Annotated in this window: 58 protein-coding genes (1 of these 58 running past the window's edge); 27 read left to right on the forward strand and 31 right to left on the reverse strand. The window is 48.2% G+C overall.

The genetic code is table 11. From position 1 onward, the window contains the following. The 6 genes from ACN0R8_RS07005 to ACN0R8_RS07030 all read right to left on the reverse strand — a co-directional run. The coding region (locus ACN0R8_RS07005) for a transposase (RefSeq protein ID WP_417596375.1) at window positions 1-504 on the reverse strand (504 nt) is incomplete at its 3' end. Between the two features lie 8 nt (window positions 505-512). After that, window positions 513-707 (reverse strand): hypothetical protein, encoded by a 195-nt coding sequence (locus ACN0R8_RS07010; RefSeq protein WP_417596376.1) that lies wholly within the window; start codon window positions 705-707, stop codon window positions 513-515. Window positions 708-815: 108 nt separating this feature from the next. Next, on the reverse strand, window positions 816-1646 hold the full coding sequence (locus ACN0R8_RS07015; protein ID WP_417596377.1) for a DUF2971 domain-containing protein: 831 nt from the start codon (window positions 1644-1646) through the stop codon (window positions 816-818). 119 nt (window positions 1647-1765) lie between these two features. Beyond that, the gene (locus ACN0R8_RS07020; protein ID WP_417596378.1) at window positions 1766-2413 is read right to left on the reverse strand and encodes a hypothetical protein; all 648 of its coding nucleotides are present in this window, start codon (window positions 2411-2413) and stop codon (window positions 1766-1768) included. 30 nt (window positions 2414-2443) lie between these two features. Further along, entirely contained in the window at window positions 2444-5155 is a 2712-nt protein-coding gene (locus ACN0R8_RS07025; RefSeq protein WP_417596379.1) for a restriction endonuclease, read from the reverse strand. A gap of 421 nt (window positions 5156-5576) precedes the next feature. Further along, window positions 5577-6725, reverse strand: a complete 1149-nt coding sequence (locus ACN0R8_RS07030) for a CobW family GTP-binding protein (protein WP_417596380.1) — start codon at window positions 6723-6725, stop codon at window positions 5577-5579. 123 nt (window positions 6726-6848) lie between these two features. Here ACN0R8_RS07030 and ACN0R8_RS07035 point away from each other — a divergent pair, with 123 nt between their 5' ends. Next, window positions 6849-7088 (forward strand): hypothetical protein, encoded by a 240-nt coding sequence (locus ACN0R8_RS07035; protein WP_417596381.1) that lies wholly within the window; start codon window positions 6849-6851, stop codon window positions 7086-7088. Window positions 7089-7119: 31 nt separating this feature from the next. Here the strand turns inward: ACN0R8_RS07035 and pxpB are convergent, their stop codons facing one another. Next, complete coding sequence (gene pxpB, locus ACN0R8_RS07040; RefSeq protein WP_417596382.1) at window positions 7120-8859, reverse strand: 5-oxoprolinase subunit PxpB; 1740 nt, start codon at window positions 8857-8859, stop codon at window positions 7120-7122. A gap of 400 nt (window positions 8860-9259) precedes the next feature. Here pxpB and ACN0R8_RS07045 point away from each other — a divergent pair, with 400 nt between their 5' ends. From ACN0R8_RS07045 to ACN0R8_RS07065, 5 genes are all read left to right on the forward strand, one after another. Then, a complete protein-coding gene (locus ACN0R8_RS07045; RefSeq protein ID WP_417596383.1) occupies window positions 9260-10408 on the forward strand; it encodes an asparaginase in 1149 nt (382 codons plus the stop codon). Window positions 10409-10447: 39 nt separating this feature from the next. Continuing rightward, the gene (locus ACN0R8_RS07050; RefSeq protein WP_417596384.1) at window positions 10448-11770 is read left to right on the forward strand and encodes a DUF3095 domain-containing protein; all 1323 of its coding nucleotides are present in this window, start codon (window positions 10448-10450) and stop codon (window positions 11768-11770) included. Between the two features lie 155 nt (window positions 11771-11925). Further along, window positions 11926-12096, forward strand: a complete 171-nt coding sequence (locus tag ACN0R8_RS07055) for a hypothetical protein (protein ID WP_417596385.1) — start codon at window positions 11926-11928, stop codon at window positions 12094-12096. An 80-nt stretch (window positions 12097-12176) separates the two neighbouring features. Next, entirely contained in the window at window positions 12177-13442 is a 1266-nt protein-coding gene (locus tag ACN0R8_RS07060) for an NAD(P)/FAD-dependent oxidoreductase (protein ID WP_417596386.1), read from the forward strand. A 128-nt stretch (window positions 13443-13570) separates the two neighbouring features. After that, window positions 13571-14278, forward strand: a complete 708-nt coding sequence (locus ACN0R8_RS07065) for a cupin domain-containing protein (protein ID WP_417596387.1) — start codon at window positions 13571-13573, stop codon at window positions 14276-14278. Between the two features lie 23 nt (window positions 14279-14301). Here the strand turns inward: ACN0R8_RS07065 and ACN0R8_RS07070 are convergent, their stop codons facing one another. Continuing rightward, window positions 14302-16509 carry a diguanylate cyclase gene (locus ACN0R8_RS07070; RefSeq protein WP_417596388.1) on the reverse strand — a complete coding sequence of 736 codons (2208 nt, stop codon included), beginning with the start codon at window positions 16507-16509 and terminating at the stop codon, window positions 14302-14304. Window positions 16510-16950: 441 nt separating this feature from the next. On the opposite strand from ACN0R8_RS07070, the gene ACN0R8_RS07075 reads away from it, so the two are divergent. Beyond that, window positions 16951-17955 (forward strand): SapC family protein, encoded by a 1005-nt coding sequence (locus tag ACN0R8_RS07075; RefSeq protein ID WP_417596389.1) that lies wholly within the window; start codon window positions 16951-16953, stop codon window positions 17953-17955. A 180-nt stretch (window positions 17956-18135) separates the two neighbouring features. Here ACN0R8_RS07075 and ACN0R8_RS07080 read toward each other — a convergent pair whose 3' ends face one another. Beyond that, window positions 18136-18570 (reverse strand): acyl-CoA thioesterase, encoded by a 435-nt coding sequence (locus ACN0R8_RS07080; RefSeq protein WP_417596390.1) that lies wholly within the window; start codon window positions 18568-18570, stop codon window positions 18136-18138. 183 nt (window positions 18571-18753) lie between these two features. Here ACN0R8_RS07080 and ACN0R8_RS07085 point away from each other — a divergent pair, with 183 nt between their 5' ends. Both ACN0R8_RS07085 and ACN0R8_RS07090 read left to right on the forward strand, forming a co-directional pair. After that, window positions 18754-19668 (forward strand): LysR family transcriptional regulator, encoded by a 915-nt coding sequence (locus ACN0R8_RS07085; protein ID WP_417596391.1) that lies wholly within the window; start codon window positions 18754-18756, stop codon window positions 19666-19668. Window positions 19669-19754: 86 nt separating this feature from the next. Beyond that, entirely contained in the window at window positions 19755-21533 is a 1779-nt protein-coding gene (locus ACN0R8_RS07090) for a choice-of-anchor I family protein (protein WP_417596392.1), read from the forward strand. A gap of 340 nt (window positions 21534-21873) precedes the next feature. On the opposite strand, the gene ACN0R8_RS07095 is transcribed toward ACN0R8_RS07090, so the two are convergent. From ACN0R8_RS07095 to hpaE, 6 genes are all read right to left on the reverse strand, one after another. Then, a complete protein-coding gene (locus tag ACN0R8_RS07095) occupies window positions 21874-22347 on the reverse strand; it encodes a universal stress protein (RefSeq protein WP_417596393.1) in 474 nt (157 codons plus the stop codon). Window positions 22348-22438: 91 nt separating this feature from the next. Beyond that, window positions 22439-23767 carry a TRAP transporter large permease gene (locus tag ACN0R8_RS07100; RefSeq protein WP_417596394.1) on the reverse strand — a complete coding sequence of 443 codons (1329 nt, stop codon included), beginning with the start codon at window positions 23765-23767 and terminating at the stop codon, window positions 22439-22441. 120 nt (window positions 23768-23887) lie between these two features. Continuing rightward, window positions 23888-24412, reverse strand: a complete 525-nt coding sequence (locus ACN0R8_RS07105; RefSeq protein ID WP_417596395.1) for a TRAP transporter small permease — start codon at window positions 24410-24412, stop codon at window positions 23888-23890. A 12-nt stretch (window positions 24413-24424) separates the two neighbouring features. Continuing rightward, a complete protein-coding gene (locus ACN0R8_RS07110; RefSeq protein ID WP_417596845.1) occupies window positions 24425-25471 on the reverse strand; it encodes a TRAP transporter substrate-binding protein in 1047 nt (348 codons plus the stop codon). Between the two features lie 439 nt (window positions 25472-25910). Continuing rightward, window positions 25911-26297, reverse strand: coding sequence for a 5-carboxymethyl-2-hydroxymuconate Delta-isomerase (locus ACN0R8_RS07115; RefSeq protein WP_417596396.1), 387 nt, complete (start codon window positions 26295-26297; stop codon window positions 25911-25913). 90 nt (window positions 26298-26387) lie between these two features. Further along, window positions 26388-27851 (reverse strand): 5-carboxymethyl-2-hydroxymuconate semialdehyde dehydrogenase, encoded by a 1464-nt coding sequence (hpaE, locus tag ACN0R8_RS07120; protein ID WP_417596397.1) that lies wholly within the window; start codon window positions 27849-27851, stop codon window positions 26388-26390. A gap of 412 nt (window positions 27852-28263) precedes the next feature. On the opposite strand from hpaE, the gene ACN0R8_RS07125 reads away from it, so the two are divergent. From ACN0R8_RS07125 to ACN0R8_RS07150, 6 genes are all read left to right on the forward strand, one after another. Next, complete coding sequence (locus ACN0R8_RS07125; RefSeq protein WP_417596398.1) at window positions 28264-29031, forward strand: fumarylacetoacetate hydrolase family protein; 768 nt, start codon at window positions 28264-28266, stop codon at window positions 29029-29031. A gap of 13 nt (window positions 29032-29044) precedes the next feature. After that, a complete protein-coding gene (locus ACN0R8_RS07130) occupies window positions 29045-29809 on the forward strand; it encodes a fumarylacetoacetate hydrolase family protein (RefSeq protein WP_417596399.1) in 765 nt (254 codons plus the stop codon). Window positions 29810-29915: 106 nt separating this feature from the next. Beyond that, window positions 29916-30719, forward strand: a complete 804-nt coding sequence (gene hpaH, locus ACN0R8_RS07135; RefSeq protein ID WP_417596400.1) for a 2-oxo-hept-4-ene-1,7-dioate hydratase — start codon at window positions 29916-29918, stop codon at window positions 30717-30719. 127 nt (window positions 30720-30846) lie between these two features. Beyond that, on the forward strand, window positions 30847-31656 hold the full coding sequence (gene hpaI / locus ACN0R8_RS07140; protein WP_417596401.1) for a 4-hydroxy-2-oxoheptanedioate aldolase: 810 nt from the start codon (window positions 30847-30849) through the stop codon (window positions 31654-31656). Window positions 31657-31692: 36 nt separating this feature from the next. Then, window positions 31693-32610, forward strand: a complete 918-nt coding sequence (hpaA, locus tag ACN0R8_RS07145) for a 4-hydroxyphenylacetate catabolism regulatory protein HpaA (protein ID WP_417596402.1) — start codon at window positions 31693-31695, stop codon at window positions 32608-32610. Between the two features lie 32 nt (window positions 32611-32642). After that, on the forward strand, window positions 32643-32804 hold the full coding sequence (locus tag ACN0R8_RS07150) for a hypothetical protein (RefSeq protein WP_160054873.1): 162 nt from the start codon (window positions 32643-32645) through the stop codon (window positions 32802-32804). Here ACN0R8_RS07150 and ACN0R8_RS07155 read toward each other — a convergent pair. Further along, a complete protein-coding gene (locus tag ACN0R8_RS07155; RefSeq protein ID WP_417596403.1) occupies window positions 32801-33418 on the reverse strand; it encodes a Fic/DOC family protein in 618 nt (205 codons plus the stop codon). The two genes, ACN0R8_RS07150 and ACN0R8_RS07155, sit on opposite strands and share 4 nt — an antisense overlap. A gap of 325 nt (window positions 33419-33743) precedes the next feature. Here ACN0R8_RS07155 and hpaR point away from each other — a divergent pair, with 325 nt between their 5' ends. From hpaR to hpaD, 5 genes are all read left to right on the forward strand, one after another. Then, on the forward strand, window positions 33744-34265 hold the full coding sequence (hpaR, locus tag ACN0R8_RS07160) for a homoprotocatechuate degradation operon regulator HpaR (protein ID WP_417596404.1): 522 nt from the start codon (window positions 33744-33746) through the stop codon (window positions 34263-34265). A 227-nt stretch (window positions 34266-34492) separates the two neighbouring features. Next, complete coding sequence (locus ACN0R8_RS07165) at window positions 34493-35008, forward strand: GlcG/HbpS family heme-binding protein (protein WP_417596405.1); 516 nt, start codon at window positions 34493-34495, stop codon at window positions 35006-35008. Between the two features lie 145 nt (window positions 35009-35153). Continuing rightward, complete coding sequence (locus ACN0R8_RS07170) at window positions 35154-36587, forward strand: aldehyde dehydrogenase family protein (RefSeq protein WP_417596406.1); 1434 nt, start codon at window positions 35154-35156, stop codon at window positions 36585-36587. 41 nt (window positions 36588-36628) lie between these two features. Continuing rightward, the gene (locus tag ACN0R8_RS07175; RefSeq protein WP_417596407.1) at window positions 36629-37837 is read left to right on the forward strand and encodes a multidrug effflux MFS transporter; all 1209 of its coding nucleotides are present in this window, start codon (window positions 36629-36631) and stop codon (window positions 37835-37837) included. 115 nt (window positions 37838-37952) lie between these two features. Further along, window positions 37953-38879, forward strand: coding sequence for a 3,4-dihydroxyphenylacetate 2,3-dioxygenase (gene hpaD, locus ACN0R8_RS07180; protein ID WP_417596408.1), 927 nt, complete (start codon window positions 37953-37955; stop codon window positions 38877-38879). Window positions 38880-39050: 171 nt separating this feature from the next. On the opposite strand, the gene ACN0R8_RS07185 is transcribed toward hpaD, so the two are convergent. From ACN0R8_RS07185 to ACN0R8_RS07195, 3 genes are all read right to left on the reverse strand, one after another. Next, a complete protein-coding gene (locus ACN0R8_RS07185) occupies window positions 39051-39377 on the reverse strand; it encodes a type II toxin-antitoxin system RelE/ParE family toxin (protein WP_417596409.1) in 327 nt (108 codons plus the stop codon). Continuing rightward, window positions 39378-39647, reverse strand: a complete 270-nt coding sequence (locus tag ACN0R8_RS07190; protein ID WP_417596410.1) for a type II toxin-antitoxin system Phd/YefM family antitoxin — start codon at window positions 39645-39647, stop codon at window positions 39378-39380. 323 nt (window positions 39648-39970) lie between these two features. Next, a complete protein-coding gene (locus tag ACN0R8_RS07195) occupies window positions 39971-40885 on the reverse strand; it encodes a LysR family transcriptional regulator (protein ID WP_417596411.1) in 915 nt (304 codons plus the stop codon). A 173-nt stretch (window positions 40886-41058) separates the two neighbouring features. On the opposite strand from ACN0R8_RS07195, the gene ACN0R8_RS07200 reads away from it, so the two are divergent. Both ACN0R8_RS07200 and ACN0R8_RS07205 read left to right on the forward strand, forming a co-directional pair. Next, on the forward strand, window positions 41059-42072 hold the full coding sequence (locus tag ACN0R8_RS07200) for a zinc-binding alcohol dehydrogenase family protein (RefSeq protein WP_417596412.1): 1014 nt from the start codon (window positions 41059-41061) through the stop codon (window positions 42070-42072). Between the two features lie 27 nt (window positions 42073-42099). Further along, entirely contained in the window at window positions 42100-42723 is a 624-nt protein-coding gene (locus tag ACN0R8_RS07205; protein WP_417596413.1) for a putative quinol monooxygenase, read from the forward strand. Between the two features lie 393 nt (window positions 42724-43116). Here ACN0R8_RS07205 and ACN0R8_RS07210 read toward each other — a convergent pair whose 3' ends face one another. The 4 genes from ACN0R8_RS07210 to ACN0R8_RS07225 all read right to left on the reverse strand — a co-directional run bounded on the left by ACN0R8_RS07210 (window position 43117) and on the right by ACN0R8_RS07225 (window position 46051). Next, window positions 43117-43518 carry a hypothetical protein gene (locus tag ACN0R8_RS07210; RefSeq protein WP_417596414.1) on the reverse strand — a complete coding sequence of 134 codons (402 nt, stop codon included), beginning with the start codon at window positions 43516-43518 and terminating at the stop codon, window positions 43117-43119. Window positions 43519-43828: 310 nt separating this feature from the next. After that, a complete protein-coding gene (locus ACN0R8_RS07215; RefSeq protein ID WP_417596415.1) occupies window positions 43829-44263 on the reverse strand; it encodes a hypothetical protein in 435 nt (144 codons plus the stop codon). Next, window positions 44232-44648: a hypothetical protein gene (locus ACN0R8_RS07220; RefSeq protein ID WP_417596416.1), complete on the reverse strand. Its 417-nt coding sequence runs from the start codon at window positions 44646-44648 to the stop codon at window positions 44232-44234. The genes ACN0R8_RS07215 and ACN0R8_RS07220 overlap by 32 nt, the downstream gene beginning before the upstream one ends. Before the next feature lie 92 nt (window positions 44649-44740). Then, complete coding sequence (locus ACN0R8_RS07225; protein ID WP_417596417.1) at window positions 44741-46051, reverse strand: hypothetical protein; 1311 nt, start codon at window positions 46049-46051, stop codon at window positions 44741-44743. Window positions 46052-46416: 365 nt separating this feature from the next. Here ACN0R8_RS07225 and ACN0R8_RS07230 point away from each other — a divergent pair, with 365 nt between their 5' ends. The 3 genes from ACN0R8_RS07230 to ACN0R8_RS07240 all read left to right on the forward strand — a co-directional run bounded on the left by ACN0R8_RS07230 (window position 46417) and on the right by ACN0R8_RS07240 (window position 47543). Next, a complete protein-coding gene (locus ACN0R8_RS07230) occupies window positions 46417-46647 on the forward strand; it encodes a type II toxin-antitoxin system Phd/YefM family antitoxin (RefSeq protein ID WP_417596418.1) in 231 nt (76 codons plus the stop codon). Window positions 46648-46791: 144 nt separating this feature from the next. Then, window positions 46792-47223 (forward strand): HipA domain-containing protein, encoded by a 432-nt coding sequence (locus ACN0R8_RS07235; protein WP_417596419.1) that lies wholly within the window; start codon window positions 46792-46794, stop codon window positions 47221-47223. Further along, a complete protein-coding gene (locus tag ACN0R8_RS07240; protein ID WP_417596420.1) occupies window positions 47220-47543 on the forward strand; it encodes a helix-turn-helix domain-containing protein in 324 nt (107 codons plus the stop codon). The genes ACN0R8_RS07235 and ACN0R8_RS07240 overlap by 4 nt, the downstream gene beginning before the upstream one ends. 76 nt (window positions 47544-47619) lie before the next feature. On the opposite strand, the gene ACN0R8_RS07245 is transcribed toward ACN0R8_RS07240, so the two are convergent. The 3 genes from ACN0R8_RS07245 to ACN0R8_RS07255 all read right to left on the reverse strand — a co-directional run bounded on the left by ACN0R8_RS07245 (window position 47620) and on the right by ACN0R8_RS07255 (window position 51153). Continuing rightward, window positions 47620-48555, reverse strand: a complete 936-nt coding sequence (locus ACN0R8_RS07245) for a p-hydroxyphenylacetate 3-hydroxylase reductase component (protein ID WP_417596421.1) — start codon at window positions 48553-48555, stop codon at window positions 47620-47622. A 415-nt stretch (window positions 48556-48970) separates the two neighbouring features. Continuing rightward, window positions 48971-49894, reverse strand: a complete 924-nt coding sequence (locus tag ACN0R8_RS07250; protein WP_417596422.1) for a p-hydroxyphenylacetate 3-hydroxylase reductase component — start codon at window positions 49892-49894, stop codon at window positions 48971-48973. Window positions 49895-49986: 92 nt separating this feature from the next. Next, window positions 49987-51153 (reverse strand): p-hydroxyphenylacetate 3-hydroxylase oxygenase component, encoded by a 1167-nt coding sequence (locus ACN0R8_RS07255; RefSeq protein ID WP_417596423.1) that lies wholly within the window; start codon window positions 51151-51153, stop codon window positions 49987-49989. A gap of 271 nt (window positions 51154-51424) precedes the next feature. Between ACN0R8_RS07255 and ACN0R8_RS07260 the strand changes: the two genes are divergently transcribed. Next, on the forward strand, window positions 51425-52465 hold the full coding sequence (locus ACN0R8_RS07260) for an adenosine deaminase (protein WP_417596424.1): 1041 nt from the start codon (window positions 51425-51427) through the stop codon (window positions 52463-52465). A gap of 200 nt (window positions 52466-52665) precedes the next feature. Here ACN0R8_RS07260 and arfB read toward each other — a convergent pair whose 3' ends face one another. From arfB to ACN0R8_RS07280, 4 genes are all read right to left on the reverse strand, one after another. Then, complete coding sequence (gene arfB, locus ACN0R8_RS07265; protein ID WP_417596425.1) at window positions 52666-53076, reverse strand: alternative ribosome rescue aminoacyl-tRNA hydrolase ArfB; 411 nt, start codon at window positions 53074-53076, stop codon at window positions 52666-52668. Between the two features lie 117 nt (window positions 53077-53193). Further along, the gene (locus ACN0R8_RS07270) at window positions 53194-53838 is read right to left on the reverse strand and encodes a hypothetical protein (RefSeq protein ID WP_417596426.1); all 645 of its coding nucleotides are present in this window, start codon (window positions 53836-53838) and stop codon (window positions 53194-53196) included. 108 nt (window positions 53839-53946) lie between these two features. Beyond that, on the reverse strand, window positions 53947-56226 hold the full coding sequence (locus ACN0R8_RS07275) for a methyl-accepting chemotaxis protein (RefSeq protein ID WP_417596427.1): 2280 nt from the start codon (window positions 56224-56226) through the stop codon (window positions 53947-53949). A 259-nt stretch (window positions 56227-56485) separates the two neighbouring features. Then, window positions 56486-56719 (reverse strand): DUF3820 family protein, encoded by a 234-nt coding sequence (locus tag ACN0R8_RS07280; protein WP_417596428.1) that lies wholly within the window; start codon window positions 56717-56719, stop codon window positions 56486-56488. A 170-nt stretch (window positions 56720-56889) separates the two neighbouring features. On the opposite strand from ACN0R8_RS07280, the gene ACN0R8_RS07285 reads away from it, so the two are divergent. Further along, window positions 56890-57570: a haloacid dehalogenase type II gene (locus tag ACN0R8_RS07285; protein WP_417596429.1), complete on the forward strand. Its 681-nt coding sequence runs from the start codon at window positions 56890-56892 to the stop codon at window positions 57568-57570. Window positions 57571-57621: 51 nt separating this feature from the next. Here the strand turns inward: ACN0R8_RS07285 and ACN0R8_RS07290 are convergent, their stop codons facing one another. Continuing rightward, on the reverse strand, window positions 57622-57671 hold the 3' end of the coding sequence (locus ACN0R8_RS07290) for a TIGR03842 family LLM class F420-dependent oxidoreductase (RefSeq protein ID WP_417596430.1). Its footprint extends 973 nt past the window's final position; 50 of the gene's 1023 nt are visible here — the last part of the coding sequence; its start codon lies beyond the right edge, outside the window; it ends in the stop codon at window positions 57622-57624.

Below are 57671 nucleotides of genomic sequence, written 5' to 3' on the forward strand. Positions count from 1 at the left end.
GGTAATGTTACTCTTTACTTCCTTGCGACTCTTACCCTGCCCTATCCTAGGTTGGCTTTTCTGTAAGAAGTGATCCACCTTCTTGGCTGCTTTATCTAACGTGAGTATTGTTTTGGCTTTGCGGATATCCCGATCCAGTTCTTCTTCACTTTCCCAGCGGTCTTTGTCCTGATGTTCACTCAGGTGATGGCGGATCAGGCGTTTGAGTTTCTGGCGCTTCTGTTCCAGCTCTTTAAAGGTGCCTGACCATTCTTTGGCCGCATTGGAGCGCATTTTACAGCCATCAATGGCAAAGAGTTCATGGCCTAAAAGTCCCTGCTGATCACAGATCAACAGCACCTGTTCAAACAGATCTTCAATGGCTTGGGGCCGGCTGCTAACAAAATGAGCAAGGGTGCTAAAGTGCGGGACAGTATCGCAAGATAGGGCTTTAAAGATGATGTTGGTTTCGCAACACCACTGGATCTCACGGCTGGAGGTGATGCCTTTAGAATAAGCAAACAAGATGATTTTCAGCAAAATGGCTGGATCGTAGGCTGGGCGGCCTTCGCTATCATTCTTATAAGGCTGGTGAAACGCGGACAGATCCAGCTTTTCAGAAACGAGGTAATGCAGGGCATGCTAAAAGTACCGGGCTGCAACTGATCCAGGTAATTGATCACCACCATCGACGTTTGGTTGTAGTCGTAGTGCTTGAATCGAGCCATCACCGCCTCCTGCGTTTCAAAACCCGATCAGATCATAGTTCGGGAGGTTTTTCTACAGCCTGAACGCCTCAATAAGGGGCGCCGTAGGCGTCCCTCTTGATTGACTTGTTACATTTTCTTTCCGACTCTAATCCCATAGCTTTGGTCATCCAACTTTACCCGAAAAATTGGAGTGCTTGGAAAAGACTGCTGCATTATTTCAATGAGATCGATTTCATTTTGATCAGGTATTTTATCGCCAAAATATATGGCTTCTATGGATTTTTGCGAGATTTCTTTTAAGCCTGTAGTTGTGCATAATATTCTGCATTCACATTCATGCCCCCATTGATCATGCTTGCACTGTAATGCTTTTAGGTACTCAAAGTTACCTTTGTGTACTAGCGAAAACAGATCGATTTCATGAGGCCTTGTTACATAATTAACTTTTGTATATGAGAATGTATCTGCAGCGTTTAACTCTCTGAGTGATCTATAAAGCTCTTTGGCATTATATTTTATACAGAATCCTTTGAAACCATCCGCATATAGAGACCACATAATCATATTAGCTATATGAGAACGTTCATCATTTGGAATATCAGCAGACGTTGAATATATGCCCAAATTTCTTGTGTGCTCTATTGCTGATTTATGCTCTTTCTGAGCTTGCTCAACGACTGTTTCAAGGAAGGCCTCGGGATTTTCAAGGTATCTCTGAAGAACAATATCCTTAACATGGCTCTTTTCTAGATTTTTCTCATCACATAACATTTCTATCATGTAATTTACACATTTTGTGATGAGTGCTTCTCGATCACTTGGGTAGATGGTTTTTGTTACACCTTCAAATGGATCATTCAATGAGTCCTGCGTAGAAAGCCATATTTTTCTGTTGAGTAAGGCGTTTTTGGAATTATCAGTAACTGTATGAAACTTATATATGTAATCGAAGTTCACTCGATACTCCCTTAAAAATGTAACGCCCTAATAACAGGCAATAAAATAGTTGGCTAAAATCAGCGACGAAGGAGCAAAAGCCAACTGTTTTTTGTCCTTGTTTATTAGCTTGTTATTTTTCATTTGATTGCACGGGTTAGATTTGCCATTGCTAAACCCAACTCTCGAATTGCAATAAAAAGAATTTTTGTGAAAGGAGGCATCTCTTCAATTGCATCGTCTAGTGTTGGTTCTTTACGGCTTGCTGTATTTAGTATTTCTTTAAGTTGGCTTACATTTGGATCGGAGTCTATTTCTTCATTAAGAGCTTCTAGTTTTTGAGACACTTCCTTTAGTTTTTCAATATTTTCACTTAATTGAGCGTTAGTGGATATTTCTTCCATTATCTTTTTTTCGTGATGAGAATATTGCTCTTTAAGAAATAGAGCTAAGCTAGCCTTCTTAACTAATAGTTCCATTTCTTTCTTTTGAACGGCTAAATCACCTAGCTCTTCTTTAGTTTTTTCTCTAGTCTCTTCTAAATTACTTAGTTCCTCGGTTGTCTTAGCAATAGACCTAAGTGAATCCATTTCTATTTCTTGAAGATCAGTCTTGGTTAAAGCAGGCTTTGTAAAAGCAAACAACCCTACTACTGACGCCAAACCACCTACAATGCCTGCATATGAGAAATAAACTTCCTTATCAAAAATACCAAAATGGACAGCTATCCAGCCGCCAATAAAATATGCGATACATAATAATATTAATATTGCAGATAATCGTCTCACTCTGACTCCTTATGAAACATAACGCCGCATTCAGCGGCTTGTCCGCTGCAATGCTTTGTTATACGAGTCTAAAAACTCAAGATACTTTAGCAAGCCATTCAAATACCTTTTGCTGGATGTATCCTTCCAAGTTTTACCCAAAGCGTCCTTTAACCTAAGTGCCATCCCGCCCCTATCATCTGGCTTTGTTTCACTTATTTCACGAGCCAAGTTAACTGTGTCGGAGTTTAAAAGTGCTTGCGCTAAAATTTCATTTGCGCCTAAGGATAAATCAATGTTCTTAGTAAAAATCACGCTTGAGTCTTCTTGTCTTTTACAGATTCCCAAGGAAACAAGGTCCATCACAGAGTTCCTCATCTTTTTTTCATTTTGTTTTATAAGGCTCACTGAACCATTATCAATTAATAATGCAATCAGCTCTAAACTTTTAGAAGGCGACGTAGCAGCTAAGAATAAGTAGCTTTTCGTTCCTAGTACACCATAATCTGGTGAGAATTCTGAAATTGGGTAAACTGCCATTCCATTAGTGCTTTTACTTAATAGACCAGAAAAAAGAAGCCAATTTAAAAACTTTGAAGAATAGCCCTTTGGCGTATCACCTCTTTCATTTGAATACACAACATTCAAAGCTTGAGCATACTCCTCACTTGTAACAATTATTTTTCCTTTACCACCTGCACTGGAATGTAAATTCAAATATATTATATGACCGCTCAGATGAGCCCTTATAATGTCCTCAGGTTTTTCATTGCTATTAATAGGTGAAAAATTTCCGTCACTTTCCTTCTTTATTAATGAAAAAGATTGTAAATCCATGACAATATTAGTAAGAGTTCCCTTTTTATAATTAGTGATTTTTAGAAGCTGTTCAAAATTCAACTTCCTTTTATCAACAATAATCCTGTATATCGTAACTGCCATTTTCACGCTAGCTGCGGGCATATACGACCATGGGATAACCGGCGCTTCATCGGTAATCAAATAGTCTCTGAAAACATCCCAATATACAGATATCTTCTCTCCCGTTTTGATTACAAGCCTATCCGTAATTAAGTTGTAAACCGTTTGCTGGCCAAATTCCTTTGTTACTTGATAATGGTCAATTGGTGAATTATTGGCAACAAATCTCAAGCAGTCTACTTCCCTATCTGGCCTTTCCAAGTCCTCATCAAACAGGGATTTAATCTGTAACTGTGTAATTAACAACTCCTCTTGCGATACTTTGTTGTTAATTTTATTAAAGATATGCATACATAGTTTTTTTAGAAGCCAAGGAAAACCTTGTGACTGCTGCATTACCCTAGTTCGAAGCGATTTATTTAATTTAATACCGATGCTTTTTTCATAACTAGCTATCAATTTTGAAGAGTCTTTGATTGTAAATATGTCTAGCTTTTTATCGACCCTCCTATCCTTCAATTTACTCCACATTGAGTATGCTGGATTTTCCTCGCCAAGCGTAATCCCACTTCGCCAGGAAAACCCTACAACAAAATTCATTTTTTCTGATGAAACATCAATAGCGAATCTTTCAAATGCTCTAAAAAGACCAAAAAGCTCTTCCTTCATGAAAACTTCTTCAAATTGATCAAAGAAAAGAACCAGAACCTTTCCATTGTCTTTCAGGTAGTTCGTACATTGAGAAAAACTTACGCCAGATGTTATATCTTCAATATTCTCTACTTTAAAATCACCACTAAATTCGATGAAATCATCTGAAATTGCACTTTCAAAAGCTTTAACTATTGTCTCTGCAACAAATCTTGCTCCTCTTGCTGATCGAACATCAACAGGATATAGATAGTATTTATTTTTCCACTTTATATTTCTAAATCGTTCAGATAAGCATGCAACTAGAGATGATTTTCCGTTACCAGACGCCCCAATTATAGACATTAACCTTGTGTCAGTTTTCTGATTATTGACCGAGTCAAGAAAGTCCCAAATGTCTTTTTGAATAGCATCACGTCCTACAAAATCTGATGGCTTACATGGTTTTGGGTCCATAATATCATCGGCGACGATGATGCCGCTCACCACCTCTCTTTGAACTTGGACAACAGGTTTTTTATCTTTTTCTACATTCGTGGAAAATGGAAAAATAGGAATGTTTTCAAAAATATTTTGAGTGTCAAGAATCGTACGAATTTCTTTGCAATTAACAATATTATTGCCATTGAAGGCAAGAACTCTACTAGTAATACCTTCATTCATTTCTTGGAATAGCCAAGTAAAAGACAGCTCTGGATGAACAAGAAGAGTAGCGTGAGTTATATTCGCGTCCAGGTCCAGAGACTCATAGTCATTTACTTTTCCTGAAACCTTTAATGCATCCAATATCTCTTGCTTTCCATAAAATGAATAATCGCAACCATCCATTTCACGATATGTTTCATAAGCTCCTTGAGCATCTTTCCCCAAATTTGCAGTAGAAAACAACGCTATTCTATCTATTTTTGCCCTAGTAGCTTGGGCAAAACACAAATCAACAATACCCGCATCGATATTTTTAGAGTTATAGAACTTGCATTCAACATATACCGTTTTTCCAGATGGTGTATGTTTTGCCTGAATGTCAATTTCCATCCCTGTCTTTCGTATTTCTACATTTAAAATTTCATATGACTGCTTCTTTAATATATCGGCACACAATTTCTCAAAGAAGGCCCCCTTCTTAGTATTAGTGTAGGCCTCAGGAACTACCACTAAAATATTTCTTTCAATCGGAATAGTTCTATTCATCATTTTCCTTGCAGCTGGGTGCCGCGAATATTCGTATAACATTTTAATCATAGGCATGCGCGTTTTGCCGATTTCAATATACCGCCAAAAATTGAGGAAAGACTCTGATTAGAAAGGAAAAATCCATCTTATGATCCAAGCGCTTCCCTGCTAAACGCGCATGCGCATATACGCCAATAACCGTGCGCCTGTTATTGCCGCGCCCGTTCCTATAATTCATTGAATTTACAGATTATCCAATTTCTTCGCACCGGTAAACCGCGCATTAAGTCGGACAAACCGAGCACGTTTTTCTGCAAAATCAAAAATATACTGTATATTTAACCATGCAAGGACAAATATCACATGAAGGGCGGTTTATGGCTAAAAGTCCATTTTGGGACGGTGTCAGATCAGAGACACGCCAGCGCACCAATACCGCTTAATCCCCGCCTTTAAGACACGCCTTTAACCCCGCTTCTAACGCGTCGACTTCTTCAAACGGTTGCGGGCTGATCAGTTCAAAACGTGAATCCCGTCGGTAGGCGATGGGGAAGCGGTCGGATTCGCTGCCAACCCGGTTATAGAACTGCCACTGATCACGCACCCGGTACACGGCTTTCAGGCGCAGCAGGTTGGGGATGGCGTCCATCCAGCTGACCAGTTTGGCTTCATCAAACTTATCCTGTGGGTGGAACAGCCAACCGATGGTATAAACCCCTGCACCTTCACCCGATAACTGAACCGGTTGCCCCGGTTGGACTTTTTGCAGGGCGTCGGCAGCAAAGGTATCCGGTGTCGTTCCGGTCGGTTGGTGATGATGGTGGTGCCCATGATGATGGTCGTGGTCGTGGTCGTGGTCGTGGTCGTGGTCGTGGTTATGATGGCCGGTCAATTCCTGCTGATAAAACACGCCGTCACGACTGAGGGCTAACAGGTCAAGGTCGATTTGCCCTTGTTGGGCCCGCACCACAAGCTGTTTCGGTGGAAACATACCCAGAGCAGCCTGTTCAAAACGGGCGGTTTGCTCTTCCGTCGCCAGATCGGTTTTATTCAGTACCAGAATATCCGACAGACTGAGCTGATCCTGAAAGATCTCATTTTCCTGCACCCGGCGATCTTCAATCGCCCGTGGGTCAACCAAACAGATCACGGCCCGAAGGTCCAGTACCGGGGCAAAGGTCTCACTGGTTAAGGTGTCAATAATGCCAGCCGGATGACCAATACCGGTCGGTTCGATAATCAGACGATCCGGCTTGTACAACCGAATCAGCTTCACCAGCGTTGCCGAGAGCACAACGCCCAGACTGCAGCAGATACAACCGCCAGGTAACTCCTGAACCTTAAGGCCACCATTACTGCTTTCTGTCCCTGAGCTGGTTTCCGGATAGGCCGCTTGATCGATGCCAATCTGGCCAAACTCATTCACGATAACCACCCACTGTTCATGTTCCGGCTTCTGCGCCAGCAGGTTACGAATAGCAGTGGTTTTACCTACCCCTAAAAAGCCGGTAATCAGGTGAGTAGGAATCATTTTTCTGAATTTTTTATCACCCGTAGCGTTAGAGGATGGTGTCTGTGTTAGGCTCAAGAGGAACTCCTGCAAGACAGCCGGGCTGCCGATAAATGGTGTAATCCCAAAGTGTTACAATATAACATTTTAAATGTCTGCCGGGTCACCCATGAAACTCAGTATCGTCAAACAGGTGCTCTTATGCGTCGCTCCAGCCGAAACCCTTTTTTACGCCTGCCGATCACTCTTGGCAATGATGTGATCCACCACCTGATTCATGCGGACCATATTCTGCAGATCACTGCCGAAGATGAGCTTTCCTGCTCTCTTGAGCTGGTTAATGGCAAAGAGTACCAGGTAGAACTAGACCTGAAAGCGATGGAGCACCTGCTGAATCAGGCCTATGGCCATGAATTAGCCCAGCCAGCGCTGGATCTGTAAGCGGGCCAGCAGCAGGTTCTGCCATCATCTTTTAAGCCTTACGGAAGTATCGATAAAAGCGCATCAGATCCTGCTGCGCCCCATGGCATGACATGGGTTCAAAGCGCACCTTGGTATTAGGATGGCGCTGGGCCAACTGGCCGGTATCCGGTGGATAAACGCAGCCTAGCTTGGGGTAGCCACCAATGGTCTGACGGTCACGCATCAACACGATGGGCTGACCATCCGGTGGCACCTGAATCGCCCCAAGTGCAATACCTTCAGAGATGATATCTGGCTGCAGCGCTTTAATAGGAGCCCCCTGCAGGCGCACTCCCATACGGTCACTGTCCGGTGAAATCTGATAGGTCTCACTGAAGAAGCGCTCCAACTGCTCCGCCGGGAACAGGTTATACTGATAACCGGCAATCACCCGCAGCACCAGAGTTTCGGAATAATCCGGCAGGTAGTTGTTACTGACCCGCTTACCGATCAGTTTTTGCAGCTGAGGATCTTTGCGATGCTCCTGCTCAGTACAAGGCAGACAATCACCAAAGCTCAGCAGTTTGCCCTCTCCGGTCAGCCCTCCCATCTGCTCTCGCTGAACCGTAGCGACACTGCCAAAACACGGCTTAACCTGAAAGCCGCCCTTCACCGCCAGATAAGCCCGCGTGCCGGAACGGGGGTAGCCAAATTCCAGCCGATCACCTGCTCGCACAGGAATCACCTGCCAGTTCGCCACGGACTGACCATTCAAAGTCGGTGCGAGATCTGCTCCGGTGACCGCGATCAGAGTATCCACCTGGGCCTGCAGTTTGAGACCACCAAAGCTGACCTCCACGGCCGGAGCATTCCAGGGGTTTTTCAGCAGGTGGTTACCCCAGAGAAAAGCATGTTCATCCAGAGGCCCGCCGGTGGTCAGACCAACATACTGAAAACCGATACGCCCGGCATCCTGTAACTGGGACATCAACCCTGGATGAATCACGGTAAAGCCCGCTTTCAGGCCTGAGCTAAGATCAGCGCTTTTATCACGGCTTTTGGCCTGAGCCGCATCTGGCTGCATTTTTTGATCAGGCACAGCATCAGGATCTTCATCAAGGACACCACCCAGTGCCAGAAACTGCTCCCGGCTGATGGGTTCAAAGCGTACCGAATCCCCCTGAGCCAAGGGTGTCAGATCCGGCAGGGAACGGTCGATCATCGCCTGGGGTGTTCGGCCAATAATATTCCAACCGCCTGGGGATTCCAGCGGATATACCGCCGTTTGCGTACCGGCAATCGCAACGGAGCCTTTGGCAACACTAAGGCGTGGAGTGGCATGACGGGGAGCCTGAATGGACTCATCGACATCCCCCAGATAGGCAAATCCGGGAGCAAATCCGATGGCGGCGACCCGATAAGCTTTACGGCTATGTCGCTGAATGACCTCGTCGGGTGTTAAGCCTTTGCTCTGTGCCAGTGCTTCCAGGTCCGGTGCCACCTCTGGGTGATAGTAAACGGGAATCGAAATCTGCTGGCCTGCTCTGATGGCTTCCGAGGGGTTATTCGCCCAATGTTCCGTCAGGGGCTCCAGCAGCGCATCAAGCTCGAATCTGAGCTTTGCCGCATCCGTCTGCAGCAGATCAAAGGTGAGCAGAACCGTCGTATAAGCCGGAATCAAATCGGTTATACCGGTCAGTCCCCGAATCTTTTCGCAGGCCTGGGCGATGCGGGCACTAAGCTGAGCACTGGGCCGCGCGGCAAAATAGAGTATCAGACTATCAGTAGAGGCTGTTTCAATACGCACCATGGGGTTATCAGTTCCGGTTGTTTCTCGTGGTTCTGGTCATCCAAATAGCTGCAGAGCCGAATCAGAAAGGCGGCCCTGTCATCCATTATCATAAAGATTACTTAACGCGCTTTCAGTGCCTGAGGAATCGCTTTTACGGTATATAAAGACACGTCATTGTCTCCCTGTACACATAGGGTATCAGCCTTATAGGGCATCACACCCTGATCTATGCCTGTAACCCATTAAAAGCGCTGTTTTTATTACACTTTTCACCTTAACACAGTTAGATTATACCCTGTCGGATTTATGACCTGAACCCTGGGTCGATCCGGGCCCTGCTACAGGAAGTATTCATCTGAAGCCAGGGAGATCTCTCAACCTTTATTTTCGGACTTAAACCTTTTGAGGTGACCCTCCAATGCCGACAACGGAACCGACTCCTCCCGTCACAGCGACAGTCACAGCGGTTGACCCTGTATCCATCACCTCAGCGGCCTCCACTGAAGGCACTCACAATACCATCGCCCTGATTTATACCGGTGGCACCATCGGAATGGTGGACAGCGACAAGGGCCTGATACCCGGTGGCAATATGGCTGAGCGGCTGCTTAATCAATTGCAAACTCTACCGGAAAAACGGCGTCGGACACTGCCCGCCTTTGATCTTCTGACGCTACCCCAGCTGATCGACAGCTCAAACGCAACGCCTAGGGATTGGTTAGACCTGAACCGTTTGATCCGTCACCATTCCAAGCGCTATCAGGCGTTTATCATTTTGCACGGCACGGATACACTGGCTTATACCTCCTCTGCCCTGAGCTTTCTGCTACCACAGAATCTTCCCTGTATTGTCACAGGGTCTCAATACCCACTGGAGAAAGAAGCCAGCGATGCCCTGAGCAATGTGGAAGCCTCTCTGCTGGTGGCGAGCAGTCTGATCAATCAGCCGATGGCGCACAATGCTGGAGTCATCGTGTTTGGCGGCAAAATTTTACAGGGAAACCGCACCAGTAAGATCAGCACCTACTCACCACAGGGGTTTGACTGCATCAACCTGCCTGCTTTAGGTACTTGCTCAGAAGGCAAACTGAACTGGTCGGCTTCTGCTCAAATGACTGCAGAGCTGAAACCCACACCGGACACCAACTTCCCGCAGATCAGCACTGACGCGATAAATGATATTCCCCAGGTGGTCATACTGAAACTTTGGCCTGGCATTCAGGCAGAGCAGATCGAAAGCCTGCTGGCAGAACCCGTTAAAGGCGTTATTCTGGAAAGTTACGGCAGCGGTAATGCACCGGATCTGAATCAGCCATTACTGGATGCATTTAAAACGGCCACCGACCGCGGCGTTATTATTGTCAATCGCAGTCAATGCCCTGAAGGCTCCGTTAGCATGAGCTATGCCGCAGGATCGGCTCTGAGCGACGCCGGTATTATCAGTGGTTATGATATGACCTGTGAAACCGCCTTCAGTAAACTGACTCTTCTGCTCTGCAGTAATTTAAATAACAAGCGGGTAAAAGAAGCATTTAAACGAAACCATTATGCCGAGTGTAGCGTATAGTCAGTGTCATACTGAGCGAACTCAAGAGAGAAGGGAATAATGCCGGAACACGACACCAAAAGTACCGCTGAAAACCCAAACACCACGTTTTACCGGGACTTGCCAGCTGTTACCGACTTTTCTCTGCTGCTGAACCTTGATGCCTATCAGCCAGTACCTGATAACTGGTATGTGCTGGTAGCCGATGTGGTGAACTCTACCGGTGCCATTCTGAATAACCGCTACCAGGATGTGAACACTCTGGGTGCCAGTTGTATTATTGCGGTATTGAATGCCTGCGAACAGGTGATATCGGCTACCTGTGAAGTGCCGGGGTCAGTGGAATCTATTGGAGATACGGCAACATCGGTTCCGGCAGCTCAAAGCCGTGAGCATATTCCCTATGTCTTTGGCGGTGACGGGGCCTCCTTTTGCATCCCTCCCTGTTATTTGAATGCCGCTCTGGCTGCCCTCAAGGGGACTCAGAAAGTCTCTACTGAAGCTTACAACCTTGAGCTGCGCACGGGCTTTGTCGCCGTATCCGACCTGCGAGCCGCTGGTCATGAATTGCTGATCAGTAAGATGCAGGTCAGCCAGCATGCCTTTCAGGCCGCATTTGCCGGTAGCGGCATGACCGAAGCAGAAATTTGGCTGAAAAAAGATCCCGAGAAATATGCCATCCCGGAATCCACTCCTGCTGAAGCTGATTTCTCCGGCCTGCAATGTCGATGGGATCGCATTCCCAGCCCCCGGGAGGAGACAGTTTCTCTGCTGGTGGAAAGCCAATGTGAAACTCTGGATCAGCAAAGTCGGCTGTATCAGGATACACTGAGTAAAATCATTGAAATATATGGCGACCGTGATCAGCATCACCCGTTACAGGCCAACCGGATGCAGATAACCTTCTCCAATGAGAAGCTACGCACGGAAACGCTACTCTATAGTGCTGGAAAAAGCCGACTCTACAAACTGGGTTACGCCTTAAAAATCCGATTTATTGCTATCATGGCCCGTATCATGATGGCCAGTAATATCGTTATTAAGGGCTATAACTGGGGTGGTTATAAAGAAGATATGATCCGCCACTCAGATCACCGTAAATTCGATAATATGCTGCGCATGGTAATGGCAGGCACGCCACAACAACGAGAACAACTGGAAAACTGGCTAAAGGCACAGCAAAGCGCGGGGGTGCTCCACTACGGTATCAGCACATCAGAGGCAGCACTGTTAACCTGTCTGGTATTTCAGCATGGTACAGACCATTTCCATTTTGTCGATGGTGCTGATGGTGGCTACGCCCTTGCCGCTACCCACCTGAAACAGCAACGGAAAGCATCACATGGCATAAAGACAACTGCGATCCATGATGCACCGATATAGAAACACCTCGATATAGAAACACCCCGTATCTATGGCCAATTAATGGCCATACTTTGTTTCTGTTGCATCCCGCTATAGCCCGGCGTAAAGTCCGGTTTAACCATCATATTTATATGGAATAGTTACTCACATAACATTCTGAGCAGGAAGCCCACATGACAGAAGAAGAATTCAAAGCACTGCAGCAATGGCATAGTAATGATCTGCTGGAAGGCGTTCGCTGTCTGATGGCCGTCACTGAAGTGAACAATCTGACCGATCTGTTCCGCCTCAATGAACTAGCGGAAAGCTATCGCCAGCATTACCCGTTACCGAATCAGGAGTGACGGTAAAATACCCTTCTCCCGCTTTACAGCGCACCGGCATTTCAATAGAGTTCGCCCTCTGCAAAATGGGGTAGCGAGCAATGCAACAACAGCCAAAATATCAACAGCACGATGTGATTATTATTGGAGCCGGTGCGGCCGGTCTGATGTGTGCCATCAGCGCCGGACAGCGCCAACGTGATGTACTGATACTCGACCATGCCCGTAAAGCCGGCAACAAGATTATGGTATCCGGTGGAGGTCGCTGTAACTTCACAAATTATTATGTTGAACCAAACCGCTACCTGTCCCGCAACCCTCATTTCTGCAAATCAGCCCTGAGCCGCTATACCCAATGGGACTTTATCGCTCTGGTGGATAAGCATGGCCTGCCCTATCACGAAAAGGAAGAGGGCCAGCTTTTCTCAGATAATAAATCCAAGGCGATTCTGGATATGATGCTACAGGAAGTCTCAGATGCCGGTGCCCGACTTCGTCTGAAAACAGACGTTCAGCAGATCACCCCTCTGCCGGATACCACAGCGCCTTACCGTTATCAACTGACCGTGGAGCAGAACGGGCTGAAAGAAACGCTGCACTGCCAGTCACTGGTTATCGCTTCCGGTGGCCTTTCTATGCCCACCATGGGAGCTTCAGGCTTTGGTTATCAGGTCGCTGAACAGTTTGGTCTGACAGTACTGCCCCGCTGCGCAGCTCTGGTGCCTTTTACTCTGCAACCGGAAGAAAAAGAGCTGACTGAGCCCCTGTCCGGTCTCAGCACGCCTGCGATGCTGAACTGTGAACCCGCCAAAGGCAGCAGAAATGATAAGGGCAAACCCCGGGAAGGTATGAGCTTTAACGGCAGCCTGCTCTTTACGCATCGGGGGCTGAGTGGCCCCGCCGTGCTGCAGATCTCCTCCTACTGGCAGTCCGGCGATACCCTTGAGGTCGATCTGATTCCGGGGCTTGATCTAAACGAACACCTGAAAGAGCTGCGTCAGAGCCGCCCTAAAGCAGAGCTGAAGACAATCCTTGGTGAACATTTACCTGCACGCCTGGCAAAAGCTCTGTGTGAACACTGGTTTGATAACACCACCATAAGTGAACTGAGCAACGCCAAAATCGAAGAGATCGCCAACAAGGTGCATCGCTGGCAGCCGAAAATATCCGGCACCGAAGGCTACCGCACGGCAGAGGTGACCCTGGGCGGCATCGATACCGACGAACTTTCTTCCAAAACCATGGAAGCGAAAAAAGCCCCCGGCCTCTACTTTATTGGTGAAGTGGTGGATGTCTCCGGCCACCTGGGTGGCTTTAACTTCCAGTGGGCATGGAGCTCGGGGTGGGTCGCCGGAGAGGTGGTTTAACTTTTGGTGCCAGCGCAGGTTTTTTGCTTCTTGACGATCGCCTAGGTATAAACCTTCAGCTCTGCAATCTCTCCTGTAAAAAATCACGTATAATCCATTCACTATGGCTTTAATGATATAGGTTTGGTATGCCCCCTGAAAATATTGAAAAAACAGCAGAAACCTCAGTGCTACCGGAAAACCTGAATATGGATTTCAGCCAGCGCCTTACCATTAACACCGCTGAGATGGCTTGGCTACCCAGCCCGGCTAAAGGTGTGCGCCGCAAACCATTAGAGCGGGCACAGCGTGAAGCCGGACACACCACCAGTATTGTTGAGTACGCGCCGGGCACCAGCTTCAGTGAGCACCGGCACCCGCTGGGTGAAGAGATTTTTGTTCTGGAAGGCATCTTTTCCGATGAAAATGGCGATTATCCTGCGGGCAGTTATCTCCGTAACCCGCCGGGCAGTCGGCATGCCCCTTTCAGCAAAGAGGGCTGCAGGATTTTTGTGAAGCTGAATCAGTTCGATCCGAAAGATCTGGAGCAGGTACGTATCCAGACGGTAGAACAGCCCTGGCGACAAGGTATCGGTGGTTTACAGGTGATGCCATTGCATGACTTTGAAGGTCAGCATACCGCCCTGGTGAAATGGCCTGCCGCTGAACGCTTCCAGCCCCACCGACATTTTGGTGGTGAGGAAATTCTGGTGATATCCGGCACCTTTCAAGATGAATATGCCAGATATCCGGCAGGCAGCTGGCTGCGTAGTCCACACCTGAGCCAGCATAACCCCTTCGTCTATGAAGATACTCTGATTCTGGTTAAGGTGGGGCATCTTCCTTCGGGGAGTTAGACGCAACGTCCATTACCTGTTTCTCATTCCGTTACCTGTCTCTCGGAATTCTTATCAAAAACATGAACTCTGTTGCGCCCGGAGTTCTTCGCCTGATAAAGCGCCAGATCGGTTCGCTGATACCAGTGAGAAAAGCTATCTTCCGGGTCAAGCTGAGATACGCCGATACTCACGGTAAAAGCTACGGCCGCTTTGGCAGCTCCTTCTTCAATCTGCCGACGGTACCGCTCTGCCAGCTCTCTGGCGGCACTCAGCTCTGTATCCGGCAGCAATACCAGAAACTCTTCTCCCCCCCAGCGCACCAAGTAGTCAGCTTCCCGCGTGACCCCGGCCATAACCGCACCGAACCAACACAAAACATCATCCCCGACTTTATGGCCCAGTGAGTCGTTGATTCTCTTAAAGTAGTCAATATCAAGAATCATCATGCAGACCGGGATTTTATAACGGCGGCAGCGCGCCATTTCCTGCTCAATAAGGGGTTCCGAGCCATGGCGATTCATCAGCCCGGTTAACTGATCCGTTCGCGCCAAATTAAGAGCAGCTTCCTGAGCTTCTTCCTTCAACCGAACCTCTTTTTTCAACATAAGGTTCAATCGTACATACCAGATGATCACACCACCCAGAATAAAGACAGTCGCAAAAATGCCCGCAAGGGTTATCAACCAGTCATGCTGCGCTGCATAGCGAATAGAAACCCAACGATTGATAACCTCCTGTCGGCTGGACAGAGGAATCTGGCTAATCACCTTATTCAGAATTGAATCCAGCGGTTGCAGTTCATTACGCACCCCCATTGAAAGCTGCCAAAATCTATCGATCTCACTACTGACCTTAAGCTGACCCAGGTAGTGTTTCTGCACCCAATAGCCTGATGCGATCAGAGAGTCGATATAGCCAAAAAGCTCGCCACTACGAACCTTGGCCAAGCCCTGCTCAATATTATCCACTTCCACAAACGTAAGGTCAGGGTACTGTTCACTTAACATAGGGTTAAAAGCATAACCTTTAACCGTACCAATACGCTTGTTCTGCAATTCTTTTAAACTGGGCAGATAGGCTTCGTTAATCCCCGTAACCAATACCAGAGGGGACTCGACAAAGGGTCGGGTAAAACTCAGAAATGATTCCCGATCAGGGGTTTTCATGATCAGGGGAAAAATATCACACTTCCCCGTCTGTGCCTGCCGGAGGGTTTCAGACCAAGAACCACTCTCTACAGGGGTAAACCGTGTATTAAGCTGCTCAGCCACTAACGCCATCAGCTCGGAGGCGATGCCAGTATGCTGACCATCTTCCAGTCCTTCTAATGGCATCCAGTCAGGATCAACACAGAGCTTCAGATCAGGATGTGCACGTAAAAAACGCACCTCTTCAGTCGTCAGACCTGCGGCATCGTCCGTACGATGCCTGCTGCTCATCCAGCGCTCTTTTAATCCGGAAACAAAGCTTTGAGGCATTGCGGCCTCTCCTTTGGACAGGATACTGTTCAGCAAGGTATTACCCTTCTGGACCCCCATCGATAACGATGTTTGACCAGGCAGCTCAAGGCCCGGAACCTGACCGGTCATCAGATTGCTTAACCAATGCTTCTGAATATAAAAATCCAGCGACGGATAGCTGCTGACAGCGATATCTGCACGACCACTTGCCACCGCAAGAACCGCTTCATCAGTTGATGCTGTGACTAAAAGAAAAATATTAGGATAGTGCTCTTGCAGATGGTCATGCAGAAAAGTATTTTTCGCCACCGCAATGATCTGTTTTTCCAGGGGAACCCCTGCCTGATCGCGGTGAAAAACTGCAGCGCTGATATACTCAATATGTTTAAAAGAAGTGAAATCGATGTAAGCTCTTCGTTCTGAGGTTTCTACGATAGTAGGAATAATATCCAACTCTCCGGCACGGAGCATTCTTAACGCTTCAAACCAATGAACACCGCTAACAAAACGCACTTCTTTATTAAGCAGTCGCCCCATCTCCCGCATATAGTCAGCGGTATACCCCTTTACAACGCCGTCTTCCGAGTAACTGAACGGAGGAAAGCTATCCAGCGCCAGAACCGACAAGTAGGGCTTAGTATCAAGATAAGCCTGCTCTTTAGCCGCTAACTGTGCCGATGCCTCAGATCTGGCAGGGGTTATAAAGAGCATCATCAGAGCTAAAAAAAAGAAAAACAGAGCACTCTTTATTGAGAATTGTGGGCTTACCCGCAATAACGGTTTTAACATTCCCTTTACCTCTCAATATGTTACATCGTGTATCAAACAGTAATACAACCTCAACCGGGAGGGAACACCCATCAGCAAAAATAGTACCCTCCCCAGATAAGGTTAATTTAACCGAACGAAGCTCTATAACCCAGAAAAAATAAGCTCTGAGCAACATATCCAGGTAAGACCTGAAGCAAAACATTACAGACATTGCCCGCTATAAAAGGTAGTTAGGCGACGAAGTCTGCATAAAGGCGTCAATTGCATTTTACATTCAATTACTTACCGACGCGGCCGACCACTGGTTAGCACCTTTCAAGGCTGGTAAGATACGCCGAACCTTTTGACCGCAGTTAAAGTATTAAGCAAACTGCAATCAGAAGCAAAAGGTGGCCCATCCCACAGATAAAGGCTTTTCACTCTTAGGATAAGAGCTGAAACAATAAAAAAATGATGAGTATGAATAATCAAACGGTAGATTTGTTTTCCCCGGATCATGATTATGATCTGCGCTTTCATGAAGAACCCGACCTGAGTTTTGCCAGCCAATGGGCCTCAGTACCTGTTCATATTAAAGAAGCCGTAGAGCTGTCTCAGAGCCTGCCTGTGGTTTTCCGTCGTAATCTTACCGGTACGATCGAGATTATTGCGCTATTAACCTGTGATGGCGAACATTTGATCAGGAATGGTCAGTGGAGCCTGAAGCAGCAACCGGAACTGCTCCGGCACTATCCTTTCACTTGGATATTGAAACAGCGCGATATTAAGCTGGCCTACTACTCCCAGGCACCGCACTTTCAGGGCAAAGGCCAGAAGCTGCTAACCTCTAAGGGTAAGCCAACCCGTAAGCTGAATGACGTGATCAAAGGGTTGGATAAAGCGCAAAGCTTTTTCTCGGCCACCGGCCAACGCATGATGGAGCTGGTTCGCTTCAATCTGCTGACCCCAATCACCGTGGCACAAAACGTCACCTTGCCCCAGGAAACTTATCTGGTTTTGCAGGAGCCTCTTTCCGATGATGTGCGCTCACAACTCAGCCCGGAAGTTGCCCACCTGCTGGATTGCCATATAAAAAGCCTGGCACTATTGCCTGCCATCAATGGCGCTCTGTCAGCCGCCGGATCAACAGTGGCAGCAACAGAAAAACCGGCAAACAAAACGAGTAAAAAAGCACCGTCTGAAAAGAGTTCAGCTAAGAAAGCAGCTACGCCTAAACAGGCGGATGCAAAAGCTAAAAAAGCTGTCGCTCAACCTGCCGGAGCTGAAGGTATCGATAAGATCATCGACAACACCTGTGAGCAACTTGGTGTCAGCCGTGAAGATCTTCAGAGCCGGAAACGTAACGACCTGCTAACCCAGGCCCGCAACCAGCTAGCAGCTGAAGCTAAAGCCGCTGGCAGCCTGAAAGAGATGGCAGCCTGGCTGGAGCGCTCTCCTGCCACACTGTCCAGCTGGCTCAAATAGCCTGGCACTCAAGCAATACAAACAGCCCGACAATCATTTGTCGGGCTGTTTGCGTTTAAAGGCTATCGACACTTAAGACCTAAAACTGCGCTATTAAGCTATACAGATGCTTTAACTTCTTCTGCTTCTAACTGGCTATATCTACCACTGAACGGGCCTACCACTAAACAGGCCTACCACTCAGACACCCGCTGTCTTTTGCTCCAGCATGTACTGTTTTACAATATCCGGCAGTTCAACGACCTTACGTTCCGCCACCGAGAACCAACCAAAAACAGCTTTATGGCGTGCCGCCAGATCACCATTCTGTCGGTAGATACTATTGACCAGCTGAACCGATTTCGCGGAACCGGTGGGCTCTCCGATCTCAATAGTGACCTCGACCACCTCTCCCATAAAGAGCTCACGAAAATACTCCGTTTCCTCTTTAAATAGCACCGGCCCCAAACCCTGCTGCTTTAACCACTCCTGAGTCATACCAATTTTAATCATGTACCCGACACGGGTATGAGCACAGAAATCTGCATAAGCACTGTGGCGCATATGCTGGTTGGCATCACAGTCACTCCAGCGCACTTCAATCTGCTTTCGAAACAATACATTTTCATCTGACATCTTTATCTCCCCTCCCCCGATACCTTATTAACTTTAATCGCAGCTGCAGCATTGTGACCCGATCTTTGGTATAAGTTAAATTCATAATTCAAATTCTTAGCATGATTTTAAATCATCAAAAATAGTTTAACGCTACACGATACATAAACGTGTAAAAAATAAGAAAGAGCAAGAGCCTGCGCCATGGATATACGCACCCTGAAAAAGATCGACCTTAATGCACTGGTAACCCTAAAAGTACTGCTGGATGAGAAGCATGTGACTCAGACAGCCCATCAGCTGAATCTGACACAGTCGGCTGTCAGCCGGACATTGGCCAAGCTCAGAGAGATGTTTGACGATCCACTACTGGTCAAGTCCGGGAAGCACCTGGCCCTGACAAACCGGGCGGAGAAACTTCAGCCTCAGCTTAACGCACTACTGGAAAACGCCAGTGCGCTACTGCTGCCGGAAAAATTCAACCCTGCAACTCACAAAGGCAGTATTCGCCTGGCAACAACCGACTACGGCACCCATAGTTTACTGCCGAGGCTGGTACCTGCATTAAATGAGGTTGCTCCCGGTGTCAGCCTGACCGCCGTAGACTGGCGCTCCAACCTGTTGACCGAGCTGGAGGAGAACCGGGTTGATCTGATTATCGGAGGGGCTACTATCCCGCCTTCAGACATTTTCCAGCGCATTGTGGCCCATGACCATTTTGTAGCCGTTGTCCGCAAAAGCCACCCATATGCAGAAAAAATCACTCTGGATCAGTACCTTCAGCTCAAGCACGTTATGATCAGCCCCACAGGAACGGGTAACAGTGGTATTGATGACCTGCTGGCATTAAACCGCCATAAACGCAATATCAGTGTTCGGGTACCCCATTTTTTTGCCGCACTGGAGATTATTGCCACCACCGATATGATCATTCTGCTGCCGGCTAAATTTGTGCGCCGTTATGTCTCTGAAGATAAATACTCAGTACTGCCGCCTCCGTTTGAGATCCCACCGATGGAGATCTCCATGTTCTGGCACGCCAGAATGCATCATGATCCGCTACATCAATGGTTTCGTCAGTTTGTCTACGACACCATCTATGACCGAAAAACCCAATAACATCAGACTGTAACAGAAGCCTGGTAGTGTACTCCGGTGTTAATTATATACCGGCACGAATCACTCACTGGCAAATGGAATACGAAATGAAAAAACAGTTATTGGCTTTGGTTATTGGTGCAACCTTGGCTGGCTGCGCAAGCCAAAACAACATGCTGCCTCAGCAAACACCAATCAAGAGCCTCTCACTGGACGTAGTTGGCAGCTATGTATCGGGTAGCGAGTTTGACACCTCAAGTGCTGAGATCGTTTCGTACGACAAAACCACTGACCGTCTGTATGTGGTCAACGCAGAAAACAAAAGCATTGATGTGCTAGGCTTCAACAATAACGATCAACCGGTTAAAGCCGGTAGCATCAATCTGAAGTCAGCAGCCGAAGCTGCAAATATCGCTATCGGTGCCGCAAACAGTGTGTCGGCAAAAAAAGGCTTAGTGGCTGTCGCTATTGAAAATAGCAATAAACAAAAAGATGGGATTATCGCGCTCTACCGCAGCGATGACCTTTCTCTGATCAACACCTACCCAGCAGGTGCGCTGCCGGACATGGTCATCCTGACCGAAGATGGCAATCACATTCTGGCAGCCAATGAAGGCGAGCCCAGCAAGGATTACTCCGTTGACCCAGAAGGCAGCGTAACACTTATCGACATCAGCTCCGGCACCAACAACTCAAAAGCCGTCGTTAAGCAGATCAACTTTCACGATTTCAATCAAGGCAATCCACGCTACTCAGAACTGAAGAGTGTGCGGCTTCCCCGCCCACACGGTGCAACCGTCTCCCAGGATCTGGAACCAGAATATATCGCATTAACAGATGATGGTAAGGCTGTTATTGCATTACAGGAAAACAACGCTCTGGCAGTTATCGATATTGCATCGGCAAAGATCGAAACAATTAACGGCCTGGGCCTGAAGAGTTGGGCGGACAAAGAAACCGGCGGTTATGGTTATCAACTCGACCTGACCAATAAAGATGGCAAATTCAGCCTTGCAAGCTACCCTCAGCTAGCGGGCTACTACATGCCGGATACCATCGCAGGATTTAGCGTCTATGGTCAGCAGTATGTCATTACTGCAAACGAAGGTGATGGCCGGGAATACATTTACGAGACCACTCAAAGTAAATGCGAAGGCAAAGGTCATAAATGGGATAGCGATGACAGTAGTAATAGCGCAAGCTACACCACAACCTCCGGCGACTGCATCTCTTATACCGATGAAACCCGGGGTAAAAAACTTAAAGTAGCGGAACAGCACCCTCTGATGAACAGAGCGGTTTACGGCGACAATACCATCGCTAACGGCAAGGCGATCGGTCGTATTAAAGTTGTTGTTGATAACGCTGAGGCTTATAAGGTTGCTGCAGACCAAACCATTAAAACCTTTGGCGCACGCTCATTCTCAATCTGGACACTGAATGGCGAACAGGTCTTTGATAGTGGCGATCAACTGTCAAAGCTGGCAAATACGGCACAGCATTTCAATGCAAGTAATGACACCAATGAAAGTGATGACCGTAGCGACGACAAAGGTGTAGAGCCAGAAGCGGTGGAAGTTGCCAAGATTAATGGCAATACACTGGCCTTTATTGGGCTGGAACGCCAGGGCGGCATTGCCGTTTATAATGTGTCTAATCCGAAGGCACCGGTATTTCTGGATTACGTCAACAACCGCAATTTTACCGCTGATGTCTGTACAGAAGTGGATAAAGACGGTGAATGTGCCAACGGTACCTACAACCCCAAAGTGAAAGACCTCGGCCCTGAGTCCATCGAGTACTTCACCCGACAAGGTGAGCACTTTATCGCGGTCGGTAACGAAGTGTCTGGCACCACCACCGTTTACAAACTCAACATCATCTAAATGCTAAACAGCAGGTGCTTTGCTTAAGGCACCTTCTGTCCCCAGCTACCCAGCGATTATCTTTCTGTATCCTTTTCCTGCCTGCATCGTTTCTGATTCTTAGATATGCTTAAGCGCTCTGGCATTCACTACCCGAATCAAAATACCTGTCAGGCATGGAATCAATCCTGGTCGTCAGGGGAGCCCCTGAGCAAATCACCGATAAGAAAAAGCAGAGCAGAGAGAACCTCTGCTCTGTAAAACAGCGACAACTGGCAGTACCGGCATGAAGAGCACTACCATGAAAACTTACAGGCGCCGCTGATAAAACACAGCATAATAACCCACCGATTCTGTGGGCTTAAAGCGGGACAGTCAAAATTGGCCGACGGCAGTGATGCATCACTTTTGTCGGTGTATCGCCTAATAAACTGTTTTGGTGCCGAACCCCCATGACGATCACAGTAGCATCCATCTCCTCGGCTACTTCCAGAATTTTCTTCCAGGGCGCACCCTCTTCGACACGAGCTTCCAGCTGACCATCCGCCAACATTTCTGAGGCATCCAGCTCTTCACGGCAGAAACGCTCGACGCGTTCAACAACCTGCTGCTGGACATGCTGCAGACTCTCATCATGCAGCGCCTTCAGACTAGGGTCATCACTCATCATAGAACGCACAAGACGCTCCGCGTGACCACTTACCGGCTCAACCACATGGAGAAAGGTGATATGGGATTTGTAATGACCACAGAGGCTCATCGCCGCACGAAAAGCCGGACGGGAACCGGGCCGAATATCCGAGGCATATAAAATACGGGTAACTCCGGGCAGCATAGCAAACCCTCCTTATTATCCGAAATTGCTCAGAACAAAGCCGTTCTGAGCAATTTTCATTCATTGTTATTCTTTTCTATATTCGGGATTGTTATCGGTATAAAAGTTCCGGCAGAAACAGGGCGATCTGTGCAATAAACGTGATCAGCATCAGGCGAACAATGTCCGCCATCCAGAAAGGTGTTACCCCTTTAAAGATAGTGCCCGGTTTCACATCCCGGAGCACAGCACTTAACACGAAGACATTCATCCCCACCGGCGGCGTAATCAGGCTGATCTCCGTCACCACCACCACCACGATACCGAACCAGACCAGATCAAAGCCCAGGCTCTGAACCAGCGGATAGAAAATCGGCACGGTCAGCAGCATCATAGAAAGGCTTTCAAACACCATACCCAGCACAATATAGATCGCCAGAATCACCAGAATAACGCCCATCGGGCTGACATCCAGCGACGTCACAAAGTCCAGCAGAGCATCCGGCAAGCCCGCGCGATTAATAAAGTCAGAGAAAATCAGCGCACCGATCAGAACACCGAACAGCATCGCTGTGGTTCGGCCGGTATCTGTCATCGCATGGAACAAAGAGCCCAGGGTCAGAGAACGGCGGGCCAGCGCGATAACAAACGCACCACCTGCGCCGATACCTGCAGCCTCCGTTGGCGTGAAGACACCCAGGTAGATACCGCCCATTACGATGGTAAAAAGTACCAGCACGCCCCAAACACCTTTCAGGGCAGAAAAACGCTCACTCCAGCTCATCTTCTCGCCCGGAGGGCCCGCCTCAGGGTTACGCCATACGGTGTAACGCACAGCCCCCAGATACAGAAGAATCCCCAAAAGTCCCGGAATAAAACCCGCAGCAAACAGCTCACGGATACTGGACTCTGTCAGCAGGCCATAAATCACCAGAATAACACTCGGCGGAATCAGAATACCCAAGGTGCCACCGGCCGCAATGGATGCCGTGGCCAGAGAATCCGAATAGCCAAATTTACGCATAGGCGGCATCGCGACCTTCGCCATGGTGGCAGAGGTTGCCAGAGACGAGCCACAGATCGCAGAAAAACCACCGCAAGCCACAACAGTCGCCATGGACAGGCCGCCTTTACGGTGCCCGAGAAAAGCGTAGGAAGCCTGATACAGCTCCTGAGACAGTCCTGATTTAGTGACCAAGTTGCCCATTAAGATAAACAGAGGAATAACCGACAGACCGTATTCCTGAGCCGTATCAATGACACGGTTCGCGGCCATCGATAAGGCACCGGTCCAGCGGAAATCAAATAAATTGTCAAAGCCCAGCCCCTGCAGGTAGGCAAAGCCGAAGAACCCTACGAAGCCCATCGCGAACGCGATAGGAATTCGCACGATCACGATCAGTGCCAGCAGAATAGCAAAGCCGATAAGTGCTACAGTCATAAACTTGATCCGGAAATAACGCAGATGACAAACTCAGCCTAACCCGCTACAGGTTCAGGCTAAGCCTTTTTCTGTAACAGACGATGGAGCGTTAACTCAAAGCTGAGCACGGGTTTCGATTTAGTCGCGGGTTTCGATAATGATCCGATACACGCCATAGGTAATCATCAGCGCTGCGGTGGCATAACTCATAACCGCAATATACTGCACGATATACCCCACAGGGATCTCAAGATATTCCGTAACGACCCCCCGACGCATAGATCGTTCGCCCAGGTAGAACATACGTTCTGCCAGGAAATAAAGCCCGCCGGACATCAGCAATGCAGAGAGCAAACCCAGCACACGCATCAGCTTATGACTGATGTAACTGTCCAGAATATCAACAACAACATGGCCACCGCGCCAGGTCACAATCGGCATTTGGGCAAAAACAATCACTGCCAAACCGATCTCTGTAAGCTCTACGGCACCATCCACTGCATTATCGAAAAAATATCGGCCGATCACATCCATGCAAGTCAGAGCCATCAAAGCAAACAGAACCACCGCCGCACAGGCCTCAAGAAAAAAGGCCAGCCAGATAACCGGCCCTTTTTCCTCGTAGTGTTCTGCCACCCACTTAGGAAGCGTTGCGAGAGACATACACTACTCCACTTAGTTACCGTTTTTCATATTAGCTTCGTAATCACGGGCAATTTTGCGCATCTCTTGCAGCGCCGCTTTCGCGTCTACGTCACGATCTTCAACAGAGTCGATCCAAACCTGATCCATACCCTTGGTCAGGGTTACGAACTCTTTGTACATCGCATCATCTTTAGAGATACGCTTTACATTTACACCGGCTTCCTGAGCGGCTTTGTAACCATCCAGATCGGCACCATCCCATGCACTACCCGCCAGGGCAGACAAGCGCAAACCGGACACACGGCGGATCGCCTGACGATCCTTCTCAGACAGATCTTCCATAAACTCAGGATTAATAAACATAGAGAAGCTGCCCAGATACATACCACCCGGCAGTACAGTCACATAATCAGTAACTTCACTCAGGCGCAGGGACTTCTGCTCACCCATGGGAATAAACACACCATCAATAACACCCTGCTGCAGCATCTCGTAAACCTTAGGAGCAGGAGCACCGACCGGTGTCACATGCATGCGCTCAGCCAGCTCACTCTGAACACCACCACCAACACGAATCTTTTTGCCCTCAAGATCAGCAAGGGAGTTGATTGGCTCTTTGGAGTGGATCAGACCCGGGCCGTGGGTAAACATCCCCAGAACTTCCAGACCTTCAAACTCATCGGCCTGCTTAAAGTACTTGTCATACACTTTCCAAAGGGCAACAGACGCAGCTTCTGCGCCAACACCCAGACCTGGCTGCTCGACCGCTTGTGGCAGTTTAAAGCGACCCGGAACATAACCGTGATAGCTGAAGGAAGCATCGATAACACCATCCTCAACCAGATTGAACATCGTTTTAGGATGGCCTAAACCCTGTTCAACTTTAATTTTCACACGACCTTCCGTCGCTTCTTCAACCCATTTAGCCCAGGTAGGCCAAACAACTGAGTTCTGAGCCGCCGTTGGTGGTAGCCAGGTACCCACACGCAGAATGGTTTCAGAAAAAGCCGAATTAGAAGCCAGTACGGAAGCACTCAGGGTCAGACCCACCAGTGCTTGTTTAAACGTTTTCTTCATTATTGTCATTGTTGTTGTCTCCTGCTTAGGTTTTGCCCTATAACCGGCCGTGCAGTAGGGTCAAGCTGGTTATAGTTCACACGCTTTATCGTTGTTAGTGTTTTTTATTCTCAGTCAGCCATTACAGATCTTTGCCTGTTCCGGCAGATTTTAAATCACTTTAAAACCCTGAAAAAAAGATTCTGTATCAAATCCAATACCTGCAGCACTTTTACCTGCAGGATAAAAAGCCATAGCAGCGCTATTTATACCCATCAATAACTCAGGTCAAAGCTGCCAGACTTAAAATCTGACGCAGATCAGATTTCCAAGATACAGCATTATTTACGATACCAAAAGAGAATCCTAAATAAAATTTATGTATCTGTTTACCCTCCGCAACCGAGTATAAACTCTATTTCATACCTGAAGCCGGAGGGCTGTTAAACACCACCTACACCTACTTAGCTGCAAACAGTGGATGGATATTGTTCTTATTAAACTTAAGAACAGGGTCCAACTCTGTCATCTCAAAGGAGATCTGACAGTAGCTATTATCAGTAACAGGGGTCATCCAGTTACAGAGAATCTCAAATACCCTTTCTGCAACTTCCTGTTTAAGTGCCATGTCCCGCCCATGACCGATTTTCAGACTAAGATTGAGAAAAGCAAAGTCTTCCCGGCCATCCGCTACCCGGTAGTCGTAACAACGAATCGCACGACTGCGGACTCCACCAATCGGGAAGGCTCCGGTTGAAACCACATACTCATGCAGCGCTTTAAACAGCGGCTGAAAATCCAACTGCTCATGCAGATTGTCAGAATACTCCACAACAAAATGCGGCATAGATCACCTCAATATCAGCTTCAGATTCAACCGAAGCGCCCGTTACAGACAGAGAGCACACCTGGTGCGCCCTGCCTACCGGATAAAAAATTACACACCCCATTTAGGAATATGGTGTGACCCCATACTGATACAGACATTCTTTGGCTCACAGAAAACTTCGAAGCTGTAATCACCACCTTCACGGCCCGTACCTGAGCCTTTCACACCACCAAACGGAGTTCGCAGGTCTCGCACGTTCTGGCTGTTCACAAACATCATGCCCGCTTCGATACGATTTGCGATGCGATGCACCTTACCCACATCCTGCGTCCACAGATAAGACGCCAGACCATAGTCATTGTCGTTCGCCATACGAACCACATCTTCTTCATCTTTGAACGGAATAATCACCGCCACAGGGCCGAAGATCTCTTCACGGGCGATACGCATATCATTGGTGACATCACGGAACGCCGTCGGGCGAACAAAGTGGCCGCCTTTCAGGTGATCCGGCAGTTCATCAACCGGCTTATCAGGGCCACCGGCGATCAGGGTTGCACCCTCTTCGATACCGGTTTTGATATAACCGGTTACCTTATCCCAATGGGCCTGACTGATCAGAGAGCCAACCTTGGTGTCCATCTCAGTCGGATCACCCACCTTGATCTTGTTAGCGCGAGCGGCGAACTCTTCGCAGAACTTGTCGTAGATACCTTCCTGCACAAACAGGCGGGAACCGGCAGTGCAACGCTCACCGTTAATCGAGAAGATACCGAATACCGCAGCATCTAGGGCGCGCTCGTAGTCGCAATCATCAAAGATGATCACCGGAGACTTACCCCCCAGCTCCATGGAGAATTTCTTCAGGCCTGCGTTCGCGATGATATGCTTACCGGTTGATGTACCACCGGTGAAAGAGATCGCATTCACGTTAGGGTCAGTAATCAGTGCGTTACCCGTGGTGCCACCAAAGCCATGAACGATGTTAAATACGCCCGCAGGAATACCCGCTTCCAACGCCAGATGACCCAGAAAATCCGTAGACAACGGAGACAGCTCAGACTGTTTCATCACCGCAGTGTTACCCAGCGCCAGTGCCGGTGCCGTTTTCCAGGTGCCAGTCATAAATGGCACGTTCCATGGAGAGATAAGTGCACACACACCGGTCGGCTGATACAGGGTGTAGTTCAGCATTTGGTCATCCATTGGATAGGTATGACCGTTCATCTGGCGGGATTTTTCAGCGAAAAAGTAGAAGTTATTGGAAGAACGTGGAATCAGAGCATTCTGAGTCTGGTAAATCGGCAGACCCGTATCTGCTGTTTCCAGCTGAGCGATCTTTTCAACATTTTCACCGATCAGGTCACCCAGCTTTTCGATAATTTTAGAACGCTTGGCAATCGGCATATTCGCCCAGGCAGGGAATGCATCTTTTGCCGCCTGAGTTGCTGCGGCAACCTGCTCAGGGGTTGCGTGAGCGACTTCAGCCAGAACTTCTCCGGTTGCCGGGTTTACGGTTTCAAAGGTTTCCGGGCTTTCTACCCACTTGCCGTTAATCAGGTTCTTAATCATTGTTCTGTTCCGTCCTACCTATGCACTAAAGCCCTGTGGGGCTTTAACTGAAATTTGAGCCTGCTGTCTTTCTCCGAGGTTCAGACCCAACCTCCGAGCAGCAACAACTTAACATATTAACCAATTTATTTAACATATTAACAATTGTCAACTGAGAAGTTACCTGTGAAACTAAAATCTGTCTGCTAACTTTAGTCTAATCTCAGGACAAAATAACAAAAACAGCCTGCAAGCCTTACCAAACCTAAGAGATAAAAGACTTCTGAAAATCCCGGCAATTTAATTAACATATTAAGTTATTGACAATTCCGCCCTTAATAGCAAAACTAATTAACATAGAAAGTAATCAACCTAGACACGTATACCTATCAGAACATTCCAACAAGAATCCAAAGAATCTGGAGATTTCGCCATGAGGCACAGCCGAATCCTGAAGGATGGCGTAGCAACTGAGCTGGCTATCGACCCCAATCAAAAGCAGGAGATGACGTCACAGCAATGGCTGCCTGCAACCACAGGCACCGTATTTGCCATCGCGCTGAACGACAAAGAGCTTTACGCCAGCATGGAGCAGGCTTTTAACGAAAAGCCCCATGTTAATCCGCCGAAAACTCCGGTGCTGCATATTAAGACAGCCAACACCCATATCGGTTATGGCGCGGCGATCCCGGCACCCGCAGATGGCACCACTATTTATGCAGGCCCTTCCATCGGCATTGTGATCGGCAAACAGGCTACCCGCGTTTCTGAAGAGAGCGCTATGGATTACATAGCCGGTTACACCATCGTTAACGAAGTCTCTCTGGCGGAAGAATCCTTCTATCGTCCGGCGGTAAAAGCCAAGTGCCGTGATGGCTTCTGCCCGATCGGGCCATGGATTGTTAATAAAAGCGATATTTCCAGCCCTGAAAAACTGGCCATCAACACCTTTATCAATGACGAACTGGTTCACAGTACCAGCACCGACCAGCTGGTTCATGGCCTGGCGAAAATTGTCAGCTACCTGAGCAGCTTTATGACACTGCAGGAAGGTGATCTGATTATTGCCGGTACGCCACTACGTACCGACAAGCTGGCACTGAAAGCCGGTGACACCGTTGCCATTGAGATCGACTCTATCGGCCGCCTGGAAAACAAAGTTGTTCTTGAATCTAACAACAGCAAAGCAGAACAGGGTTAAGGGGAAGTCCACCATGAAACGCGCACGTATTCTATTAAACGGTGAACTAACCGACGTTACCGTTAACGACAATCTGGATGCTGTTCTGACTGACGGTACTGTTATTGCTCAGGCGGATGCTGACTGGCAACCGCCTTGCGATGGCAAGATCTTCGTTCTGGGTTTGAACTATGCCGATCACGCGGCGGAACTGGCCTTTAAAGCACCGGAAGAGCCACTGGTCTTCCTGAAAGCGCCCAATACTCTGCTAGGTCACAACAAGAACACTTACCGCCCGGACAACGTGGACTATATGCACTACGAATGTGAGCTGGTGGCGGTAATCGGCAAAACGGCGAAAAACGTTTCCCGTGACAACGCCATGGACTATATCGGCGGCTACACCGTGGGTAACGACTACGCCATCCGGGATTATCTGGAAAACTACTACCGTCCTAATCTGCGGGTTAAAAGCCGGGATACCTGCACGCCGGTAGGTCCCTATATCCTTGATGCTGACGAAGTCGCTGATCCCCACAACCTGACCCTGCGCACCTATATCAACGGTGAACTGAAACAGGAAGGCAGCACCTCGGATCTGGTCTTCGATATTCCTTATCTGGTGGAATACCTGAGCGCCATTATGACGCTGGAGCCAGGGGATATGATCTTCACCGGTACACCGGAAGGTCTGGCGGATGTGAAGCCAGGCGACGAGATCGTAACCGAGGTTGAAGGTGTTGGTCGGCTGGTCAATCACATTATCAGCGAAAGCGACTACCTGAAAACGTTGGGCTAAAAGAGCCTCACCGTTAAAGAACCACACTGACACTAACAATAAGAATAAAAGCCGCTGACTGCCCCTGTAACAGGGACAGCCAGCGGTCAGCACAAGGATTATCACGATGCTTTCCGAAGAGATTATTAAAGATTGCGCCGCCCAGCTGCATCAGGCGGAAAAAGACCGCAAACAGATCCGCCAGATCTCCCTGCAACACCCGGAGATCACCATTCCCGATGCCTATAAAATTCAGAGCGAATGGCTGAAGCTGAAACTGGCGGAAGGTCGTAAAGTGATCGGTCACAAGATCGGCCTGACCTCCCGTGCCATGCAGATGTCCTCCCAGATCGACGAGCCGGATTACGGGACTCTGCTGGATGACATGTTGTTTGCAGATGCCGGTGATATCCCCACTGACCGTTTTATCGTGCCCCGTATCGAAGTGGAACTGGCGTTTATCCTGAAAGCGCCCCTGTCCGGCCCGAACTGCACAATTTTTGATGTGTATAACGCCACCGACTACGTGATTCCGGCACTGGAACTGATCGACGCCCGTTCTCAGTCCATCGACCCAGAATCCGGCCGTCCCCGTAAGGTGTTCGACACCATCGCCGATAATGCAGCCAACGGCGGTATTATTATGGGGGGACGTCCGATCAAGCCCTCTGAGATGGATCTGCGCTGGGTCTCCGCCATGATGTATCGCAACGGTGTTATCGAAGAGACCGGTGTCGCCGCCGGTGTTCTGAACCACCCGGCCAATGGCGTTGCCTGGCTTGCCAACCGCCTGCACCCTTACGGCATCACACTGGAACCGGGACAGATCATTCTGGGTGGCTCTTTCACCCGCCCGGTGGCGGCACGCAAAGGTGACACCTTCCAGGTGGATTACGGCCCACTGGGAAGCATCAGCTGCTTCTTTAAATAGAAGCAGTTAGAAAAATACAGAACATTAGAGAAATACCAAATAAAGGTAGTTAGAGAGGCGTCGGATGGCGCTTCGCTTATCCAACCTACCGATTTTTTCAATAACCACCAGGTTTCAGGAGAGCAACATGCCCGCTCCAACCAATACCTTTAAGCAAGCCCTGAAACAGGGTGATACCGCTCAGATCGGCCTTTGGCTGGGTCTGGCCAATAGCTACACCGCGGAACTGCTGGCCGGTGCCGGTTTCGACTGGCTGCTGATCGATGCCGAACACGCGCCCAATGATCTGCAAACCATTCTGGGTCAGCTGCAGGCGATTGCACCTTACCCGTCGCACCCGATTGTGCGTCCGCCCTGGCCGGATGCGGTGCGTATCAAGCAGATTCTGGACTTAGGGGCACAGACCCTTCTCGCGCCTATGGTGGAGACCGGTGAGCAGGCAGCCGAAGTGGTTGCTGCCACCCGTTATCCACCACAGGGTATTCGGGGTGTCGGCAGCGCCCTGGCCCGTGCCTCCGGCTTCAACCGTATGCCAGAATATCTGCAGACCGCTAACGATGAGATCTGTGTTCTGATTCAGATCGAAACCCCGAAGGGCGTAGAACACCTGGATGATATTCTCGCCGTTGATGGCGTCGATGGCGTCTTTATCGGCCCATCCGACCTGAGCGCTTCCATGGGCTATATCGGTAATCCCGGACACCCGGAAGTACAGAAAGTGATCGAAGAGAGCATCGCTAAAATCGTAGCCGCCGGTAAAGCACCGGGTATTCTGATTGCGGATCAGACACTGGCACAACGCTATATTGAACTGGGTGCACTGTTCGTGGGTGTCGGCACCGATACCGGCCTGCTGATGAAGTCATCCAATGACCTGGCGGCTAAGTTCAAAGCCAATATCACCGCACCAAAAGCAGAAAAAGGCTCAGTTTACTGATTCTTTTCTGCACCCCTTAAGCAGAGCAGATACGCCATGCCGGTAAACCATAACGATGAGTGGATTCCTAACATTGTTATCGGTCAGGATTATGACCAGCATTTTGCCGATGCCTCTATCCATTTTGATGTATTGGGGCGTATGGCGGACTTCTTTGGCCGTGATATGCCGGTGCATCTGCACGCCCAGTTTCTGCAGATCCACTTTATCCATGGCGGCAAAAGCCACTTCTATATCGACGAAGCAGTTTATAACTGCGAAGGCGCCTCTGTTTTTCTGACCCCACCGGCTATTCCTCACTCTTTTATGACCCAACCAGGGATCACCGGGTATGTGCTGACCGTACATCAGTCGATGATCGGCTATCTGCTCAGTGACAGCCAGAACAAGCAGCTGGACAGCGAATATATCCGCCCCATCTGTATTGAAAAGCGCCTGTTAAGTGAACAACAGCTGAAGCTCTGGCATCGACTGGAACACAGCTTTGAGGCTCTACAGGATGAATGGCAGGGCGAACACAGCGACAAGAATTTTGCCTTAGAAAGCATTGTGCGCCTGCTGCTGTTACAGATGATGCGCCTTGCACCAGAAAATACTGAAACCCAAACCGTTGCCAGTGAGGAACTGCGACTGTTTCGCCGCTTCTCGGAGCAGCTCGAACAGGAGTTTCGTAACCGCTGGCCGCTGAGCAGATACTGCTCCACCATCGGTGTATCCGAAAGCCGCCTGAATCATATCTGTCAGCGGGTCGCCAACTGCCCCCCGAAAAAACTGATCCATGAACGCGTACTGCAGGAGAGCAAGCGCCTACTGCGCTACTCCAACCTCAGTATTAATGATATCGGTTTTGAACTGGGCTTTACCGATCCCTCTTATTTTTCACGCTTCTTCCGCAAGCAAACCGGCTTGACACCGAAAGACTTCAGATTACAGAGCGAGTCAAAGTTCCATTAGACTGCTATACTTAACTGAGCTATGGGAGATATATGATGAAACAGAGAACACCGACCAGAATTGTCAGCAAAGAGCGTATATTAAGAGCAGTTGCCAGCTCCAGCGCTATTGAAACGAATGAATCAATCACTCAGATCGAAAACAGACTACGAAATAAGAAAAGCCGTTTTAGTGATCTTCAGCTGGCTCGTTAAGATTTGGCAACGTCTAGTATATCCCTAACCAGACGCTCAATATATTGATAGTCTCCAGCAACGCCTGCCTGAATAGACTTAAAATAAAAGTCCTTATTTTGATCCCAAATTGAATAGTCCAATGCACTGAATCCCGCCTGAGCCGCCATAACATCCATCAGCAATCTCGATATACGTCCATTACCCTCTCTGAATGGATGCAGAAGAATGAACTCAACATGGCTTCTCGCCAACAAAGAAACCAGCTGGCTTTCATCTAACTTCATTAAATTCTCGAATTGACTAAGAAAGTCCATTTCAAAATCATTGAGCAATACAGAGATATACTTAGCTCCGGCAAACAAAAAGCCGCCTTTTGACATATTCACGGTTCGCAGCTCTCCCCCCCATTCATAGATAGGATTAAGCCATCGGTAGTGCCATCTGCGTATATCCGAAACAGATAAAGATGACAGCTGAAACTCAGGGGAAAATATCGACTCATAAAGCTTATGCAGCATCTCCTCCTCAACCAAGTTCATCTCATTAATATCTTTGATACCAAGACGATTCTTCAGTACAACCACTGCTTCAGACTCTAAATCACCTTCTGACGATCCTATACTGTACTTCATTTTAGCGGTCTCCATCCTGCAGCATTTGTCCTCAAGGATAAGCTATTTGCTTAGATTGTCCGCTTACATTCCGCAAAAAATCGGTTAGACTTACCAAATACTTAATATATTAATAAGATTTTAATTTGACCAAGGTAACCATCACCCTTAACAAGCATGATGGGCGTATTACTGGCGATGTTCGGCTCACAGTTCAACGGGATCAATATCATCATTCATCATCAATTTAAGGTTTCCAATCGAGCCATGCTTCGGGACAATATGTCCTACTCCACCATCATGCTGCTCTTTGCGACCGGAATCCTCTTTATCATGGAGGCCAAGGGTGTTCGCTGAAGCAAAAAAATATGACACCGCCACTGCATCCGAGACTCTGGAGCAGCAGGCCGATCAGGCTAAAAGCCTGCAACGGAAATTTGATCAGATGCGTAAATTTAATGACTCTATCCCGCTGAAACTGCTGAAGGCCCGTGAATCCACGATGGCTTTCTTCCGCCCGATCCTTCAGGAAGCAGGGCTGACAGAACAACAGTGGCGCGTGATCCGTGCCCTGAATGAATATGAAGAGCTGGAATCGAAACAACTGGCGGAGCTGTGCTGCATTCTTAGCCCCAGTCTCACCGGCATCATCAACCGGCTGGAAAGCCAGGGGCACCTGAAACGCCGCAAATCCACCGAGGACCAGCGCCGTGTACTGATCAGCCTGACAGATCAGGCCAAACAGCTGTTCAAAGAACTCAGCCCGCGCCTGGAAGGCCGCTATGGTGATCTGACCAATCAGATCTCAAAGGAAAAACTCCAACAGCTGAATGAACTGCTCAGTGAAATCATCCACCTTGAACCCTGAGTATTAGCGCAGAGACCAGCCATTTGGGCAGCTCTGATTCAGGCGGCCCAGGCTCCACTCCTGACAAAACTCTGACCTGTCTCAATAGAAAATGGTCTTAAAGCTCAGGTTCTGCGTTGACAATAGTTAACATGTTATCTATATTTTTACTTAATATGTTAACTTTAATTCAATAACAGCCCTTAAGGCCTAACTGTGTCAGGCAAAGTGACAACCGGAATATAACGATGACCCTATCGCTTCAAACACTGCAAGAGCTAAGTACTGATTCCGCTTTGGTCATGCTCCAGGCTGCTCAACAGAAAGCTGAACAACTGGGTATCAGGGTCTGTATCTCTGTGGTTGGCCCCCAGGGCGTCGCATTGGCCAGTATTCGCATGAATGGCGCGCCTTTGTTGTCTGCATCTCTGGCAGAAGACAAAGCCTACACCGCCGTTAGTTTTAATCGTGCCACCCATGAGTGGGACGAACGCCTTGCCAACCAGCCCAAGGTTCAGCAGGCTCTTGGCCAGCGGGACAGATTCACCCTGCTCGGTGGCGGCCTACCGGTTAATGTTCCGGCAGAATTTTTATCAGATTCCGGCTCTGGCACCCGTTATGACTCCGGCAGCACAGGTTCCCTGACCTCTTCGAGCTTGCTCGTGGCTGCTGTCGGGGTCTCCGGTGGTGCTGTTACTCAGGATATAGAGTGCGCTGAAGCGGCCATTGCAGCGCTAGGTATCAACAACTCATACGGACCATGATCCGGCCTATCTGAGCAACGGGCTCTGAACAACGGGGCTCTGAACATCCGTATCGCTATTAATATTAAATAGAACGACATTAAAAACTGTAAAACAAAACAATATTAAAACAGTAAAACAAAAACGACGACTATGGAGCCCAGCAATGCTGCAGAAAAGCTACCCCTACTATCTGGCCAACGAACCGGTTTCCCCGAACCAGGACCTGTCTGTTACCAATAAATACACCGGTGAAGTGGCTACCCATGTTGCCATGGCCGATGTCAACGCCATCGACCAGGCCATTGCTGCGGCTAATGCTGCGGCTGAGCCAATGCGTAAGTTACCGGCCTTTAAGCGCCAGCAAATTCTGGAATACTGTGTAAAACGCTTTCAGGAGCGCTTTGAAGAACTGGCTCAGGCCCTGTGTATCGAAGCCGGTAAGCCGATCAAAGATGCCCGTGGCGAAGTGACCCGCCTGATCGACACCTTTAAAATCGCCGCCGAAGAAGCCACCCGGATCTACGGCGAAGTGATCCCGATGGATATCAGCCCCCGTGCCAACGGCTACAGCGGCCAGTGGAAGCGCGTTCCCATCGGCCCGTGCTCCTTTATTTCTCCCTTTAACTTCCCGCTAAATCTGGCCGCCCACAAGGTCGCTCCGGCCATTGCAGCGGGTTGCCCTTTTGTACTCAAGCCCGCGTCCCTGACGCCCATTGGTGCCCTGATTATCGGTGAAGTACTGGCGGAGACCGATCTGCCGAAAGGTGCTTTCTCTATTCTACCCTGTCACCGTGATGGTGCTGACCTCTTCACCACTGATGACCGCCTGAAGCTGCTGAGCTTTACCGGTTCACCAGAGGTTGGCTGGAGCCTAAAGGCCAAAGCCGGTAAGAAGCCTGTAGTGCTGGAACTGGGCGGCAACGCGGCCTGTATCGTCGATGAGGGCACTGACCTTGAAGATGCCGTTGCCCGTATCGTTTTTGGCGCTTACTACCAGTCCGGTCAGAGCTGCATCTCGGTTCAGCGTATCCTGGTGCACGAAAGCCTGTACGATGAAGCCCGTACGCGCCTGATCAAGGCGGTCGGTGAGCTGGTTCATGGCGATCCGGCGGATGAAAACACCTTTATCGGCCCGATGATCTCTGAGAAAGAAGCGGCCCGCCTGCACGGCTGGGTTGAAGCAGCAAAAGCAGGCGGTGCTAAGGTGCTGGCCGGTGGTAACTGTGACGGTGCCATGCTGGAAGCGACCCTGCTGGAAGATGTTTCTCCGGAGATGGATGTCAGCTGTCAGGAAGCCTTCGGCCCGGTGGCGATTCTGTCTAAATTCAGCGACTACGATGCGGCACTGAAAGAGGTGAACAACTCTGACTTTGGATTGCAGGCGGGTATTTTCACCAAGGATATCTACAAAGCGCAGAAAGCCTGGGATGAGCTGGAAGTGGGCGGTGTCGTGATTGGAGATGTGCCTTCATGGCGTGTGGATCATATGCCCTATGGCGGTGTAAAAGATTCCGGTATCGGCCGTGAAGGTATCCGCTACGCCATTGAGGATATGACCGAAATCCGCCTGATGGTGCTGCGTAATCCGAACCCTTAAGCGGATCGGCCCAGCCCGATAACGAGACTAAGAGAGCTTTAATGAAAACAGCATCCATTCATCCGTCATCTTCACTGATGACGCTGCTGTCAGCCATGGCGCTGACCAGTCCACTGGCACTGAACCTGTTTGTGCCGGCGATGCCGGATGCTGCCCGCTCTCTGGGTGTTGATATCAACACCATCCAGCTGACCTTCACCAGTTATCTGCTGATGCTGGCGGTGGGTCAGCTGATCTCCGGCCCTTTGGCTGATTTTTTTGGTCGTCGCCCGGTACTGCTCTGGGGGCTTGCTCTGCATGTGATCGGCAGTGCGCTGGCGGCGATTGCTCAGGATATTACCTTTCTGGTGGCCGGTCGTGTGCTGCAGGCATTAGGCGGCAGTACCGCCATGTCCCTGGCCCGCACAGTAATTGTCGATCTCTATGGCCGACAGGGTGCCGCCGGAAAGATGGGCTATATGGTGATGGCGATTGCCATCGCCCAGTCCATAGCACCAACTCTCGGGGGCTTTCTTAACCTCTGGTACGGCTGGAATGCGACACTCCTGCTGCCCATTGTGATCGGCTCAGTGGTGATGATCGCCACCTTCAAATGGCTACCGGAAACCTGTACACAGAAAAGCGATAACCTGCGATTAGGTCGCGTGCTGGGCCAATACGGCAATGTGCTGACCTCATCGGAATATCTGGGTTACGCCTTCTCCACCACCTTTATCGCCACCGCCTTTTATATGTTTGTGGGTAGCTCCCCGTATATTGTGGTGGATCTGTTTGGTGGCAACTCCGCCCAGTTTGGCAGCTGGTTTCTGACGGTATCCCTTGCCTTTATGGCGGGCAGCTTTCTCTCCACCCGTATGGCCAAATGGCTGAATATCGACCGCATGGTGATGCTGGGCAATAGCCTGTCACTATTTGGAGCAGGGCTACTGCTGCTCTTTGCCCTTGAGGCGAAGCTCACTCTGCTCACCCTGTTCTTACCCATGGCTCTGGTCACCTTTGGCCGTGGTTTTAGCCAGCCCAATGCCCAGTCCGGCGCGATTGCTTGTGCTACAGGCTCAGCCGGAACCGCCTCCGGCCTGATGGGCTTTATTCAGTTGCTAACAGGAGGCGTGATGGCTCAGGTCACCCCCTGGTTGATGCAGCAGGGGTTAGTGGTGCTGATGGGCAGCATTTTGGCTGCACCGGTTCTCGCCATTATCTGCCATAGCTACTCATGGCGCAGGAGATCCGCTAAAACCACACATGCTTAGCGTGCCACCCAAGAGCCTGACACGCCCTAACAGATAAATCCAACAACCTGATAGTCACTTTTTAACGGCACCGTATTACAACCGATGCCCGGCAAAACCCAAGAGGATAATAACAATGGGAAAACTTGCACTAGCCGCCAAGATCACACACGTACCCTCCATGTATCTCTCGGAGCTGGACGGCCCACGCAAAGGCTGCCGTCAGGAAGCGATTGATGGTCATATCGAAATCGGCCGCCGCTGCCGTGAGCTGGGCGTAGATACCATCGTGGTATTTGATACCCACTGGTTGGTCAATGCGGGCTACCACATCAACTGTGCTGAACACTGGGAAGGTAACTACACCAGTGGCGAGCTGCCACACTTTATCAGCAATATGGAATATGACCTGAACGGTAACCCTGAGCTGGGTAATCTGATGGCTAAAGTGTGTAACGAGCAGGGTGTAGAAACACTAGCACACGACAGCACCACCTTGGCCCCGGAGTACGGTACGCTGGTTCCCATGCGCTATATGAATCAGGACAACCACTTTAAAGTGATCTCGGTATCGGCCCTGTGTACCGTTCACTACCTGAACGACAGCGCCCGCCTGGGTTGGGCGATGCGTGAAGCGATTGAAAAACACTACGATGGCACCGTTGCTATTCTCGCCTCCGGCTCTCTGTCCCACCGCTTTGCCCAGAACGGACAGGCACCGGATTTCTCCGATAAAGTTTGGAGCCCCTTCCTGGAAACACTGGATCACGAAGTGGTGAAAATGTGGCAAAACGCCGAGTGGGATAAGTTCTGCACCATGCTGCCGGAATACGCCATCAAAGGTCACGGCGAAGGTATGATGCACGACACCGCCATGCTATTGGGCGCACTGGGCTGGTCAGGGTATGACGGCAACGCCGAAGTGCTGACCCCTTACTTTGGTAGCTCCGGCACCGGCCAGATCAACTGCGTATTCCCGGTAACCCTGCAGGATGGCAGCAAAGTGCCCGCGCCACAGGCTTCTAAACAGGCTGAACTGACTTATGGTGAGAGTCGGGTTTAAGTTTTCTGTCTTGTTAAACGCAAAAAACCGGATCAACTGATCCGGTTTTTTGGTGTTTAAATTTGTTTCGAATTTGGAAGGTTGGCGACCTCCTGCAACGAACCCACACAGGATAGATAGGTGACAAAACCGCAGCGAAGCAGAGGGTTTGGCATTCGGTGCATGGCTTGGTTATGTTTCGTTTGCTGGTAATTCGAGCTGCCTCTCACTCCGCCAGACTCGTATCAGCACAACCTCTTTAGCTTGCCTGAGATAAACAACCCGAAACGGCGCGTGAATCAATTCGTGAATATGATCCATGTTGAATTCAGGAACAACTCGGCCAGCATCAGGGTGGATTTGAAGCATTTCACAGTGCTCCAGGATAGCAGCCACGAAATCATCACCGATATGTGACGCATCCTGCTCTTTGTAAATATGTGACGCATCCTGCTCTTTGTAATACTCCTGAACAGCCTGTAAGTCCTCAAGAGCGGACTGTGCGATGCGTAATTCCATTTACTTGATACCCAACGTTTTCCTGGCGTCCTCCAACGATACGGTATTGCCCTCTTGAACATCCATAAGCCCCTGCGCCACCGCCTTTACAAACCGTAATTCCTCTGCGGTTCTCTCATAATCCTCAAGCCCCTGAACAACAGCTATGCCACGGCCACGACTGGTGAGCAGGATGGGACGGTGCGTCTCTTGCGCTCGACCAACCACCTTTCCGGGATTGACCTTCAGGTCTGATAGAGGAACGACATCCTCGGAAAATTTCACTTGCATAGTGATTACCTAGCCAACGATTTGGTGCTATTAATAGCACCTGTTAACAGGTGCGGTCAAGAGACATAACGAGCCTGTAGAAAACCTGTTTCTAACCCGCTTTTCTCGCCAGTAGCTCGTTCTTTTTTTGTTAATTGTCGATTGCCAGTTTTTCTACACTGTGTACCAGGCAATACAGTTGCCATTGGCTTTGCACTTTAGTTTTACTTCTCAGGCTAAAGCAGTTCAGTCTTTTTTTAGGGCTAAATTATGGGTGTCCCGGTTTTTTGTGCCGAAAAGGTTCTCTGATAGAGCAAAAGTGAGGCCCGGTAAAGCAGCGAGCACTATAGTAAGTCCCCATAGCGCTCAATATTTGTCTCGCGAATAACCTCTTCAATAAAATCTAAAAATACTTTTACGCGCACCGGCGTTAACCGGCCCGGTGGGCGCACCGCCCAGATACATGTCTCGGGCCATATTTTATAGTCGGGCAACACCTGCACCACTCTTCCCGCTTTAATCGCCGGCCCTACATGCCACAACGAGGCCATCCCGATGCCCATACCGGCTTCCACTAAATCGGCAATCGCATCCCCCCAATTAACACTAATAGGCCCTGAAACCGACACATCATGGGTTTCACCCGCCTGATCTTTAAAACGCCAATGATTTGATTTCGCAAACGGAATGCAACAGTGCTGGGCAAGTTCATCCGGTGTTTGAGGGCAACCCGCCTGCTGAAGATATCCCGGAGAGGCCACTAAAATCATCGGATTATCGGCTATGCGCCGGGCTAGTAAACTGGTCGAGTCGAGCGCGTGCATGCGAAAAGCGATATCGTATCCCTGCTCCACGATATCGATGGTTTTATCGGTGAAATCGATCTCAATTTCTAAATGGGGATACTTGGCTAATAATGCAGGGATAAACGGCACTAGATAGATTCGTCCGTAGGAGGCCGACACCGTTAAACGAATTTTTCCCTGTACTTTATCGTCCTCACCTTTAAATACATTCCAGGTTTCCTCAACATCATCCAAGATACGTTTGGCATGCTCTAAAAACACCTGTCCATCATGGGTTAGGGTAACGACCCTCGTGGTTCGATGAAACAACTTAACCCCTAATATCGCCTCCAACGTCTGTATCCGCTGACTGGCATTGGTTGACGATAGGCCAAATTCCTCACCTGCACGACCGATCGCGCCAAGTGAAGTAACACGTACAAATAACGCTAAGGTTTTTAAATCCAGATCCAAGGCAGACTCCAGTAAACACACTAGATCAATATTGATGCCTATATTATCCTAAAATACAGGAAAATAATTCCTTAATTAGTCAGATGATCACTCATTACGGGAAGAATAAGATAGTTACCACATTAAGCAGCACCTGCTAAATAACCGTTCAGTACAGAGTGAAGGATATGAAAATGAAAGCCATTGGTTATCAAGTACCCGGCAGTCTCGACCGCCAAGAAGCCTTAGTCGATATCACCTTAGATAAACCATCACCTGAGGGACAAGACCTACTCGTTAAAATCCAAGCGGTCTCTGTTAACCCAGTGGATTACAAAATGCGCCAAGCCATGCCCGCACCCGACGGTGGCTGGAATATCTTAGGTTTTGATGCATCTGGGGTTGTTGAAGCTGTAGGGGCGGATGTCAAAAACTTTAAGATTGGTGATGAAGTCTACTACGCGGGTTCAATGGTTCGCCCAGGCACTAACAGTGAGTTTCAGCTCGTCGATGAACGCATTGTCGCCAAGAAACCCACCAGCCTCAGCCACGCCGAAGCGGCTGCTATGCCACTCACCACGATTACCGCATGGGAAGCTCTATTTGATCGCTTAGATGTCACTCGCCCAACCATTCAGGGTGGTAATCTGATCTTGATAATCGGTGGCGCTGGCGGCGTCGGGTCCATTGCTATTCAATTACTGCGAGCCTTGACGGATCTTACAGTCATTACCACCGTATCGCGTCCCGAAACAAAGGCTTGGGTAGAAGAGCTAGGCGCTCACTATGTGATCGATCACAGCAAACCGATGGCGCCACAAATTGAAGCATTAGGGTTAGGCGCGCCCGGTTTCGTGTTTTCAACCAACCACAGTCAACATCACCTAGCGGATATCGCGGAGCTGATCGCACCACAGGGCCGGTTTAGCTTAACCGATGAAGTCGAAGCCTTTGCCAGTCAGCCCTTTGTCATGAAATCAGTCTCGGTTCATTTTGAGCTGATGTTCACCCGCTCATTTTTTGGCACCCCGGATATCGACGTACAACACCAGTTACTAAGTAAGGTCGCAGAACTGATTGATGCGGGAAAGGTAAGGTCCACACTGACTGAAGTCGCCGGCAACATCAATGCTGATAACTTGAAAAAAGTCCACGCACAGCTTGAAACCGGCAAAGCCCGGGGAAAAATCGTACTCGAAGGTTTCTAAACATTTAATATCATCAGGAGCATCATCATGGCTTTTACGCAAATCATCAAATTTTCAATTAAACCCGAGTTTAACGACGCATTTACCGCCGCCCTATCCGTCAATAAAAATGGCGTTGCACAAGAACCCGGCAACCTAGAAATGCGACTCTATCGGGATAATGCTAACCCTAATCTATTTTTTGCCTACGACCGCTGGCAGGATGAGGCCGCCTTAGCGAGCCATATGCAGCAGCCATATACAAAAGAGCTGCTTGCACTGGCGGAAAAAGCACAGGATAAACCAATCGAAGTTTTTACGGTTAATGACACTCAGCCTGCGCCGGTGGCATTAAAAGCCGCGAATCCAGAAGATCCTCTTTTTAACATCTTCTTTATCTTTAAAATTAAGCCTGGCAGCCGCGAAAAGCTAATCCAACAGTTTGAAAAACACATTACCCATACCCGTACTGAAGACGGCTGCTTACTGTTCGACCTCTACACCGTCGAAGGCGATGATGAAACCTTGGTGGTCTATGAGCATTGGCGCAAAGAATCCGATGTCTGGGAGAAACATTTCAAACAGCCTTATGCCATGGAAACCGGAAAGTTAATGGAAGAGTACGTTGTCGGTGAACTGGAACAGTATATGAATTTTGTAACCCTTTTATAAACAGAGACTAACGCCGTTTTATTTATAAAATCACAAGTCAATTTATGTTAATCAGCGGGGAATAATTTGGGACACCCATAGTTATATCCCGCTCTATTAACACGTTAAAAACTCCGTCAGACCTATCTGAAAATAGCCTAGGGAACAATCCCATAAGATGGGACAAGTCCGTTTTGGTTAGGCTAAATTATGGGTGTCCCGGTTTTCTTTTTGGTTGTAGTCGTAGTGCTTAAATCGAGCCATCACCGCCTCCTGCGTTTCAAAACCCGATCAGACCATCGTTCGGGAAGTTTTTCTACAGCCTGAACGCTTTGCTAAGCGGCTAAAAAACGTTGGCTAAAATTTGCGAGGAACGAGCACAGCCAACTGTTTTGTGTCCGTTTAAGCAACTTTTTATGTACCGATTATATTTAAAACGAGATAAACACTCGTAGATAGAATAGCAATACCTAGAGTTACATAGGATAAATGAATAAGCCAATATCGTTTGGATTTATAGCTATTATTTTGCTCCCAATTTTGATCACTTTGTGGCTTACCAAGTTCCTTTGCTAATGAAAAGAATCTTTTGGCATCAATACGTAATTCATACAAGCAAAGTAAAACAGTTAATACAAAGGATATTAATGCTATTGATAATAACCACTTTTCAGAACATGATAGAGAAGTTTTATCTGTTTTAGTTAAAGCTAAAAAGAATACGCCCGTTGCCCCCGAGGAAACAGATAAGATATATGCTCTTAAGCGATTACCAGCATCTTTTGCTAACTCATGATATTTAGAAATTTCGTCCATGATTCACCTAGGTAAATAACGAGGCTGTAGAAAAACTTCAGCCTCAAAAATTGATCATTTTTTGTACTAAAAATGGCGCTGCCACGTGAATTCTGAAGCAGTTTTCATCAGAGAATACGCTTAAATCAACGTAGCGCCGCGATAAATTCTCAATAACCAGAACCTGTTAGGTTTTTCTACAGCCTGAACGCCGCGTTAAGTAGTGAGCAACGCCACCACGAAACCTAACCATACCACCGTAAACACAAAACCCAACGATGGAATGAAAAATGCCATGCGTTGGGAATCTGTCTTAAACGCTTTGTTAAATTTACTGTTCGCCATCATCCAAGTTGGCAAACCCAACTATATAGAAATCATTCATTTTACAGACAGACTCAAATTTAGACTCATTCCAAGGACGCAAACGCCTCAATACGCTATATGATTTTTGGTTATAATTAACTTCGATATTCCAGTGCTCAACTTGTTCTGCGTGAAATACAAATTTGCCATACTTCTTATGTGTTGCGACAAAGAAGTTTGAATTTCTTTTATCTTGTGTAAGAGTTAATTCTGTGAATATACCATTGTCGTATGCATGGATGATATAGTCTGCTTTTACAGAGCCTCCGATAAGAAAAAAACTGCCATAAGTACTATAGTTATCATCGGTGTCTTTGGGATATACAAGCTTTCCAGAATCTACATGACAAAAATAATGGACATATTTGCTATATCTTTGTTCGTATTGTGTCTTTGCCATTTAATAAGTCCATACTTGTTTTTGACTCCCATTTATATTGCTCGCCAACTTTTTTAGTCGTACCAACAATAGGGCTCCAGACCATATCCACTTTGAATTCATGTGATTGAGTGGTTTCGTTTTTCTTAATTTCCCTCCGAGCAGCGGTCGCTTCAGAGTAATCCATGATCAAAATATCTAACTGTTCTACTTTTATATCATTAGTCTCTAAAACCAGCACAGAAGTAGAACGGTCATGTTTGTTATAAGCCCATTGCTTCGCGAGGTACAAACGCTCTCCTGTGTAGAAGCCTTTACCCAGTTCACCACTGCCCTTATCGCTAACGATTTTCCCATCAACTAAGTCCTTGATAAACTTATCTGATGTACCATGATAGGATTCCATACTTTACCTCGTAAATTTAACGCCCCAAGCAGAGGCGTATTTTTGCGTTTTGAGCGCAGCGAAGCAAAAATATGTCCGCCTGCCTTGGATTGTTAGTTGCTGTTAGCACTTGCTTTACACTCGGCTACTTTCTGCAGAAGTTCCTGCTGTTTTTCAAAAGGTAAATCTTGGAAGTCAGGGGCAGTTGACCCAATAACCTTTACCGGACCATTGCTTGTAATTATGTAGCCGGGGTCTCCATCCATTGCCATTATGTTGTATGAGCTTCCACAGCCCATACAAAAAAGGTCACTGTTATCATGCGGTGGATTCCAGAGATTATTATGGCCACAGATGCACGGCAGTTCTATTGAATTTTCTGACCCTATCAAGGATGAACAAACAAAGAAATAGTAATTATTGTTTCTTGTATTAATGCCATATTCCAGCATAGAAACAAGATTGTCTAAATTACCTATAATTGGTTCCGAAATATCATCTAAAACCATCTTACTTACACACAATTTTATGCTTGGAATGTACACGTTGAACATAAAATTGATACATGATTCAATTATTTGATATTTTAGTTCGCTGAAATTTTCAGTGCTTGGTAGATATGGGCCTTTATCACTACCAAAAACTGGTTGCGAACCTGATTTTGATGTAAAGAAGGTAGATATATATCCAATATGTGTAAACTCAGATGAGAACTTGAATAGGTTTTTTACTTCATCTCTAAAAGCATTATCTTCAGGTGTATTAAGGCTCAATTCAGAAAACAAGTAATCCACTTTATTCGCAAAGCTAATATGCTGACATTTCGTTATGGCTGAATTATTCCAGTCGCGAAATTTTAGATTCCTGAACTCAGTTAACGCATCTTCAATGTCATCATTAAATAGCCCTTGGCGAATAGATTTCGTTGCGTATTTTTCAAAGCTATTTAGCGACAAAAGCGCATGATAATTAAATTCCTTTGGATCTAGAAGTTGGATTTGATAGGCATCCGTTACTAGGCTATCGATCAACTGCCTTGTCGCTGTAACTAAATTATTATATTCAACAAAGCCTCTATGCAGCCGCCCAACATTATCTACATTTATATCATCGCGATTATCAGGTTCTGTATGCAAAGATAACTTATTGATGGCTTCCAAGTCATTGGAAAGTAAGCTAGGTACAAGAGCTGTAAAAGGATTAAGATCGTTACCGATCTGATACTCAAGACGTAGAGATTCATTGTCATTTAATGTACATTTAAGCGCAGAGACAATATGCCGGAGATAGCTTATGCCCTTCTCCAGCAAATCGTGAGAGAAGGAAATATTGTTACATAGGACTCCATAGTTGCTTAGTGCTGCAACACTTTTTCGCTCAGTGAGATTTGAAGCTAGTTTTTTTAGGATATCAATTTCATTCATCAGACACTTCCGTGCTTGGTTTGAGCAACTAACATTTTAATCATAGGCATGCTTATTTTGCCGATTTCAATAGTCCGACAGATATCGAGGAAAGACTTTGATTAGAAAGAAAAAATCCATTTTCTGATCGGACTGCTTCCCTGCTAAACGCGCATGCGCATATATACCCATAACCGTGCGCCTGTTATTGCTGCGCCCGTTCCTATAATTCATTGAATTTGCAGCTTATCCAATTTTTTCGCACCGGTAAACCGAGCATTAAGTCGGACAAAACGAGCACAGTTTTCCCGGAAAACTGAAATATACTGGTTATCGGTTCATCTCACGTCACTAACTCTACAATCGTATGAAAAAAGGTGTTTCCTATGAACACAATCAGCATTAACCAATTCCGCGATAAACTGGAAGCTGTTGTTGAACAGGTTGCAGACCAGTATGAGCCGATGAAAGTCACCGACTCAACAGGTCAGGACTTTGTTGTCATCAGCGCAGAAGATTGGGAGCGCGAGCAGGAAACCCTACACGCTCTGCAAAGCCAAGACCTGATGCAACAGATTGCCGATTCAATGCAAACCCATTCTCAAGGAAAAGACTGACAAGCCACAATGAGCAATATTTTGCTCAAAAATAAGATCCAACTCAGTTTTTGAGCAAAATATTTCTCAAAGAAACCATCATCCGCTATATTTGAGCAGTATATTGCTCAAAATGGTTTTCTGATATGAAACAGCTGCTCTCTGATGCAAAAACGTTCTGCCACTTTTGATACTGAACGCTTTGTCTGTGATTGGGTTTGTCGTGATCTGCTGAATATCGCCTTTGCCAACACGGACAATCATGGACGCAATAGCGCTCTGCTGAAGAAACCCGATGATATCTGGCTATCACCGATCTATGATTTTGCGCCGATGAAAGCGGATCGGGAGGGGATTACCCGTACCACAAAATGGGGATCACCTTATGAGGAAGGCGGTGAATATCGCTGGCAGGATATTGCAGAACAGCTTGCAGATTTATGTCCTGCTGAGAAGACGATGACAACTCTGAAAGAGACTGCGCAGATGCTCACCGGACTCAAAACAAGACTGGAAAAACGTGGCGTGTCTGAGCAGATTCTCAAAATGGGCTTTGATTACCTGGATGACAAACTAAAACGCTGGGGGCTGTTATGAGCTTAAACACAGACCAACGTCAGGCGTTACTGATAGAACTGTTACGACAGCACTTACAAGGCAAACTGACCCAGGGAGAAGTTCTGCAACAACTCCGAAAGCAGGTTCTGGGCTTTACCCAAACACGCTACGCTGAACTGGTCGGTGTCAGCCGCCGTACCCTGACCGATATTGAGCAGAACAAAGGCAGCCAGACCCAGAGTGTGATCAACAAGGTGTTTAAACCCTTTGGTATTCAGACGGGTCTGATACCTACTCAATCCAATATCACCAATTACCTGCTGCATGAAAACTCAGAAACAGCAGCAACCGATCATTAGCAAGCCGTTTTATCTGTTCCAGATGACAAAAAACCGGATCAGTTGATCCGGTTTTTTGTGTTCAAAGTCTGATCTATCAGATCTTTTTCAGAACCTTGCGGAATACCGCCAGTTCTTCGTCGGTAAGATCACCGAACACTTTTTCCTGATAATCTTCTGACAGCTGCCAGTAGGCCTCTGCCTGATGAGTCCCCTCTTCGGTCAGGGTCAGCTGCTCATCCTGCACATTTATCCAGGCTTTACGCTTTAGCTTTTCAACCGATGGGGCCAGGTCCTGATCCGGCATCAGCAGATAGTCAACCATGGCGCTGAAGCTAACCGAGCCAAGGTCTTTCAGCACCATCAGCAGGTGAGCCTCTGCGACACGCAAGCCACTTGCCTGCTGCATCGGCCAATAACCACGCTGGTAGCGTTTTACCGCACTCAGCATCTGGTAGTAGAGATTGTTATCCAGCATTTTTTCGCGATCAGCATCGGCTTGTTCTGCCGCTGCTGCATCAACGTCTGCTTTCTTCTGGGCAGCTCCCATATGGGGTACAACCGCAGAGTAAGTACCACCGTGATACAGCAGCGGTGCACGACCGTAATCGTCAAAGGCTTCAACTTTACCGATCAGAATCCAGTGGTCACCACCATCAACTTTTTCATAGTTGGCGCACTGAAAACGGGCTGCACAGTCAGACAGCAGCGGCGCATCACCCAGACCTTTCTCGTAATCGATGCTGGAGAACTTGTCATCGGACGGGCGGGCGAAGTGGTTGGAGATATCGATCTGGTCCGCCGCCAGTACATTCACGGCAAAATGGCTGGCGTTATCAAAAATTTCAACACTGCCGGAGTTTTTCATGATGCTCCACAGTACCAGTGGCGGATCAAGGGAAACGGAGTTAAAGCTGTTGGCGGTAACACCTGCCTGCTGTCCATCTTTGGCAGTGGCAGTGATTACGGTGACGCCGGTAGCGAAGTTGCCCAAAGCGCGGCGAAATGCTTTCGGGTCAAATGCAGTAGTCATAAATAGGGGCCTTGGTTTTCACTAAACATGTCTGAACTTATTATCTTTTTTACGGAATTGCCGTTAACAGCTTCTCTGGCACCAGAAAGGCTTACAGCAAAGCGTTAACGGACAACCGAAGAAACAGCGCGGTATAACGCAGTAAGCTGCTTCACAGGGCGGGTAGCATTTATGAATAGCAGGTCGTTGTCCAGCCCTGTTTTATCTGACTTCGCTAATATCGACTAAAGTCGGACAAAACACGGTTCCGGCAGGATAAAAAGGCAAAAAAAGGCCCGGTTACAAAACCGGGCAAACTCAGAGCAGATAGATCCCAAGTGCATCACAGGATAGAGCAGTCAGGCTCGGCTCAGACACAATAAAGATCATCGATGCAGGTGATGCTGATGGTATCAACACCAACCCTGAAAACCGATCAGACCGCCTCTAATACCTTGCGGAACGTTGCTAACTCTTCCTCAGAGAACTGTCCGAAGACCTCCTCCTGACGTTCACTGGCGACCTTCCATAGGGTTTCCGCCTGCTCGGCACCGGCTGAGGTCAGGCTTAACTGATCATCTTGCTGGGTCAGCCAGCCTTTACGGCATAACGTATCAACAGCGCCGTGAAGATCGTTATCCGGCATACCGATACGCTCTTCCAGATCCTGAGTTGCCAGGGAGCCAAAATCATTCAGGGTCAGTAGCATACGGGCCTCTATGGTACGCAGACCGGTGGCCAGCTGCAGCGGCTGATAACTGGACTGATAGCGCTTAACCGCCTGCAGCATCTGATAATACAGGTTGCTTGCCAGACGCTTGTCATTCTTTTCCTGCCCCGCATCCGTTGCTTCAGAATCTTTTGGTTTGGCACCGGCATGGGGAATCACCGCGGAATATGCGCCGCCATGATAGAGCAGAGGTGCGCGGCCATAATCATCATAAGCCACCACTTTACCCACCAGAATCCAGTGATCACCGCCATCCAGTTTCTGGTAGCTTTCACACTGAAAACGGGCGGAACAGTCCGATAGCAAAGGGGCGTTACCCTGCCCTTTTTCATACTCGATATCGGCAAACTTATCATCAGACGGGCGGGCAAAATGGTTGGATACCGGAATTTGGTCTGCGGCCAGAATATTCACGGCAAAATGGCTGGCGTTGTCGAACACCTCAACACTGCCGGAGTTTTTCATGATGCTCCACAGTACCAGTGGCGGCTCCAGGGAAACGGAGTTAAAGCTGTTGGCCGTGACACCAGTTTGGACACCTTCAGCTGTACACGCGGTAATAACTGTGACACCGGTGGCAAAGTTACCCAGTGCGCGACGAAAATCCCGTGGGTCAAATTCAGTACTCATGGTTGTTGTCCTGTGCTTGCTTTTATTCTGAGAAGAGTTACAGAAAGAGAAAAGAGCGGTATCTGCCGGAGCATCTCCGGCAGAAGGGCGCATTACAGCAGAGATGGATCAGGTTCCAGACCCAGCAGCTCACGGCCAATAATTTGTGCGCAAACATCATAATCGGTGTAAGCATGGGCTGCGGTCATATTGGACTCGCGCCACAGGCGTTGACCCTCACGGTCGGCATACCAGTTAGAGGCACCCATCACAGCCCACAGACGGTTCACCGCTTCTACACACATTTTGATGGCATAGGCCTGATTGGTGCGCCAGTGCGCCAGGGTGTAACGATCAGGATATTCGTGCCGCTCACCATACTCTTTATGCTCGTTCCAGGTTTTCTCCAGATAAGCACGGGCCGCACACACCTGCTGGTAGGACTCCGCAATACGTAGCATCGGCGGTACAGAACCATCAACCTTGGCACCGGTATAGGCTCGGACACGGTTTTTGGTCAGGTCTTTGTAGACTTCGATCATACGCTCCGCGACACCCAAGCTCATGGCGGCAAAACCACAGGCAAAATAAGGGCGATAAGGCGTGTGATAAATTTTACTGTCGGGGTAGAGTGCACGTCCTTTATGACGGCCTTCCATCATATCTTTTGCTGCCTGAATACGATGCTCAGGCACAAATACACCTTCGATATGAGCGGTCTTAGTACCGGAGCCCTGCATCGCCACCGAGTACCAGTCATCAATAATGGTAAATTCGCTCCGGGGAATAACCGCAAAGCTGTACACTTTCTCATCATTTACCATGCGGTTCAGGCCGACGATAATCCAGTCCGCATGATCAACACCGGAACTCCACTTCATATCACCGGTAAAGATGATGCCGCCTTCCGCCTCTTCGTACTTGCCAAAGGGCGCAATGGAAGAAGACGCCACCGCATCCGGGTTCTCACCCCAGAACTCCTCCTGGGCTTCTTTGCTGAACATCGCCATCTGATGGTTATGGGTACACAGCAGGCTGTACGACCATGCCGTTGAGCAGCAGGCACCGGCCAGAGCGGCGATACAATCGGTAAATTCCGGCAGGGAGATCTCCAGACCACCGTAGGCTTTTGGCAGGAAGGCCCGGTTCAGACCGATGCCGTGCAACATGTCGATATTTTCCTGGGGAATCTTACGCAGCTCCTCCGTCTTAGTCGCGTTAGCACGGATCGCAGGCAGAATTTCCTGAAGTTTCTCCAGCATTGGATTGTTCGGTTTCATAAGACTGTATCCACACATTGTTATTGTATTTATCGGACGCAAACCACTTCAGCAGCGTTTACGACGGGTAGAGAAGTAAGATCCCTTCAACTTCATACCCTTGTTGATAAATGAATTATGGACACAAGCCCCATGGCTAAACATGACATTTTCTCGCTAAAAATGGGACTTTTGTGTTCTACCTGTATTTATACGGGCAAACGCTATACTCAACTTCAGACTCAGGCACACCAATCCGTTAGAATGCCACCATCAGAATTGGAGACCTCAAATGACAGTGCTAAACCCTAAAACCCAACCAGAAATCGCTCGCCTGATTCAGGCACTGCCCAAAGCAGAGTTGCACCTGCATATTGAGGGTTCTTTTGAGCCAGAGCTGATGTTTGCTATCGCAAAACGAAACCGTATTACACTTAGCTATGATTCAGTGGAAGCCCTCAAAGAAGCCTACCAGTTCAATAACTTGCAGGAGTTTCTGGACCTCTACTATCAGGGTATGAATGTGCTGCAGACCCGTCAGGATTATTATGATCTGACCCGTGCATATCTGGACAAAGTTCACAGCCAGAATGTGCGCCATGTAGAAATTTTCTGGGACCCACAGGGTCACCTTGAGCGCGGCATCGACTTTGCCACCCAGATTGGCGGTATTGTGCAGGCACTGAAAGAAGCCCAGAGTCAGCATGGCATCAGCTATCGCCTGATTATGTCCTTTCTGCGCCATCTGTCAGAAGACAGCGCCTATGAAACACTGGAACTGGCCAAACCTTATCTGGATGAGATCTATGGCGTGGGCCTGGATTCCTCCGAGATGGGGCATCCGCCGGAGAAGTTTCAGGGCGTATTTGCCGCCTGCCGGGAGCTGGGTTTAAAGATCACGGCCCACGCCGGTGAAGAGGGCCCGGCAGACTATGTCTGGCAGGCACTGGATCTGCTGCAGGTGGATCGGGTTGATCACGGCAACCGCTCACTGGAAGATGACGCTCTGATTAAACGCCTGCGGGATTCACAGATGATACTGACGGTTTGTCCGCTGTCGAACCTGAAACTGCAGGTGGTAAAAGACCTGACCAACCACCCGATTCCGACCATGCTGCAAGCCGGTCTGAAGGCTACTATCAATTCCGATGATCCGGCTTATTTTGGCGGTTATATGAACGAGAACCTGATGCAGCTGCAGCAGGCGGTCGGCCTGAGCATGGATGAGATCATCACCCTGACCCGTAACAGTATCGAAGGCAGCTGGGCGGAAGAAACCCGTAAAAAAGAGCTGTTGGCAGAGCTGGACCGCGTGGTTGCTGAGTTCAGCTAACCGAGTATCAGGGGCTTCAGGTTATAAAAAAGGGCTGGCGGATAAACTGTTTGGCAGTGTATTCGGCAGCCCTTTTTCTTTTATCAGAAGGGGTTGAGTAACAAGCCGCCGTCTGAGGCCGAAGTTTCGATTCCGTTTTCTCCTGAAACTGTTCATTCCCAACACCATTATCTGACTGCCGATCCTATTAAAAATACTCATCACACCACCTTTCCACGTAGAGACTTAATCTGTCCCCGCTGGTTCTTTTTATCCATCCGTTTCTTCTGTGAGTTACGGCTGGGTTTGGTTGCTCTTCGGGCTTTCTGAATTTTAGTGGCATCCAGAATCAGTGCCTTCAGTCGCTGCAACGCATCTTCTCGGTTCTTCTCCTGAGTACGGAACTGCTGCGCTTTAATCACCAGCACACCTTCTTTACTGATCCGGCTGTCTTTCAGTGCCAGCAAACGTTCTTTATAGAACTCCGGCAGACTGGAAGCGGCAATATCAAATCGCAGATGAATCGCTGATGACACCTTATTTACATTCTGACCACCGGCGCCCTGGGCCCGTATAGCCTGCAGCTCTAACTCCTCATCGGGAATGGTCACTGCATTGGATATCTGTAACACCTGAGTGCTCCTTATCGCTGTTTATATTCAGCTGACGTATCGCTGCTTATATTCGGCTAAGCGAACAAAAGCTCTGCACCGTCAGCGGTGCGTACGATACGCCCTATAAGCAACATGTCAAATATCCGTAGTAGGTATCGCCCGCTTACGAATATCCATCCATAGCGCAATCAGGAACCAGACGGTCAGGAAAACCGCCAACACTTCAGGTGTTTCAGCGACATACATCACCTCGTCACTCAGTAACGCCGTTCCGGCAATCAACAGCAAGTAATAGGGCAGGTTGATCAGGCCAGAGAGCAAGACCACTTTAAACGGATGGCGGTTTGCGCCTTGCGCAAACATATAGAACGCCAGTGCATTGGTGTGCAGCATCGCCAACAACAGGTTTCGCAGGGAGTAACCTTTTTGCTGCGCGTGATCGGGATCGCCCCATACCCGCCCCAGACCATAGTTAACGCAGGAGCCCAACGTTGCTGCCGTCACCATCATCAGGGTCAGCCAAAGCATATCGTTGAAATCAGGCTCAGACAGCACCACAATCACCACAGCAAAAAACTGACCGGGAAAGTAAAAACCTAGATAGATAATCGACTCAGCCAGAATAATCAGCAGCAGCAACCAGCTCTGACTATCGCCGAGATTCGACTTCAGCTGCTCAAGAATCGCTTCACCGGGAGGAAGCCAGCCGATACTGACCAGCAACGTCAGCAAGCTAAAGGCGATAATGGCAGAAAATGGTAATAGTGAGTAATAGCGCATAAGTATCTCCAGAACTTACAGGCTTTACGCAGAGAAATAAAAAAGGGTTCACGACTCTATGGCCGTGAACCCTCTTCAGGCTATATCAGCAGGCAAAAAGCACTGCCCTTAGCTCTGATGTTTGTATCTATCGATCACGGTATCCATACCGGCAACAATCATCTCAGAAAGATCACAGACTTTGTGATACAGCGCCTCAGCCTTAGCCTGATCACCGGACTCTTTAGCTTTAACGATCTGCTGAATCAGCTCATGCATCTCAATGTGTGGGTTTTCGATCGCTTTCAGATCTGTCTCATGACGACAGAACTCATGACCTTCTCCGTAGTACCACTGCCCGAAATCACAATCATGAGCAGAAACGGCCTGCTGCATAGAGATTGACCCCGTCCCATCCAGGAAGGTACGCAAACGCATTTTCCATGCCTGATGCGCACTTCGCGCCACTGCCAGTTCTATGGCCGGATCGTTGCTTACTTTAAAGTGGCGGATAACGCCCATCAAAGACGTCAGCTCTGTACCCATCGCTGAGGTTCTACGCAAAATCTTATCAGCGCCGTCTGCACTTTCCTGTGCACCTTCGGCAATATCCACCACCCTAAGATTGATATCATCAGAAACCTGACTCTGCTCTTCTGCGGCACTGGCGATCTGGTAAACAGTGTCGTTAATTTGCTGCATACCATCGGTAATCGCCTGTAATGCATCACCGGATGCATTGGCTACTTCCACCAGCTCCTGAACGTGCTCCTGACTGTGGTTAATCACATCGGTAGTGTCCTTGGTTACCTTCAACAGGTCAGCAATCATTACATTGATCTGGCCGGTTGCTTCCTGGGTGCGCTGGGCTAACTGACGCACCTCATCGGCTACCACAGCAAAACCACGGCCCTGCTCCCCGGCACGGGCAGCTTCAATGGCGGCATTCAGTGCCAATAGATTCGTTTGCTCGGCAATTCCGTGAATCACATCCAAAATGGTATGAATTTCTGTAGTTTGCTCATTCACACGATTGATCATATCAACCGTAGAGCCAACATTTTCGGCCATCTCATGAATAGTTCGGATACTCTCTTTTACCGTGGCATGGCTGACACTGGAGCGCTTGCTGGCTTCTTCGGTAAAGCTTGAGGTACTGGAAGCATGCTGGGCAACTTCCTGTGCTGTGGCAGTCATCTCATTCACCGCGGTAGCAACCTCATGGGTATTCGCCCGCTGTTTATGGGTTAACTCAATGGAGTGCTCTGTAATATCAAAGAGCTCAGACCCGGAACCGGAAACACTGGCTACCGACTTCATCAACTTTTTAATAATGCTCTCTATATTGTCGATAAAGCCGTTAACGGTTTGCGCAATTTCGGCTATCTCATTATCACCGTCAACACGGATTTTTTGAGTGAGATCACCATCACCATTGGAAATATTCTCCACCGCCAATCGCATTGAGTCCAAAGGTCGCGTAATGCTGCGGGTAATAATAACCGCCAGTATCAAACCAAAAATGATAAAGGCAGCAGCAATCAGCACAGAATCCAGAAAGGAGCGATCCAGCATTTCCAGATAATGATCGCGCTTCATCGCAACCTGAACAACCGCTGCAGGCTGGCCGGAGAAATCGGTCAGGACACCGGCATAAACAGCTAAGTCACGCCCATTGATATCCAGTTGGCGAAACACCTTCTCCCGCTCACCGGATAAAACCTGTTGCAAAAGCTCTGCCGATAATAACGAATTACCGCCTAAGGTAGACGCATAATCTTCCAGATACCCCTCTACAGGGCGAGATACAACAAAGTCGGCCCCTGTTTCTGACTTCGCCTGATCAAAGAAAAACTGGCCTAATGAGAAACCAAACTCCACCGACCCCCAGTGACGACCCTCAATCAGTACCGGGGCAACGCCACGAATACCTAAACCGGCTACGCCTTTTTCGATACCACTGACAGGGTTAACATCACGGTTAGTCATCACAACCGTTTCACGAAAACCGGACAGGTCATCACCAAACTTGGCGGTTTTATGAACCCGGAAATAGGAAGTCGCCGGTGGCTGGTGAAACTGGAACTGGCGTAGGCCAAAGTTTGTCTCAAGCTGCTTAAAGGCCGGTAAGGTACTCAGTTCAAGGGCTGAACGGTCACCCTTGATCAAATGTTCTTTAATCTCTTTCTGGTTGGCGGTATAGGTTGCCAATGCCAGGGCCAAACGCTCCTCGCCCTTCACTCTATCTTCCAGCTGACCAAAAAGGCTGACCAATTCACGACGTTCGGCCTCCTCAATAATCAGCTTCATATCCGTCAGAAGTAGAGGAATGACAATGCCACACACCAGTAACATAAAAAGGCCAAACCCCAGAACCAGACGCGTTCTTATCCGTAAACGACTGAACATACAACCTACCTCAAGAAAAGAGAGCTAATACAACTTACTCTAATTCTATCGTTTCTTATAAAGAGCACAATCTAACAGGCAAGAAAAACGTATAATTAAAGCAATTATCTTTATAAGAGCCCTATTACATACAGATCCATACAGAAAATATTGCAGAAAAAAGGAGGCAGGAAATATTAAAAAGAAAAGAGAATCCCAATATCCAGAGGGTGGGAGTAAAACTGACAGGATCAGAAAACGAACATTAAACAATCTGTGATTAACACTTCTCTTTCAGGGGCTCCAGTAGCATTTCAAGCCCATGAATCTGCAGCTCCAGCATCAGCGCCAATAGCTTACCCAGTTCTCCCTTTGGAAACCCCTGCTTGCTGAACCACAGCAGGTAGGGCTCAGGCAGATCAGCCAGAACCCGTCCCTTATATTTTCCAAAAGGCATTTTCATTCGGGCTAGCTTTAACAGGTGTTCCTGATCAAAATTTAACTCGGGCAACATAGCAACTCACTCATATCAGATTATGAAGCAGGTACAGGCTGGTTTAGCAGACCATTATAAAGATTACTATAATAAGAAACTTCAACCCGGCATGGCTGAACATTATAAGAGCACTATGCTAAGCTGCTGAGCCTAAAAGTTAAATAAGCAGTCCGGCCTAAGAGGCAAAGATGACAGATAAAACAGCGTTAGCTTTTGATGTTTACGGCACTCTGATAGACACTCAGGGCGTATTAGACGCTCTGCAAAAAATCATGGGTGATAATGCCCCTGCGTTCTCAAAACTGTGGCGGGAAAAACAGCTGGAATATTCGTTTCGTCGTGGCCTGATGCAGGATTATGTCGATTTTTCGGTATGCACCCGAAACGCTTTAGATTATGCCTGTATGGCACTAAAACAACCCCTTGAGGAAGATACCCGTCAGGCTTTAATGGCGGTCTATAAAACGCTGCCAGCCTTTGACGATACCCTGGCAGGACTGAAAGCAGCCAAAGACGCAGGGATGCTCTGCTACGCCTTTTCCAACGGCAGTGCCGCTGCTGTTGAAGGGCTGTTAGATCATGCCGGTATCCGGGATTACTTCGAAGACATCATCAGTGTTGAGGCGCTGCAAACCTTTAAGCCTAACCCAGGTGTTTATCAGCTATTGCTGGATACTGCCGGTGTATCGGCAGACAGTGGCTGGCTGATCTCAGGTAACCCCTTTGATATCCTTGGTGCACTCAACCACGGCATGAAAACTGCCTGGGTAAAACGCTCAAACGAGGTGATATTTGATCCTTGGGGGCCAGAGCCGACGGTGATTATCAATCAGCTGGATAAACTGGTCAGCGCGATTCAGACGTCCTAAAAAAACAAACGGCAGCCAAGGCTGCCGTTTTTTTAAACCCTATCACAGGTTTCACTTGGCGCTATCAGCACCGGCTTTAAACTGAGGAATAATATGTTTGC

Source organism: Oceanospirillum sp. (genome assembly GCF_048265165.1).
In the GTDB taxonomy this organism is placed as follows: domain Bacteria; phylum Pseudomonadota; class Gammaproteobacteria; order Pseudomonadales; family Halomonadaceae; genus Oceanospirillum.

Bases quoted from the DNA above. Each gene is read 5' to 3' on its own strand.
- ACN0R8_RS07245 (WP_417596421.1), bottom strand. From the start codon at position 48,555: ATGACTACTGCATTTGACCCGAAAGCATTTCGCCGCGCTTTGGGCAAC.
- ACN0R8_RS07080 (WP_417596390.1), bottom strand. From the start codon at position 18,570: ATGTCAGATGAAAATGTATTGTTTCGAAAGCAGATTGAAGTGCGCTGG.
- ACN0R8_RS07205 (WP_417596413.1), top strand. From the start codon at position 42,100: ATGGCTTTTACGCAAATCATCAAATTTTCAATTAAACCCGAGTTTAAC.
- ACN0R8_RS07260 (WP_417596424.1), top strand. From the start codon at position 51,425: ATGACAGTGCTAAACCCTAAAACCCAACCAGAAATCGCTCGCCTGATT.
- ACN0R8_RS07010 (WP_417596376.1), bottom strand. From the start codon at position 707: ATGGCTCGATTCAAGCACTACGACTACAACCAAACGTCGATGGTGGTG.
- ACN0R8_RS07150 (WP_160054873.1), top strand. From the start codon at position 32,643: ATGATGAAACAGAGAACACCGACCAGAATTGTCAGCAAAGAGCGTATA.
- ACN0R8_RS07210 (WP_417596414.1), bottom strand. From the start codon at position 43,518: ATGGACGAAATTTCTAAATATCATGAGTTAGCAAAAGATGCTGGTAAT.
- ACN0R8_RS07050 (WP_417596384.1), top strand. From the start codon at position 10,448: ATGCCGGAACACGACACCAAAAGTACCGCTGAAAACCCAAACACCACG.
- hpaA (WP_417596402.1), top strand. From the start codon at position 31,693: ATGCCGGTAAACCATAACGATGAGTGGATTCCTAACATTGTTATCGGT.
- ACN0R8_RS07170 (WP_417596406.1), top strand. From the start codon at position 35,154: ATGCTGCAGAAAAGCTACCCCTACTATCTGGCCAACGAACCGGTTTCC.
- hpaI (WP_417596401.1), top strand. From the start codon at position 30,847: ATGCCCGCTCCAACCAATACCTTTAAGCAAGCCCTGAAACAGGGTGAT.
- ACN0R8_RS07085 (WP_417596391.1), top strand. From the start codon at position 18,754: ATGGATATACGCACCCTGAAAAAGATCGACCTTAATGCACTGGTAACC.
- ACN0R8_RS07185 (WP_417596409.1), bottom strand. From the start codon at position 39,377: ATGGAATTACGCATCGCACAGTCCGCTCTTGAGGACTTACAGGCTGTT.
- ACN0R8_RS07270 (WP_417596426.1), bottom strand. From the start codon at position 53,838: ATGCGCTATTACTCACTATTACCATTTTCTGCCATTATCGCCTTTAGC.
- ACN0R8_RS07230 (WP_417596418.1), top strand. From the start codon at position 46,417: ATGAACACAATCAGCATTAACCAATTCCGCGATAAACTGGAAGCTGTT.
- ACN0R8_RS07155 (WP_417596403.1), bottom strand. From the start codon at position 33,418: ATGAAGTACAGTATAGGATCGTCAGAAGGTGATTTAGAGTCTGAAGCA.
- ACN0R8_RS07060 (WP_417596386.1), top strand. From the start codon at position 12,177: ATGCAACAACAGCCAAAATATCAACAGCACGATGTGATTATTATTGGA.
- ACN0R8_RS07165 (WP_417596405.1), top strand. From the start codon at position 34,493: ATGACCCTATCGCTTCAAACACTGCAAGAGCTAAGTACTGATTCCGCT.
- ACN0R8_RS07235 (WP_417596419.1), top strand. From the start codon at position 46,792: ATGCAAAAACGTTCTGCCACTTTTGATACTGAACGCTTTGTCTGTGAT.
- ACN0R8_RS07275 (WP_417596427.1), bottom strand. From the start codon at position 56,226: ATGTTCAGTCGTTTACGGATAAGAACGCGTCTGGTTCTGGGGTTTGGC.
- ACN0R8_RS07095 (WP_417596393.1), bottom strand. From the start codon at position 22,347: ATGCTGCCCGGAGTTACCCGTATTTTATATGCCTCGGATATTCGGCCC.
- ACN0R8_RS07100 (WP_417596394.1), bottom strand. From the start codon at position 23,767: ATGACTGTAGCACTTATCGGCTTTGCTATTCTGCTGGCACTGATCGTG.
- ACN0R8_RS07045 (WP_417596383.1), top strand. From the start codon at position 9,260: ATGCCGACAACGGAACCGACTCCTCCCGTCACAGCGACAGTCACAGCG.
- ACN0R8_RS07070 (WP_417596388.1), bottom strand. From the start codon at position 16,509: ATGTTAAAACCGTTATTGCGGGTAAGCCCACAATTCTCAATAAAGAGT.
- hpaD (WP_417596408.1), top strand. From the start codon at position 37,953: ATGGGAAAACTTGCACTAGCCGCCAAGATCACACACGTACCCTCCATG.
- hpaE (WP_417596397.1), bottom strand. From the start codon at position 27,851: ATGATTAAGAACCTGATTAACGGCAAGTGGGTAGAAAGCCCGGAAACC.
- ACN0R8_RS07175 (WP_417596407.1), top strand. From the start codon at position 36,629: ATGAAAACAGCATCCATTCATCCGTCATCTTCACTGATGACGCTGCTG.
- ACN0R8_RS07250 (WP_417596422.1), bottom strand. From the start codon at position 49,894: ATGAGTACTGAATTTGACCCACGGGATTTTCGTCGCGCACTGGGTAAC.
- ACN0R8_RS07125 (WP_417596398.1), top strand. From the start codon at position 28,264: ATGAGGCACAGCCGAATCCTGAAGGATGGCGTAGCAACTGAGCTGGCT.
- ACN0R8_RS07200 (WP_417596412.1), top strand. From the start codon at position 41,059: ATGAAAGCCATTGGTTATCAAGTACCCGGCAGTCTCGACCGCCAAGAA.
- ACN0R8_RS07025 (WP_417596379.1), bottom strand. From the start codon at position 5,155: ATGAATAGAACTATTCCGATTGAAAGAAATATTTTAGTGGTAGTTCCT.
- ACN0R8_RS07280 (WP_417596428.1), bottom strand. From the start codon at position 56,719: ATGTTGCCCGAGTTAAATTTTGATCAGGAACACCTGTTAAAGCTAGCC.
- ACN0R8_RS07240 (WP_417596420.1), top strand. From the start codon at position 47,220: ATGAGCTTAAACACAGACCAACGTCAGGCGTTACTGATAGAACTGTTA.
- ACN0R8_RS07130 (WP_417596399.1), top strand. From the start codon at position 29,045: ATGAAACGCGCACGTATTCTATTAAACGGTGAACTAACCGACGTTACC.
- ACN0R8_RS07110 (WP_417596845.1), bottom strand. From the start codon at position 25,471: ATGAAGAAAACGTTTAAACAAGCACTGGTGGGTCTGACCCTGAGTGCT.
- ACN0R8_RS07220 (WP_417596416.1), bottom strand. From the start codon at position 44,648: ATGGAATCCTATCATGGTACATCAGATAAGTTTATCAAGGACTTAGTT.
- ACN0R8_RS07255 (WP_417596423.1), bottom strand. From the start codon at position 51,153: ATGAAACCGAACAATCCAATGCTGGAGAAACTTCAGGAAATTCTGCCT.
- ACN0R8_RS07055 (WP_417596385.1), top strand. From the start codon at position 11,926: ATGACAGAAGAAGAATTCAAAGCACTGCAGCAATGGCATAGTAATGAT.
- ACN0R8_RS07285 (WP_417596429.1), top strand. From the start codon at position 56,890: ATGACAGATAAAACAGCGTTAGCTTTTGATGTTTACGGCACTCTGATA.
- ACN0R8_RS07105 (WP_417596395.1), bottom strand. From the start codon at position 24,412: ATGTCTCTCGCAACGCTTCCTAAGTGGGTGGCAGAACACTACGAGGAA.
- ACN0R8_RS07215 (WP_417596415.1), bottom strand. From the start codon at position 44,263: ATGGCAAAGACACAATACGAACAAAGATATAGCAAATATGTCCATTAT.
- ACN0R8_RS07075 (WP_417596389.1), top strand. From the start codon at position 16,951: ATGAATAATCAAACGGTAGATTTGTTTTCCCCGGATCATGATTATGAT.
- ACN0R8_RS07115 (WP_417596396.1), bottom strand. From the start codon at position 26,297: ATGCCGCATTTTGTTGTGGAGTATTCTGACAATCTGCATGAGCAGTTG.
- ACN0R8_RS07225 (WP_417596417.1), bottom strand. From the start codon at position 46,051: ATGAATGAAATTGATATCCTAAAAAAACTAGCTTCAAATCTCACTGAG.
- ACN0R8_RS07065 (WP_417596387.1), top strand. From the start codon at position 13,571: ATGCCCCCTGAAAATATTGAAAAAACAGCAGAAACCTCAGTGCTACCG.
- hpaH (WP_417596400.1), top strand. From the start codon at position 29,916: ATGCTTTCCGAAGAGATTATTAAAGATTGCGCCGCCCAGCTGCATCAG.
- ACN0R8_RS07035 (WP_417596381.1), top strand. From the start codon at position 6,849: ATGCGTCGCTCCAGCCGAAACCCTTTTTTACGCCTGCCGATCACTCTT.
- ACN0R8_RS07190 (WP_417596410.1), bottom strand. From the start codon at position 39,647: ATGCAAGTGAAATTTTCCGAGGATGTCGTTCCTCTATCAGACCTGAAG.
- ACN0R8_RS07090 (WP_417596392.1), top strand. From the start codon at position 19,755: ATGAAAAAACAGTTATTGGCTTTGGTTATTGGTGCAACCTTGGCTGGC.
- pxpB (WP_417596382.1), bottom strand. From the start codon at position 8,859: ATGGTGCGTATTGAAACAGCCTCTACTGATAGTCTGATACTCTATTTT.